The organism is Pantoea sp. C8B4, assembly GCF_051336905.1.
Classification (GTDB): Bacteria; Pseudomonadota; Gammaproteobacteria; order Enterobacterales; family Enterobacteriaceae; genus Pantoea; species Pantoea rwandensis_B.
Genome location: NZ_JBGMNK010000016.1, coordinates 57,672 through 102,319, shown reverse-complemented (window position 1 = coordinate 102,319; position 44,648 = coordinate 57,672). Strand labels below are relative to the sequence as shown.

Here is a 44,648-nt window from a genome sequence, read left to right as displayed (position 1 = left end):
GGTCGTTAGCTCAGTTGGTAGAGCAGTTGACTTTTAATCAATTGGTCGCAGGTTCGAATCCTGCACGACCCACCATCTTAACCTGCTGTATGTTAGATGTTTTCTTCAGAAGCTTCACAATCTTGATGGGTCGTTAGCTCAGTTGGTAGAGCAGTTGACTTTTAATCAATTGGTCGCAGGTTCGAATCCTGCACGACCCACCATCAAGTTTAAAGTTGTAAGCCGCTCCTCGAGCGGGTCGTTAGCTCAGTTGGTAGAGCAGTTGACTTTTAATCAATTGGTCGCAGGTTCGAATCCTGCACGACCCACCACTATGTAGAAAGGCGCCCTAAAGGCGCCTTTTTGCTTTTCTGCATTTCTCAAATCTGCGCTGTTCAAAAAATTTAGCTGAATTTGCTGTGAGTCAGAAGCGTCAGTCTTTCCGGGGGGGAGGATGGCGAAGGGACCTCATACAGAATCCATGTTTGGTGGGATTGCTGTGGGTCTGTGCGTCAGCCCGTCAAGGCGGGACGGATCGCGAAGGAATCTCACATCCCTGTGGATCGGCCTCGCCATCCATGGCTCGGACGCTTCGCTCTTCCGCTCCCGCCTTGACTGGCTTATGAGGCTTAATCGTTGCTTCCTAAAAAGCGCACAGATCCGGCATGAAGGCGGCAATAAGGGGCGGTGGAGTAAAGCTTGTGGCGCAGGGATGCGCCGCCAGAGCCTACAGGGATGTATTTACGGCGTCTTTACGCAACCGCCCCTTATTGCCGACTGGAACGCACTGTCGTTGTTTACTAGCAGCTAGAATGCACGACAGATGACCCCATTCCCAAAACGTACGCACAGTCATGCCTTTTTCTTTTTGTCAGCCGATTTATCAGGCGTCAAACTCTTCCAGATATGCAATACCGCATAGCTGCGCCACGGGCGCCAAACCTGCGATAACTGCTCTGCCACTTTGGCACTCACCCCACCCAGATTATTACGAATCGCAATATCCTCTTTAGGGAACGCATCCGGCCAGCGCAGGGCGCGCATGGCAATATAACTCGCCGTCCACGGCCCTACGCCCTTTAATGCCAGCAACTGCTGCTGAACCACATCAGGATTCACTGCGCCGTTAAAACGCAACGCACCGGAGGCGCATGCCTGTGCCAGCGCCTGAATCGCCTGCGAGCGAGCGCTCACAATGCCGAGACTGGCGATATCATCAATAGTTGCGCTAGCGAGCGATTCCGCCGTCGGGGGCAGCCGGGAGAGTTCAGGCCAGGGCGTTGCTAAAGGCTCGCCGAAACGCTGCGCCACGCGACTGCTCAGCGTGGTGGCCGCTTTCACCGTCACCTGCTGGCCAAGAATTGCGCGCACCCCCAACTCAAAGCCGTCAAACGCCCCAGGAACGCGTAATCCAGGATAACGCGCCAGACTCTCAGCTAACAACGGATCCTGGCTTAGCTGCTCGCTGATGCGCTGTGGCTGGGCATCCAAATCAAATAGGTCACGCAGGCGACGCAGCAGAGCAGGCAAAACCGGCGTTAAGGTGGTGGTGAACTGCACCTTGAGCGCCTGTTTTTCCGGTAAATGGCTGACACGCACCCATCCCCGACAGTTTCCCAGCGCCACGGTACGGTGATAAGCCCCTTCACTAACCCACTCGGCCTCTTTCATCACGCGCTGCTGAAGAAAATCCAGGATGGCATCCCAGTCATAAGGGGGACGATAACTCAGACGCAGTTCCGCGCTCTCCTGCACGGTGGTCACGCTCTCCGGCTGACTCTGCTTGCGCAGACGCGAAGGCGTCATACGGTAGCGTGCCTGAAACACATCATTAAAGCGGCGCAAACTGCGAAAGCCGCTGGCGTAGGCGATTTCGGTGACGGGCAACGAAGTCTCCGTCAGGAGTTGCTTCGCCAGCAGCATGCGCCGCGTTTGGCGCAGCTCCAGCGGTGAAACGCCCAGCTCCTGCTGGATCACTCGGCGTAGCTGGCGTTCACTCAGGTCAAACTCGCTGGCAATATCGGCCAGCGTCTCTTGTTCCTCCAGCAAGCCCTCTTCAATACGACGAATCAAGCGATCGGCGATGCGGTGATGGCTATCGACCGGGGCGAAGCCCGGAGCCAGTTCAGGACGACAGCGCAGGCACGGTCTGAAATGCGCTTTCTCGGCGGCTTCGGCGCTGTTAAAAAACAGACAGTTCTTCTGCATCGGCGCTTTCACCGGACAAATGGGCCGACAGTAAATGCCGGTTGAGGTCACGCCAACAAAGAACACGCCGTCGAAACGACTGTCGCGCGAGGTCAGCGCCTGGTATGCAATCTCGGGATCAAACATCATCGTCTCCAGCTAATAAACCGGCTATACCTTTCTTGCTTTAAAGCGCAGAAGCGCTGGCTGCTCTCGTTCATCCGAATCACGTACTTGATAAAGTGCATCGGGATGATGAACTTCCTAAGGAAGGTTCCCCTGCGGGCCAGTGCTATTCGAATCGGCTGTTCGAAGAGTCTCTCGTTTGCCGCCTTTCTGCGCCTTGCATTATTTTGGGTATCGTCGCGCAAGTGGCAAAGCAAAACTCGCTGCTTTCGGACAGCTAACCAGTTTATGCTCATGACCGAAAACAGCCAGTTTATCGCGGCAGAAGTGCGATAATGACACACTGATTTATGCCGGAGGTGCCTTATGTATCATGCCAAAATCATTCCAACGCCAGTGGGTGAGCTGACGTTGATTGCGACCGATAATGGGTTATCAGCGATTCTTTGGGAAAACGAAGGCTCGCAACGTGTGCCGCTGAAACCCATCAGCCGTAACGATCAGCATCCGATTCTGTGTGAGGCCGAGCGCCAGCTGCGCGAATATTTCGCCGGAGAGCGCCAGCAGTTCGACATGCCTTACGACACGGTCGGCACTGAATTCCAGAAAAAAGTCTGGCAAGCGCTGCTCACTATTCCGTTTGGTGAAACCCGTAGCTATCAGCAAATCGCGGAACAGATCGGCAACCCGAAAGCCATGCGCGCGGTAGGGGCGGCCAACGGTAAAAATCCTCTGTCGATCATGGCGCCCTGCCATCGGGTGATTGGCAGCAACGGTAAGCTCACCGGCTTCGCGGGCGGTCTGGCGGTGAAAGCTTTCTTGCTGGAACTGGAAAACCCGCAGAAATCGTTAGGTGGCTTGTAAACCGGGTAAAAAAGAGACGACACTCTCGCGCATTTCCGCTATCGTGTTTAGCATATAAAACGCAATGGCGGTTTTGATGCCGCATCATCGCTGTAACAGGCGATTTTGTTAAATTGAGAAAACGAGAGCCGTGTCATGAGTCTGATGTTCGATCCTGAAAGCGCGATTTATCCCTTTCCGCCGAAACCGGCGCGTCTCAGCCAGGATGAAAAATCCCATTACATCTCTGAAATCAAACGCTTATTAAAAGAGCGCGATGCGGTGCTGGTCGCGCACTATTATACCGATCCTGAAATTCAGGCGCTGGCGGAAGAGACCGGCGGCTGTGTCTCGGACTCACTGGAAATGGCGCGTTTCGGCAGCACCCATCCGGCGAAAACGCTACTGGTGGCGGGCGTGCGTTTTATGGGGGAAACCGCAAAAATCCTCAGCCCGGAAAAAACGGTGTTGATGCCGACACTGCATGCAGAGTGTTCGCTGGATCTCGGCTGTCCGATCGACGAGTTCAATCGCTTCTGTGATGAACATCCGGATCGCACCGTGGTGGTGTACGCCAACACCTCAGCCGCCGTCAAAGCGCGCGCAGACTGGGTCGTCACCTCCAGCATTGCGGTTGAACTGATCGAGCATCTCGACAGCCTGGGCGAAAAAATCATCTGGGCGCCGGATCGTCATCTGGGCCGTTACGTCACCCAACAGACCAAAGCGGACGTACTGTGCTGGCAGGGCGCGTGCATCGTGCATGATGAGTTCAAAACCCAGGCCTTACAGCGCATGAAGACGCTCTATCCAGAAGCGGCGATCCTCGTGCATCCGGAATCCCCGCAGGCGATCGTCGATCTGGCAGATGCAGTGGGCTCCACCAGCCAGTTGATTCAGGCGGCGAAAAACCTGCCACATCCGCAAATGATCGTTGCCACCGATCGCGGCATCTTCTACAAAATGCAGCAGGCGGTGCCGGATAAAGAGTTGCTGGAAGCACCAACCGCAGGCGAGGGCGCGACCTGCCGCAGCTGTGCGCACTGTCCGTGGATGGCGATGAATGGCCTGAAAGCGATTGCGGAAGGGCTGGAGCACGGCGGTAGCGAGCATGAAATTCATGTCGATGACGCGCTGCGTGAAGCCGCATTGATACCGCTAAATCGCATGCTAGACTTTGCAGCACAACTCAAACTCAAGGTGAAAGGGAACGCCTGAGGCGGCTTTCATACAGGTGCAGATCATGGACTTCTTCAGCACACAAAATATTTTGGTTCACATTCCTATCGGCGTTGGGGGCTATGACCTCTCATGGATCGAAGCGGTGGGCACGCTTGCGGGCTTGCTGTGCATCTGGCTTGCCAGCCTGGAGAAGATCATCAACTACTTCTTCGGGCTGATTAACGTCACCTTGTTTGCGGTGATCTTCTTCCAGATTCAGCTGTATGCCAGCTTAATGCTGCAGCTGTTCTTCTTTGTCGCCAATGTTTACGGCTGGTACGCGTGGAGTCGACAAAACACCGCCAACGAAGCCGCACTGAAGATTCGCTGGCTGCCGTTGCCGAAAGCCCTCGGCTGGGGCGCGGCGTGCGTCATCGCCATTGCGCTGATGACGCTGTATATCGATCCGGTCTTCGCGTTTCTGACCAAAACCGCCGTCGGTATCATGCAAAGTTTCGGCCTGAACGTGACGATGCCACAACTGCAGCCGGATGCGTTCCCGTTCTGGGATTCCTGCATGATGGTGTTGTCGATTGTGGCGATGATTCTGATGACGCGAAAATACGTCGAGAACTGGCTACTGTGGGTGGTGATCAACGTGATTAGCGTGTTGATCTTTGCCCGCCAGGGTGTTTACGCGATGTCGCTGGAGTACGTGATTCTGACGTTGATTGCACTTAACGGTTCACGCTTGTGGATGCAAAGCGCGCGCGAACATGGGTCGCGCGCGCTGTCGAATCAATGAAGGTGATGGGCGTGGCCATCCAGCGTGAGGTGTTCATGTGAGTGATGATGCGAGCTCTGTTCTGCGCAGAGTTCGCAATCATGGCCAGTACAAGGCTGATATTCCATTTGCACGGTGGCGTGCGCAATCTGATAGTGCTCATGCAAATACTGATGAATACGCACCAGCAACCCATCATGATCATAAGGTGGGATCACCTGCACATGTAATGTCAGCACCGGCTTCTCTCCCACTTGCCATACATGCACATGATGCACGTTACGCACTTCCGCGATGTTGCGTGTCAGTTCGCGCGCCAGTTTATCCACGTTAATGCCGCTTGGCGCGCCCTCCAGCAGCTCATGCAGACTTTCCCGCAGCAACGACCACGCGCTGCGAACCACCAACAGTGAAACCAGCAGCGAGAGAATCGGGTCAATCGGCGTCCAGCCGGTGAGCATGATGATAATGGCGGCGGCAATCGCGCCGACGGAGCCGAGCAGATCACCCAACACATGCAGTGCTGCCGCGCGCACGTTGAGATTTTTCTCTTCACTGCCACGATGTAACAGCCAGAAAGAGAGCAGATTGGCCAGCAGGCCGGCAATGGCGATGCCGAGCATCAACCCACCCTGGATAGGTTGTGGCTGATAGAAGCGGCGCAGTGCTTCCCAGACAATCAATACGGTAATCACCAACAGCGCGATAGCATTCGCAAAGGCGGCAAGTGTGGTGAGGCGCAGCAAGCCAAAGGTGTGACGGGCGCTGGGTTTGCGCTGGGCAAACTGCACCGCCAGCAAAGCCATCAACAGCGCGGCGGCGTCAGTGAGCATATGTCCGGCATCTGCCAGCAGCGCCAGCGAACCCGACACCACGCCGCCAATCACTTCGGCAACCATAAACAGCGCGGTGACGCCGAACGCCGCCGCCAGACGCGTACGATTGCCGTTATGCGCGCCGTGAGAATGAGTGTGTGCCATAACTTTCCAGTTGTTCGAGTAACCTGTTCGTTAATGATATCAGTAAATTGAACGCATCATCGTCCAGACGCTGCTGTTTTGCCTGATCAGTCAGTTGCTGGCAATATTCGGCAATCTCATCCATGCCCAGCAACAGCCAGCTGCCTTTCATGCGATGGGCGGCACGCTCGACAGCGGACCAGTCAGGCTGGAGGCTCGCGGCCAGCAGCGCATCGCGATCCTGCTGCAGCGTGCGTTGCAGTGTCTGGCAAATCCGCGGGATAAAGGCCTCATTGTGCTGTGCCAGAATCAATAAACTGTCAGGTAATTGACGGAGAGGATCGCGCACCGTCCGTGCCAGCAATGCAGCCAAATGATCGAGCTCAATCGGTTTCAACAACAGCGCTTCGTCCTCTTGCAACGCGATCTTCAGCAGTTGCACATCGGCAGAACAGAGCACGCGCAGTGCCGGCTTGCTGCGGCGCTGCTGACGGCGACGTAAAATGCGCAGCAGTGTTAATCCATCCGGGCGCGGCATCATCTGGTCAATCAACAGCACATCAAACGGCTGAAGCGCATCGGCGCGCAACAGGCTGCGCCCCTCTTCGAACACCTGCGCCGTGATAGCGAATTGAGCCAGCTGCTGCTGCAATACCAACAGATTGGTGGGATGGTCATCGACAATCGCCACGCGCAGGTGCGGATAGCGCGGCCAGGCAGCATGGCGTTCGGTGGGCGCATCCTCACAAATGTCGAGCGGTAATATCACCTCCACCGTGGTGCCTTGCTCCGGTGCAGAAGTCAACGTTAACTGGCCGCCCATACGTTGCACTATCTCGCGGCAGATAAACAAACCCAGCCCGCTGCCCTGCACCGCATGGCTTTTGCCGGACGGAGCCTGATACCAGGGTTCAAACAGCTGAGCCTGTTCACTGAGTGGAATGCCGCTGCCGCTGTCGGCGACCGTGAACTGAATCTGATCCGTCACGGCGAGCGACAGCCGGACCTCGCCCTGACGCGTGAACTTCAGCGCGTTGGCCACCAGATTGTTCACCACCTGCTGCAAGCGATCGCCATCCAGCATCACGCGCGTCGGCAAGGGCGTGAGCGCCTCAACCAACAATATCGGACCGGATTCACGCATCAAAGGGTGATAGAACTGCTGCTGTTGCTGCAGCCAATCTGCCAGATTGAGAGGATGCGGTGCGAGGCGAAAACTCTGATTCTCAATACGCGCATGGTCTTGCAGGTCGTTCAGCAGCGCCATCAGCGAGCGCGCACTGCTGTGCATCAGTGTCAAACGTTCGCTGGGATGCTGCTGCTGTTCGAGTTCCAGCAGGCCCAGAATCGCCTGCATTGGCGTGCGCAATTCGTGGCTGGCGGTGGCGAGGAACTGACTTTTGGCGGCGTTAGCGCGCTCTGCCTGTTCACGCTGCAGGCGATCGCGCCGCTGTTGCAGGTAGCGGCGCAGCAGCAGCACTAACAGCAGCACAATGATCATCCCGGCAGCCATCAAAATCATTAGCGGCACATTGCGCATCGCCATACTGGTGCCGGGCTGGGGGGGCTGTGACCAGTTAATGCGCATCTGATTGAGCGTATCCGGTGGGATTTGCTGCAGTGCATGGTCCAGCAGCGCCTGGAGTTGCGGCTGATCCTGGCTCACCTGGGGCGCCAGTGGCCAGGCAACATCGCTGGCGGCAAAGGCTAAATGGACACGATTATCCGCGTGGCTGGCCATGCGCCAGCGTGCAGACAGCACATTATCCACCAGCGCATCAATCTGACCATTGTTCAGAGCTTGCCAAAGTTGCGCACGGTCATCGAACAGTTGGGGCGTGATGTCTTCAGGCAGCAAGCGTTGCGCCAGATCGGCTCGCAGTACGCCCACACGCTGCTTTTGCAGAGAGGGCCAACTCATCGGCTGCTGCGTGTTAAGCGTGTAGATCCCCCAAATTGCACGCCATACCGGCAGTGTGTTGCTGCTGGCATCGTCGCCATTCAAAGGCTGTAACAGATTGAGCATCACCTGATGTTGTTGCATCAGCGTCTGCGCCTGTTGTGGATTGTTTACCCAGTGCGGCGTAAAGCGCAATCCGGTGCTTTGGCTTAACGCATTAAGCAGATCAATGCCAAAACCGCGCGCATTGCCGTTGCCATCGCGATAGCTCCAGGGGGCGTTATCCACTTCTGCGGCATAAGGAATCTCACTGTGTGCGGCCAGCCACTGCTTCTCGGCAGCCGACAGCATCAACGTTTGCGTATCCTGATAGCGCAGCAATGGCGGACTCCAGCGCTGTTGCACGCGATTACTGAACTCTGCGGGCAGCAGACGTAACTGAGTATTGAGCCAGTGAATCAGCGTGGGATCGCGCGCCAGCGCCCGTAGCGACAGTTCACCGGCGCCGGGATCGGCGGTGATCTGGTAAATCTGTCCCTGCTGCAGCTGGTTAAGCAGAAATCCGGCGCTGGTTTCATCCGCGACCAGATAGTCACTTTGCTGATTGAGCAGCGCATACAGCGCCTGCAAATCGCCGGGCAGGCTGTGCCAGCGATGGTTTTGCACAAAGGCATCAGGCAGTTGCGCCAGTGTCGCTTGCGCGATGGTGAGCTGGGCGTTTTCACTGTTGAACATCACCGCGCGTTGATTATCACGATTGCGGTAGATGCGGATCGGGCTGTTAACCCAACTGTCGCTAACCAGGATGTTTTCCGGCAACTGCGCATGTTCGTTGCTCAGCACCAAATCGACGTCACCGCGCTCAAGTGCTGCCAACTGCTGGGCGCGATCGGCGTAACTTTGCAGGCTAAAGTGCGTGCCGGTCAATTGGCTCAGCGCGCTGAGGTAATCGGCATCAATGCCCCAGATACGATTGCCAATTTGCATCGCCCAGGGCGCGCTGTTTTGCGCCGGCACGGCAACGCGTAAGGTGGGTTGCGGCCATGGCTCAACATGCGGTGCAGGCATCATGGCGGGGAGCATCACGCTGCTGGCAGGCTGTAGGTCGGCTCGCACTGTAAAGCTAATCAGCAGCAGACACAGCCAGAGAATGGCTTTCACTGTTGGGCTTTCCACAGTTCAGCCAGTTCCACCACTGACTGCACGCCGGTTTTCTCCAGAATATTTTTCTTGTGGGTGCTGACGGTTTTATTGCTGATATGCAGCTGTTCACCAATCTGCAAATTCGAGAGGCCGCGCACCAGTAGTGCGACTATTTGCTGCTCTTTCTCGGTGAGCGGCAGTTCGATACGTTCAGGCAGCGGTGGAAACGCCTGCTGTCCGCCAAGCACGGCCAGAATCGCACTGAGCAACTGCGCCATGCTTTGACTCTTCACCACATAGCCCGCCGCACCGAGCGAAACGGCGCTGAGTAACGTGTGGCGACTCTGCTGCGCGGAGTAAATCAATACCGGGCAGTGCGGATCGCGGGCGCGCAGACGGCGCAACAGTTCGAGGCCGTCACTGTCTGGCAGGCCGATATCGAGCACAATAAGATCAAATTGATGCTGCTGTAAAAGCTGACGCGCCTCAGCTTCGGTCGCGGCGGCGTGCAGTTTTACCGGGATAGGGGAGTGAATACAGGCCGCTTCCAGCGCGACTTCGACTAAAGGATGATCATCAATAAGCAGCAGTGAAGCCATGAAACAGTTCCTCTGAATTTCATGGCTTCAGCATAGCGGAAAAGCCTGCTCGGAAATAGAAAGGGAGAGCCAATGCTCTCCCTTATGTGATCGGATAACCCGTTATTGGGTCGTGCCGTCCGTTTTGTGTTTCACATGGCCGCCACCTTTTTTAGTATCGACCTTTTTATTCATATCCGGACATTTACCGTCTTTACACATAGAATTTTTGTGCATCTGTTCAGCTGACATGTTGCCAGTGCTGGTGCCAGACGTCGCAGTGCCGTTGGTGTTCATGCTGCCATTGTTAATTTTGCTATTGTCCACATTATTGGGTGGCAGATTCTGTTTCGCGCCGCCTGCCGCCGCGCCAGCTTCTGCTGAGGCATTCGCGTCACCGTTATTACTGTCCGCAGCCATTGCCGCGCCGCTGCCCAGGGTCATCGCTGCCGTCAGAAAGATAATTGCAAACTTATTCATCATTATGCTCCTTTAATCGATGGAGAGTTGCCGTCAAACACCACGGGTGTTGAGTGCCGAAAATAACGTACCGTGACGGAATAAAATTCCATCTTTAACGCTTCGCTTAAAAATTAAATATCGCAAGAACATCATTCCTCAGTGCTTACGTTTAAAAAGCTTAGTCCATGGGTGTATAAATGCAAATTTCACAGAAGCATTTACGCGAGCGTGGAATTTACACCCGCAGCCTGAAGGGATACATTTAACGGGTTGCGCCCGGCGTACGCGGGGCCAGAAATTTGAATGGAATTATGTATGGATTATCAGAACGACGATTTACGCATCAGAGAAATCAAAGAATTATTACCGCCTGTTGCTTTGCTCGAAAAATTCCCCGCTACCGATAAAGCCGCTGAAACTGTTGCGCAGGCACGTCAGGCGATTCACCGTATTCTGCACGGCCAGGACGATCGTCTGCTGGTGGTGATCGGTCCCTGCTCGATCCACGATACCGAAGCCGCTAAAGAATACGCGAGCCGTCTGCTGACGCTGCGTGACGAGTTGAAAGGCGAGCTCGAAGTGGTGATGCGTGTCTATTTCGAAAAACCGCGCACGACCGTGGGTTGGAAAGGGCTGATCAACGATCCGTTTATGGATGGCAGTTTCCAGATCAACGATGGCCTGCGTCTGGCGCGTAAGCTGCTGGTGGACATCAACGACATCGGTTTACCTGCGGCAGGCGAGTTCCTGGATATGATCACGCCACAATATATGGCGGATCTGATGAGCTGGGGCGCAATTGGTGCGCGTACCACCGAATCCCAGGTGCACCGTGAACTCTCTTCCGGTTTATCTTGCCCGGTCGGCTTCAAAAATGGCACGGATGGCACCATCAAAGTGGCCATCGACGCTATCGGTGCTGCCAGCGCACCACACTGCTTCCTCTCCGTCACCAAATTCGGTCATTCGGCGATTGTCGAAACCAGCGGTAACGAAGATTGCCATATCATTCTGCGCGGCGGCAAAGAGCCGAACTACAGTGCAGAACACGTGGCAGCGGTGAAAACCGGTCTGGAGAAAGCGGGCTTGCGTCCGCAGGTGATGATCGACTTTAGCCATGCCAACAGCAGCAAGCAGTTCCAGCGTCAGATGGTCGTCGCTGATGATGTGGCGCAGCAGATCGCGGGCGGTGAGCAGGCGATTACCGGCGTGATGATTGAGAGTCATCTGGTGGAAGGGAATCAGAGCCTCGACAGCGGTAAACCGCTGGTGTACGGCCAGAGCGTGACCGATGCTTGTATTGGTTGGGACGATACCGAGAAAGCGTTGCGCCAACTGGCGCAGGCAATCAAACAGCGCCGCGGCTAATCGCTTAACGCACAATAAAAAAGGCCAGACTCGCGTCTGGCCTTTTTGTTTTTCAGCCGGGAATTACTTGGCTTTACCCTGGTTAGCAACGGCTGCAGCTTTCGCGGCAATCTCGTCTGCATCACCCAGGTAGTAACGCTTCAGCGGTTTGAAGTTCTCGTCGAACTCATACACCAACGGCACGCCAGTTGGGATGTTCAGCTCGAGGATTTCATCTTCGCTCAGGTTATCAAGATATTTTACCAGTGCACGCAGTGAGTTACCGTGTGCAGCAATAATCACTTTCTCACCGCTTTTGATGCGCGGCAGAATGCTTTCATTCCAGTAAGGAATAACACGTTCGATGGTCAGCGCCAGGCTTTCGGTGGTTGGCAGCTGTGCATCGGTCAGTGATGCGTAACGTGGGTCGTGGCCCGGGAAACGCTCATCCGCACGATCCAGTTCTGGTGGGGTGATGGCAAAGCCACGACGCCACTGTTTAACTTGCTCGTCACCATATTTGGCAGCGGTTTCAGCTTTATCCAGACCCTGCAGCGCACCGTAGTGACGCTCGTTCAGACGCCAGGTTTTCTCAACCGGCAGCCACGCCTGATCCAGCTCATCCAGCACGTTCCACAGGGTGTGGATGGCACGTTTCAGCACGGAGGTATAGGCGAAATCAAACACGAAACCTTCTTTCTTCAGCAGCTGACCGGCTGCTTTGGCTTCGGTGCGACCTTTGTCTGACAGATCCACGTCATACCATCCGGTGAAGCGGTTTTCCTGGTTCCACTGGCTTTCGCCGTGTCGCACCAGAACCAGCTTAGTTACGGCCATAGCTTAACTCCTTAATGCTTGATGTTTCGATGATTATAGAAACCGGCTGCGGCCACCTGAAAAGCGGCACACTGATAGCGCCATACCATAGCGGAAAACAACGCACGGCGTAAGCCTGTCGCTAACGCAGTGCGCGTTTTTCATCCGCTGGCTTACTGCGGTGTGAAGCGATAACGCGTCACAGACTGCCAGCGGTCGCCGGGTTGCAGCCAGCAATCAGGCTGCGGCCATTCGGTATGGTTGGGCGAATCCGGTAAAAATTCACTCTCCAACGCGATGCCCTGGAAAGCAGTATAGCTGCCCTGTTCACGGGCGCGTGTTCCATCCAAATAGTTGCCGGAGTAGAACTGCAACGCCGGTGCGGCGGTAAACACGGTCAGCGCCAGTTTGCCATCGGCCGACCACAGTTCGGCGGCGGGTTGGCTGCTGTCGCCCGCGGTGTGAAGCAGAAATGCATGGTCATAGCCTTTCACCGCTTTTTGATCGTCATCGGCGAGGAAGTCATCCATCACGCGCTTCGGCTGCGTAAAATCGAAGCTGGTGCCAGACACGGCTTTCAATGGCGCGTTAGGAATGCCTTCGCTGTTGACCGGTAAGTAACGATCCGCATGCAGTTGTAAGCGATGCTGGCGCGCATCGCCATGATGCGCATCAAGATTAAAGTAAGCATGGTTGGTCAGGTTCACCGGGCAAGGCTTATCGGTCTTCGCCTCATAGCGGATCGACAGGCAGTTATCATCGTCAAGATGGTAAACCACGTCGGCAATCAGATTGCCGGGGAAGCCCTGATCGCCATCAGGTGAATCGAGGCGATAGTGCACTTCGGTCTCGCTCTGGCTGACAATCTGCCAGCGACGTTTATCAAAACCTTCCGGTCCGCCGTGCAGTTGATGCGCACCCTGATTAGCGGCCAGCAGCAGGTTTAACGGTTTTAACTCTGCCGAGGCGATGCGGTTGGCGTAGCGGCCTACCGTCGCGCCAAGGTAAGCATCCTGATGCAAATAGTCCGATGGTGTGGCACAACCCAGTAGCGCTTCACGTACGCTGCCATCCTGCATGGGTACGCGCGCGGAGAGCCAGGTCGCGCCCCAATCCATAAACGTCACGACCATGCCGTTATGATTGCGTAATACGGTGATGCGCCACGGTTGCCCGTCTGGCGCATGTGAATTGACATCACTTACCATTGGCCCGCTCCTGCAGAAGCTTTGCATACGTAGAAAGTCTCTTTGATGCCGGTCTGCGCCTCATATTTTTCGGCAACGACGGCTTTCACCTGATCCACCAGATCGCCAGGCATCAACGCCACAATGCAGCCGCCGAAGCCGCCGCCCGTCATGCGAACGCCGCCACGTGGGCCGAGTTCTGCCTTAACGATTTCCACCAGCTGATCGATAGGGGGAACGGTGATTTCAAAATCATCACGCATTGAGGCGTGGGATTCGGCCATCAACTCACCCATGCGCTTCAGATCGCCACTGCTCAGCGCATCGGCGGCTTCCAGCGTACGGGCATTTTCGGTGATGACATGGCGCACGCGTTTTGCCACCAGCGGATCCAACTGCGATTCAGAAGCCTCAAATTCGGCCAGCGTGACGTCGCGCAGTGCGGGCTTGTTGAAGAAGCGCGCACCGGTTTCGCACTGCTCGCGGCGGGTGTTGTATTCGCTACCGACCAGGCTGCGACGGAAGTTGGAGTTGATGATCACCACCGCGACATCTTCCGGCATCGAGACGGCGCGTGTCCCGAGCGTGCGGCAGTCCAGCAGCATGGCGTGATCGGGTTGGCCGAGTGCCGAGATGAGCTGATCCATGATGCCGCAGTTGCAACCAACGAACTGGTTTTCCGCTTCCTGGCCGTTCACGGCAATGGCCGCGCCATCCAGCTTCAGCTGATAGAGCTGCTGGAATACGGTGCCGACCGCCACTTCCAGTGACGCCGATGAACTCAAGCCCGCACCCTGTGGCACGTTGCCGCTGATCACCAGATCGGCACCGCCAAAGCTGGCATCACGCTTTTGCAGATGTTTTACCACGCCACGCACGTAGTTGGCCCACATCGGCTCTTTCAACGCTTCAATCGGTGCATCCAGCGAGAAGCTGTCTTGCTGGTTGTCGTAATCAACCGCAACCACGCGCACCTGGCGATCGTCACGCTTCGCGCAGGCAATCACGGTTTGATAGTCGATGGCGCAGGGCAGGACAAAACCGTCATTGTAGTCAGTGTGTTCGCCAATCAGATTCACACGGCCTGGTGCCTGAATGTTGTGCGTGGGTTGATAGCCAAAAGTGTCAGCGAAAACCTGTTGAGTGATGGATTTTAATGACATTTATTGCGCCTCGCGGAAATGGATATCGCTGACAGAACGCAGACGTTCTGCTGCCTGTTCCGCCGTTAAATCACGTTGGGTTTCGGCCAGCATTTCGTAGCCAACCATAAATTTGCGTACCGTGGCTGAACGCAGCAGCGGCGGATAGAAATGAGCGTGCAACTGCCAGTGATCGTTGGCTTCACCGTTGAAAGGCGCGCCGTGCCAGCCCATCGAATAGGGGAAGGAGCACTGGAACAGGTTGTCGTAACGGCTGGTCAGCTGCTTAAGTGCCAGCGCCAGATCGCTGCGCTGCGCCGGGGTAAGATCGGTAATGCGTTTGATATGGGCTTTCGGCAGCAGCAGGGTTTCAAATGGCCACGCCGCCCACCACGGCACCACGGCCAGCCAGTGTTCGGTCTCCACCACGGTGCGACTACCGTCTTTCAGCTCGCGTGCGGCGTAATCCACCAGCATCGGCGAACCTTTTTCGTCAAAGTAGCGGCGCTGATTATCATCTTCTTTTTGCGCTTCATTTGGCAGAAAACTGTTAGCCCAGATCTGGCCGTGCGGATGCGGATTTGAGCAGCCCATCGCTGCGCCTTTGTTCTCAAACACCTGCACCCACGGATAGTGCTGGCCGAGATCGGCGGTCTGCTCTTGCCAGGTGCGCACGATATCTTCCAGTCCACTGAGCGGCAATTCTGGCAGCGTTTTACTGTGGTCAGGTGAGAAGCAAATAACCCGACTGGTGCCGCGTGCGCTCTCACAGCGCATCAGCAGATCGTCGCTTTGCGGCGCATCGGGTGTATCGGTCATCAGTGCGGCAAAGTCGTTGGTAAAAACATAGGTGGTTTGGTAATCCGGGTTTTTATCCCCGGTGATGCGGGTATTACCCGCGCACAGGAAGCAGTCAGGATCGTGCGCAGGCAGTTGTTCCAGCGCAGGCGTTTCCTGCGCACCTTGCCACGGACGCTTGGCACGATGCGGAGAGACCAGCACCCACTGATCGATCAATGGGTTATAACGGCGATGCGGATGATCAACCGGATTGAATTTTTCCATAACGAGTCCTGGTAAACGGCAAACGGATCAAAATCACTGCGATCAAGGTAGCACAAAGGCGGGCCCCAAAGCGTGATCCAGTCTGGATAAATGGTATCGTTTACACAAGGTGACGATTCTCATTTTGTGGGGTTAAAGCGCGCGTTTGCTGAAATACCAGGCGGGTAAATGGTAGCGGTTACATCGACTATTCAATGAAGTGCATATCAATGCGCACACGACAATGCTGAAGGGTTTAGCTGACGACCGGATAGAAGCATGAATATGCCCCTACGATGCAGGGGCGGGGTTGATGACGACGAGATTAGCGTAAATCGTCCTGCTGGAACCCGTACCCTTCATCTTGTTTCACAAAACTCAGGCGGTGAGTAATGCACTGCGGCGCATCTTCGGCATGGTGTGAGACAAACAGTAACTGCGTTCGTCCTTCACCGATCAGCACATCAACAAAGCGGCGTACCAGCTGGCGATTGATCGGATCCAACCCCTGCAGCGGCTCATCGAGAATCAACAAGGTAGGGTGTTTGACCAGTGCACGCGCAATCAGCACCAGGCGCTGCTGGCCCCATGACAAACCGTGGAACGGTGCATCGGCCAGATGATTGTCCATGCCCAGTAAGGCCAGCCACTGGCGCGCCAACGCTTTCTGCCGATCCGAAACGGGCTGATACAAACCTATCGAATCGAAAAAGCCGGAAAGCACCACGGTGCGCACGTTACAGCTGACACGGTAATCGAGGTGCAAACTGCTGCTGACGTAGCCGATGTGCTGCTTGATGTCCCAGATGGTTTCACCGCTGCCTCGACGAATGCCAAACAGGGTTAAATCGTTGCTGTAGCCTTGTGGATGATCGCCGGTCACCAGGCTCAACAGGGTCGATTTTCCCGCGCCGTTGGGCCCCACAATTTGCCAGTGCTCGCCGGGATTCACCTGCCAGCTTAGCCCCTCGATCACCGCTTTATCGTTATACGACACCACACCATTACGCAGAACAACACGCGGCGCATCTTCTGCCAGTTGGGGTAACTGATCCGGTGCATCCGCTTCTGGCAACGCCATGCCATCGAGTTTCTCACTGTGCGCCAGTTGCGCCACCAGCGCTTCTGCCAGTATCGCCTGGCGCTCGCCCACGTGGGTCAGGGTGCACTCGGCAAGCACACCGACTTGTTGCACAAAGTCAGGAATATCGTCAAAGCGATTGAGGACCAACACCACAGTAAAACCCTGCTGGTGCAGATCGCTGAGCGTCTCCGCCAGGCTGGCGCGCGAGGCCACATCGAGTCCATCGAAAGGCTCATCAAGAATCAACAAATCCGGCTGCGCCATCAGCGCCTGGCACAACAGCGTTTTGCGCGTCTCGCCGGTGGAGAGGTATTTGAAGCGACGATCAAGCAGATAGGTGATGCCAAACTGCTGAGCCAGTGCCTGACAACGTGCCGCATCTTTGACTTCATCCTGAATGATCTGTGCGGCGGTACGACCGGTATCGTCTTCGCCCTCACTCAGCAGATCGGTGTTATTGCGTTCCCACTCCTGCGCCACCAGCTTCTGTAACTGCTCCAGTGAGAGGCGTGTGCGACGCTGAAAATCCTGCGTGACCGTGCCTTTACCTGGTGAGAGTTCACCGGAAAGCGCTCGCGCTAACGAGGATTTGCCGCTGCCGTTGGCGCCGACAAAGGCCCAACTTTCGCCGCTGTTGAGGATAAGATCGTTAAGGGACAGTGCTCGGGTGTCGCTAAGGTGAAATATGCCTTGCGAAATTTGCAATGAAGCCATGATTCATTCCGTTTTATGCATCGTGTTACTCAGTTGTAGCGAGCGACGCAGACGAAGTCAAATCATGGCCTGGATTTTAGAGCAGTGTGGCGATGATGGCGTGTTCAGCATTAAAACTGGCGGTCACACTATCGCCTGGCTGCAGATTCTGCTGTTGCATCTGCACGTTGTTCACTGTTGCACACAGGGTTTCACCACTCGGCAATGTCATCAACACTTCGCTCACCTGTTCACCCGGCTCGATCGCGCTTATCGTCACGGGCAATTGATTATCACTGTTTAGGGCATCACGGCTCACCTGAATCCATGGCGCTTTAATCAGTACTAATACCTCTTTGCCGCTGTCGAGCTGCAGTCGCTCAGCGCTGCGTTCGGTGATCGCCACCTGCAACCGCGTGACGCCGTCGGCCAGCAGCACATCAAGGTGTTGCTGCACCTGCTGATGATCGCGCGCCATGACCGTACCAAACAACTGATTTCGCGCGCTGGTTTGCAGCGAGAACCGCGCAATCGCTGCCAGCAGGCTGTCCAGCGGCAGGCTGTCGTTTTGCAGCGCATCAAAGGCTTTCTGCTGAATCTGTTCCATTAGCTGAAACAGCTGAATCAGACGTTCACCATAACGGGTCAACTGCGCACCGCCGCCGCCTTTGCCACCGGTGGCGCGGTCAACTAAGGTTTGATCAGCCATCTGATTCATATCGTTGATGGCGTCCCAGGCGCTTTTGTAGCTGATGCCCGCTAATTTAGCGCCCTGGCTGATGGAGCCGGTTTCCTGAACGCGCTTAAGCAGTTCAATGCGGCGTGGGTCGGCAAACAGCTTTTGCTGAAGACGAATGTGTAGAGAAAGTTCTGCCTGCATGTCAGCTCCTTAAGTTAGTGCGACAAGTGTAAGGCCAAAAGTAAAAGCACGAAAAGGGCAGTGCGTTTTTTTCCCTAACCGTTACAATCACTTTTTTATTTTCTGCGTGAGGTTTCCATGCTGGAACTGCTTAAAAGCCTGGCTGTGGCTGTCATCATGGTGCCAATTGTGATGGCCATTATGCTCGGTCTGATTTACGGCCTGGGTGAAGTGTTCAACGTCATCTCCAAATTTGGCCGCCGCGACGATCGTCCTGCCAACAGCTCGCAACACTGATTTTATAAGCGCCCGCACTCAGCGGGCGTTTTTTCTTTAACTTCCCCTCAATCCTGCCGATATTAAGTTCATGACAGCATTTGTTCCCACGTTGTATTATCGAATATATAACGTAACAAGGAGTAAAAAATGCTGAAAATCAATTACCGCTGGGCCGCTGTTACCGTATTGACTGTTTCCATGGCCGGTCACGCCGTGGCGGCAGAGAAGATCACTGTGTTTGCTGCGGCATCGTTAACCAATGCGATGCAGGATATTGCCACGCAATATCAGAAAAAGAGCGGCGTTGAAGTGGTATCGTCCTTCGCTTCCTCCTCCACGCTGGCGCGTCAAATTGAGCAGGGCGCACCGGCCGATCTGTTTATCTCTGCTGACCAGCAGTGGATGGACTATGCGGTGGATAAAAAGAGTGTGGTGGAGAACACGCGCTACACGCTGCTGGGCAACGATTTAGTGTTGGTGGCACCGAAAAGCGACAGCGCAAAAGCGGTGACCATTAATGCCCAAACCGACTGGAAAAGTTTGTTGAAAGGCGAACGTCTGGCGGTGGGCGACCCGGACCATGTACCGGCGGGGATTTATGCCAAAGAGGCGCTGCAAAAACTGGGTGCATGGGATACCGTCTCGCCGATGTTAGCACCGGCTAATAACGTCCGAGCGGCACTGGCGCTGGTGGAACGTAACGAGTCGCCTTATGGCATTGTTTACGGTTCTGATGCGGTCGCCAGTGACAAAGTGCAGGTGGTAGGACGTTTCCCGGATGATAGCCACAAGCCAGTGGAATATCCGATGGCGGTGGTAAAAGATCATCAGAACGCAACGGTTGAAGCCTTCTACAGATATTTGCAGGGGCCGGATGCCGCTGCTGTGTTTAAACAGTATGGATTTGCGCCGAAGAAATGATACTCAGTGATCCCGAATGGCAGGCCGTTTTTCTCAGCTTAAAAGTTTCCAGCGTAGCGGTGCTGTTGAGTTTGCCGTTTGGCATCATGATGGCCTGGATTCTGGCACGTTGCCGGTTTCCAGGTAAAACCTTACTCGACAGTCTTATCCATTTGCCGCTGGTGTTGCCACCGGTCGTGGTGGGGTATCTGTTGCTGATTGCACTGGGCCGACGTGGGTTTATCGGCGAGTGGCTATACGACTGGTTCGGCTTCACCCTGGCTTTCAGCTGGCGCGGGGCGGTACTGGCTTCGGCAGTGATGGCTTTTCCGCTGATGGTGCGCGCCATTCGTCTGGCGCTGGAAGCGGTTGATACCAAACTGGAACAGGCAGCGCGCACGCTGGGTGCTGGTCGCTGGCGCGTGTTTTTTACGATCACCTTGCCGCTGACGCTGCCGGGCATCATTGTCGGCACCGTTCTCGCTTTCGCTCGCTCATTGGGTGAATTTGGCGCCACCATCACCTTCGTTTCGAATATCCCCGGCGAAACGCGCACCATTCCCTCGGCGATGTTTACCCTGATTGAAACCCCCGGCGCAGAAGGTACCGCCGCCCGCTTGTGTGCGGTGGCGATTGCCCTGGCGCTGTTATCACTGGTGGCCTCTGAACTGCTGGCACGTTGGGGCCGTAAGCGGTTAGGTGCCGCCTGATGCTTAATCTCAATATTTCCCAGCTGCTGGGCGATCACCAACTGGACGTCAACGTGCAGGTGCCCGGCAGCGGCATTACGGCTGTTTTTGGTGTATCCGGTGCGGGCAAAACGTCGCTGATCAACGCGATTGGCGGTTTGACACAGCCGCAAAGCGGCCAGATTCAGCTCAACGATCGTCTGCTGTTTGATTCGGCGACGCAGGTCAATCTGCCACCGGAAAAACGCCGCGTTGGCTACGTGTTCCAGGATGCACGTCTCTTCCCGCACTATCGGGTACGCGGCAACCTGCAATACGGGATGGCTGCGGCGATGAAGCCACAGTTTAACGCACTGGTGACTTTGCTTGGCCTGGAGCCTTTACTGAGCCGCTTTCCTGCGTCGCTGTCAGGTGGTGAGAAGCAACGTGTGGCGATTGGCCGTGCGCTGCTCACCGCGCCAGATATTTTGTTGATGGATGAGCCGCTGGCGTCGCTGGATTTACCACGCAAGCGCGAATTGATGCCGTATCTGCAAAAGCTGGCGAAACAGGTCGATATTCCGATTCTCTATGTCTCACATAGCCTGGATGAAATTCTGCAACTGGCGGACAACGTGCTGGTGCTCGACAACGGCAAAGTCAAAGCCTTTGGTTCGCTGGAGAAAGTGTGGAGCAGCGCAGCCATGCGCCCGTGGCTACCGATTGCCGATCGCAGCAGCGTGCTCAGAGTGCAGGTGCTGGAGCAGCATCCCGATTATCCGATGACGGCACTCTCACTGGGCGATCAGCATATCTGGGTAAGCCGTGTTAACCAGCCGCTGAAAACGGCACTGCGCATTCGTATCGCGTCTGGAGATGTTTCACTCGCTTTGCAGCCGCCACAAAACACCTCGGTGCGCAATATCCTGCCAGCTCAGGTGGTCGAGTTATTAGAGATTGACGATCAGGTTGAAGTGAAGCTGCGCATTGGCATTAGCGAGCTGTGGGCGCGAATTTCCCCCTGGGCGCGCGACGAGTTGGGGATCCGGCCCGATCAATGGCTGTATGCGCAAATTAAGAGCGTGGCGATCACGGCGTGACCTTAGGGTCATCAAGGGCAGTGATGTCCGGATGAAGGCCACCCGGTGTGGCCATCATCTCGCCACCATTGTTAAAGGTGAGGCGCAGCAGCAGCCGCACCTTAAGCATTCGCAAGGTGCGCCTTGATGCGCACCGCGAACATCCTGTGTTTACAGGACTTCCTGATAAATCACTTCGGCAATACCCGGCTCCAGGTTGGTGCCAATCACCTTTTTGGCGCGCGCTTTAATCGCCTCATCAGCATTGCCCATCGCCACGCCTAAACCGACCTGTTCCAGCATGCTGAGATCGTTGTAGTTATCGCCGAACGCCAGCACATCCTGCATGCTGAAGCCCTGACTCTCAACCCACTGTGCCAGACGCTTACCTTTGCTGTTGCCTGCCTGAGCGATATCAACCTGATCGTGCCACGACCATTCGCACGCCAGGCCGAGTTCCGCTTCGGTGCGTTCCGCAAACTGCTGCAATGCACGCGTGTCAGGATGGGAAAGCGCGAATTTCCAGATGGATTGAGCATCCAGCGCCGCCTGCGCCAGGCTTGGCACTTGCAGGAACAGGGGACGCTGCGCTTCCGGTAGGGATTGTGCCCAGTTCAGGGTGCGGGTCACATGGCCAGTCGGCTCTTGATACAGCATGGCATCATCGACATACAGCAGACCGTGAATGTTCTCCTGATCGAGCATCTCAATGACGCGGGTCGCCTGGCTTTTCTCCAGCGGATCGGCAGCGAGTACCTTCTTCGCTGCATAATCGTACAAGTAGGTGCCATTACAGCAGATTGCGGGTGTATCCAACTGCAGCGCCTGATAAAAAGGATGAATCGCGCAGTGGTGGCGACCGGTAACGATGAGCACTTTGACACCCGCCTGTTGTGCGCGGGCTAAAGCTTCGATCGATTCAGGCAAAATGGTTTTTGTGGGGGTCAGCAGGGTGCCGTCAAGGTCAAGGGCGATTACGCGGTAGCTCATTACACTTTCCGTCCGGGAGTTAGCAAAGCGTTAAGTCTACACCCGGCAGCGGCCCTGAGACAAAAAACAGGGCACAAATGAATCCAGCGCGGCAAAATGAAACGCGCTACAGTTATCCCTTTCATCAGGCAGCGAATAAGGAAAAACGCATGAAACAAGTCGTGTATACCGCCAGTCCAGAGAGCCAGCAGATCCACGCATGGCAGTTGCAGGAAGATGGCGCACTGACGTTATTGCAGGTCACGGACGTGGCCGGTCAGGTGCAGCCGATGGTGGTGAGCCCGAAGAAAGATTTCCTCTATGTCGGCGTTCGTCCGAATTTTCGCGTGTTAGCGTACCGCATTGCGGCCGATGGTTCCCTGAGTCTGGCGGGTGAAGCGCCGTTGCCGGGTAGCCCAACGCATATTTCGACCGATCGCCAGGGTAACTATCTGTTCTGCGGCTCCTACAACGACGCGTGCGTCAGCATCAGCCCGATCGACAGCGACGGTTTACCGCAAGCCCCAAGTCAGGTGATTGGCGGCATGGATGGCTGCCACTCAGCCAATATCGATCTCAGCAACCAAACGCTGTTTGTGCCGGCACTGAAGCAGGATCGTATCTGCCTGTTCCAGCTCAATGCGGATGGCACTCTGACACCGCGCGAGCAAGCGCAGGTCACCACGGTTGAAGGTGCAGGCCCGCGTCATATGGCTTTCCATCCGAATGGCGATTATGGCTATGTGGTCAATGAACTCGACAGCACCGTAGATGTGTGGGCATTGAACAACGTGCACGGTCAGGTTGAGCGCGTGCAGAGTCTGGATATGATGCCGAAAGATTTCAGCGATACGCGCTGGGCGGCGGATATCCATATCACGCCAGACGGCCGTTTCCTCTATGCCTGCGATCGCACCAGCAGCACCATTACCGCATTTAGCATCAGCGAAGAGGGTTCAGTGCTGGCGATTGAAGGTTATCAGCCGACCGAAACTCAGCCGCGCGGCTTCAATATCGATAACAGCGGTCAGTATCTGGTGGCGGCAGGGCAGAAGTCGCACCATATCGAAGTCTACAAGATTGCCGATCGCGGTCTGTTGCAGCCGCTGGCGCGTTATGCGGTGGGTCAAGGCCCGATGTGGGTGGTGATTCACACCCTGGATTGATTTGAATCCAGATTGAGAAACGGCGCCTTTTGGCGCCGTTTGCGTATTAAGAATACATCACCGTGATTGATGCACTCGCCAGTGCATGGAAGTGCACATTAAAGCCGACCATGGCGCCGCTCGCGCCGGCGTCGACATCAATCTTATCGGTGTCCATCGCGTGCACCGTAAAGATATAGCGATGCGGGTCACCCTGTGGTGGTGCTGCGCCACCGTAACCGGTTTGACCGAAATCGGTACGGGTTTGAAGTGCACCTTGAGGCAGTTCGACCACGCCTGAACCAGAGCCTTGCGGCAACTCGGTGACGTCAGCCGGAATATTTGCCACGACCCAGTGCCACCAGCCAGAACCGGTGGGGGCATCCGGATCGAAGCAGGTCACCACAAAACTCTTTGTCCCAGCAGGCACTTCATCCCACGCCAGATGGGGTGACAGATTGTCACCCTGACGTCCCATCCCATTGAAAACGTGACGTTCGGGCATTTTATCGCCGTCTTTAAAATCCTGGCTAACTACGCGCATGACTTCTCCTTTTTCCGTTGTGCAGTGTGTTCTCCATCATGGTGGAAAACGCGCGGCACTTCCAGTTAGCTTAAGGCAGGAAATGCGCCTCAACGTCCAATGCCGCGCGCACCGCCTGGGTTAACTGCGCCAGCTCTGTGGCAGAAATCAGATAAGGTGGCATCAGATAGATCAACTTGCCGAACGGCCTAATCCATACGCCACGCTCGACAAAGAATAGCTGCAGTGCCGCCATATTGACCGGTGAACGCGTTTCAATCACGCCAATGGCTCCCAGCACGCGTGCATCCACCACCGCATGATGCTCACGCAACGGCAACAGCTCACGACGCAATTGCTGTTCAATCGCCGCCACCTGCGCGGGCCAGTGCCCCTCGTTGATCATCGTCAGGCTTTCAACGGCCACCGCACAGGCCAGCGGATTACCCATAAAGGTCGGGCCATGCATAAAGCAGCCTGCCGCACTGCGGCTGATGGTGTCGGCGACTTCGCGCGTGGTCAGCGTGGCGGACAGCGTCATGGTACCGCCGGTCAGTGCTTTACCGAGGCAGAGAATGTCTGGCGTCATTCCGGCGTGTTCGCAGGCAAACAGTTTGCCGCTGCGGCCAAAGCCGGTGGCGATCTCATCGGCAATCAGCAGGATGCCGTAGCGGTCGCACAGCTCACGCACCTGTTGCAGGTAGCGCGGGTGATAGAAACGCATGCCGCCCGCTCCCTGCACAATGGGTTCAAGGATCACGGCGGCAATTTCGCGATGGTGCGTCTCGGCTAACCGGGCGAAATCGGCGAAGTCCGCTTCATTCCATGCATCATCAAAACCGCACTGCGGTGCGGCAGCAAACAGATGTTCTGGAAGATAGCCGCGCCACAGGCTGTGCATCGAATTTTCCGGATCGCACACCGACATCGCGGCAAAGGTATCGCCGTGATAGCCACGTTTTAACGTCAGGAATTTTTGTCGCGTTTCACCGCGCCCCAGCCAGTACTGCAACGCCATTTTCATCGACACTTCGACGGCAATCGACCCCGAATCGGCGAGGAACACACACTCCAGCGCTTCCGGTGTCATGGCAACCAGCTGGCGGCTCAGTTCGACGGCTGCCGGATGGGTAATGCCACCAAACATCACGTGTGACATCTTCGCCATTTGCTGCGTCAGCGCCTTGTTGAGACGAGGATGGTTATAGCCGTGAATCGCTGCCCACCACGACGACATGCCGTCGACCAGTTCGCGTCCATCGGCCAACTGGAGCTGGCAACCGTGCGCCGCGACCACCGGATAACAGGGCAGGGGATCGCGCATTGACGTGTAAGGATGCCAGATATGCTGGCGATCAAAGTGGAGGTCGTCTTGGGTGAACATCGATCTTGTAAACCATTTTGAAAAGATTTAGTTTACGAGTATAACCACGTTAATCGTCGGGATGAACCCCTTTTTTTGGAGTAAGCAATGGCAAACCGCTGGACACTGACACAAGCCCAGGCACTGTTCGATAAACCTTTCCTTGAGCTGATGTTCGAAGCGCAGCAAGTTCACCGTCAACATTTTGACCCGCGCCAGGTGCAGGTCAGTACGTTGCTGTCGATCAAAACCGGTGCCTGCCCGGAAGATTGTAAATACTGCCCGCAGAGTGCGCGCTACAAAACCGGGCTGGAGTCCGAGCGGCTGATGGAAGTGGAAGCGGTGCTGGAATCGGCGCGTAAAGCGAAAGCGGCGGGATCCAGCCGTTTCTGCATGGGCGCTGCGTGGAAAAACCCGCACGAACGCGACATGCCGTATCTGGAGCAGATGGTGCAGGGCGTTAAAGCGATGGGCATGGAAACCTGCATGACGCTGGGCACGCTGGATAACAGCCAGGCGGAGCGTTTGGCCGGCGCCGGGCTGGATTTCTACAACCACAACCTTGATACCTCGCCAGAATTCTACGGCAGCATCATCACGACGCGCAGCTATCAGGAACGCCTGGATACGCTGGATAAAGTGCGCGGCGCAGGCATCAAAGTCTGTTCTGGCGGCATCGTCGGCCTGGGTGAAACCGTGAAAGACCGCGCTGGCTTGCTGGTGCAGTTGGCGAACCTGCCAACACCGCCAGAAAGTGTGCCTATCAACATGCTGGTGAAGGTGAAAGGCACGCCGCTGGCCGATAACGATGACGTTGAGCCGTTCGACTTTATCCGCACCATCGCCGTGGCGCGCATCATGATGCCATCGTCGCATGTCCGCCTGTCCGCAGGACGTGAACAGATGAGCGAGCAGACTCAGGCGATGTGCTTTATGGCGGGTGCCAACTCGATTTTCTATGGCTGCAAACTGCTGACCACGCCAAACCCGGAAGAGGACAAAGATCTGATCCTGTTCCGCAAGCTGGGTCTTAATCCAGAACATACCGCCACGACTGCCGGAGATAACGAACAGCAGTATCAGCTCAGCGAGCAGCTGGTGCACGCCGATACCGAGCAGTTCTACAACGCGGCGGTGTAATGGTCTGGTCATCACGTATCGAACAGGCGCTGGCGGCGCGACGTGAAGCCGATGGCTGGCGTCTGCGGCGCCGGGTTGAACACAACAGCGTGCGTGAGATAACGCTGGAGGGGCGTACCTACCGCCATTTTTCCAGCAATGATTATCTCGGGCTGAGCCAGCATCCAGCGGTGATTGCGGCCTGGCAACAGGGCGCAGCAGAAGCGGGTGCGGGGGCTGGCGCATCGGGACATGTCACCGGCTATAGCCGTCATCATGCACAACTGGAAGAGCAGCTGGCTGACTGGCTGGGCTACAAGCGTGCGCTGCTGTTTATCTCTGGCTTTGCCGCCAACCAGGCGGTGATCCACCTGCTGGCGGAAAAGCAGGATCGTATCCTTGCCGATAAGCTGGCGCATGCTTCGTTACTGGATGCGGCCAGCCACAGCCCGGCGACGTTACGCCGCTTTGCGCATAATCAGCCAGAGAGCCTGGCGAAGCTGCTGGCTACCCCGTCAGAAGGCGGCACGCTGGTGGTGACGGAAGGCGTATTCAGCATGGATGGTGACAGCGCACCGCTCGCCGCCCTTGCAGAACAGACGCGGCGCGCCAACGGCTGGCTGCTGGTGGATGATGCGCATGGCATTGGCGTATGTGGTGAGCAGGGGCGCGGCAGTTGCTGGCAGCAAGGCGTGAAGCCGGAACTGCTGATTGTCACCTTTGGCAAAGGCTTCGGCGTCAGCGGTGCCGCGCTGCTGTGTGATGATGCCACGGCGGATTATGTCGAGCAGTTTTCACGCCATCTCATCTATTCCACCGCGATGCCACCGGCACAGTGTTGTGCGCTGCTGGCGGCATTGCAGCAAATTCAGCAGGGCGATGCGTTGCGTGAGCGGCTCAACAGCCACATTGCGCGGTTCCGCGCCGGTGCCGCTGATTTGCCCTGGCAGCTGATGCCATCGAACAGTGCGATTCAGCCGTTGATCGTCGGTGAAAATAGTGCGGCGCTGGCGTTATCACAACGGCTGGCACAAGCCGGATACTGGGTCAGTGCTATTCGCCCACCGACCGTACCACCGGGCACGGCACGGCTGCGTATTACGCTCACGGCTGCTCATCATCATGACGATATTGATCGTCTGCTGGAGGCGCTGTATGACGCTGCAGGTTAACAAGCAAGCCGTTGCCAAAGCATTTGGCCGTGCGGCACAGCATTATGAGCAGCATGCCGAACTGCAACGCCTGAGCGGCGATGCGCTCCTGGCACTGGCGCCTGCCGGCTTCGGGCCGCATCTGCTGGATGCGGGTTGTGGTACCGGCTGGTACAGCCGCTACTGGCGCGATCGTGGGCGCGAACTGACGGCGCTGGATCTCTCCAGCGCGATGCTGGATGCCGCACGAGAGCAGCGCTCGGCTCAGCACTATCTGCAAGGCGATATCGATAACCTGCCGCTGCCGGATGCGTGCGTTGATGGTGTATGGAGCAATCTGGCGGTGCAGTGGAGCAGCGATCTGCGTCTGGCGCTGCAGCAGTTCCTGCGCGTCACGCGGCCGGGGGGGAGCGTGCTGTTCTCGACCTTGCTTGATGGCTCTCTGCATGAAGTGCATGAGGCCTGGGCTCGGTTAGATGGCCGTCAGCACGCCAACCGTTTTCTCAGTACAGAGCAGTTCTCTGCCGCTCTCACTGGCTTACCGGTACAGTGCCTGCCGCAGATTATCACGCTGCATTTCCCCAGCGCGCTGAGTGCCATGCGTTCTTTGAAGGGCATTGGTGCCACGCATCTGCACGACGGACGTGGCGCGCAGCCGCTCACGCGCTCGCAGCTCGCGCAACTGGAGCAGCACTGGCCGCAGGATGCGCAGGGTTATCGCCTTAGTTATCACCTGATGTATGGAGTTTTGCATAAATGACACGCTGGTTTATTACCGGAACGGATACCGAAGTGGGGAAAACGGTCGCCAGTGGCGCACTGTTGCAGGCGGCAAGCGCAGCGGGATTACGTACCGCAGGATACAAGCCTGTGGCATCGGGCTGTGAGATCACCCCTGAAGGCGTGCGCAACAGCGATGCGCTGGCGTTGCAACGCTACAGCAGCCTGACGCTCAGCTATGAGCAGGTTAATCCATTGGCATTTGTCGAGCCGACGTCGCCGCATATTGTCAGCGCGGAAGAGGGCAGGCCGATCGCCTTTTCTGCCTTATCCGCCGGATTGCGTGCGCTCGAGCAGCAGGCCGAATGGGTATTGGTAGAGGGCGCGGGTGGCTGGTTTACGCCGTTATCCGAGACGCAGACCTATGCCGACTGGGTCGAAACAGAACAGCTGCCGGTGATTCTGGTGGTGGGCGTAAAGCTGGGTTGTATTAACCATGCGATGCTGACAGCGGAAGCGGTGAAGGCGCGTGGGTTGCGGTTAGCCGGGTGGATTGCCAATGATATTCAGCCGCCGGGTAAGCGACATGCTGAGTATATGGCCACCCTGCGTCAACGTATTGATGCACCGTTCCTTGGTGAAATTCCCTACCTGGACAGTGAAGCACAACAGGCCGAGTGCGGTCAGTATTTGACGTTGCCGCAATAATGAACCTGTTTTAGATGCGCTTCCATGCGCACTCTGGTTTATATCGCCCGTAGGATCGTTGTGGATGGCGAATCTATCTCAGGAGCGCAACAATGCGCCCCTGACGTCATTTCGTCCGTAGGGCCGCCATAAACCCGCACCTTCAATGTCAGATTATGAACCAACATTTGGGGTGCAGTTGATTGATGGCGACCAGGTCATCAGGTCGCTGTCAGCCACTTATTCACCGTCACATCATCCAGCAAAGCGACCTTACCCTGCGCCACATTGCGACCACGGTGAAGCAGCAGGAAATAGTCTGCCACGCGGCGGATAAAGGAGACATGCTGCTCCAGCAGCAAAATGGTCAGGCCGTAATCGCGATTAAGACGGCGAATCAGGTTGCCCATCTCCTCTTCCAGCCACGGAGACATCCCTTCGGTCGGCTCGTCCAGAATCAGTAGTTTAGGTTGCAGCACTAATGCTCGCGCCAGTGCCAGCTGCTGCTGTTGATCCATCGGCAATTCGCCACTGCGCTGATGACGCAAGGAATAGAGTGCCGGGAACAGATCAAACACCATTTCAGGAATGGCACGGCTGCGATCGTCCTGGGCGGCCATCAGCGCGATCATTAAATTATCCTCCACGCTCATCTGCGAAAAGATATGGCGACCTTGCGGCACATAACCGATCCCCATGCGTGCCCGCTGTTCAGCGGGCTGCAGCAACAAATTCTCGGGTGGCGAGCCATCTTCCTGCCAGATCATCGAGCCACTGTTAATGGGCAAGCGACCCATAATGCAGTTCACCAGCGTGGTTTTGCCCATGCCAGGACTGCCCAGCACACCCGTACAGGTACCGGGCGGCAGATCGAGATCCACATCCCACAGGATATGGTTGTGACCGTAGAACTGATTCACCGAACGTAAACTCAGCATCTGACATACTCCTTCCAGATTATTTGCCTGAATGCTCCCGCTCTGTGTCGTCTGGCATACAGTCGTGCACGATTAGGGTGGACACTGCTGTTGTTAGCTCGCAAGGCAAGCCGTATGGACTCGTCACTCCATCGTTAAACTGTTGCAATTACCAGGCCAGGTTAGTGGGACGAGGCATTCTGCGTCAGAATCAGGTGAAAGCGGGCTTAAAAGGTGAGTAATGCTTAATAATTCCACTGAGTAATAACCTGACTGCACTTTGACGGTGCTGAATGCTTAACGTTTCTGGTGCATCTGTTCACTGATAAGGCAATCACTGAAGAAATAAGTGGTCTTAAGGTACGGTTTTCACGACAACAATGGTGCTTGACTTGTGAAAAGGATAGTTAAAGCGGTTTAAGGCAGGCGGAAAAAAAACGCAAAAAAAAATATTTCGCACGCCAGGATAAGAGCGGAGAAAATTATACACAGCTGATGGGCTCGGGGCTGGATTCAGTTATCCACTATTCCTGTGGATAACCTTGTGCATTAGCGACTGAAAACCGTGTGGAAGCGAGGAAATACGCGGCCTGCATACATTATGCTGCGAAACTGGACTTTAAGGTCATTATCAATAAAATCAGCAGGTTAATTAAAAGCAAGCCTGAGATTTTTCTGCCTTGTCATCGGACTGCAATTTAATGACGCTCTCTTGACAAATGTTAAAAGCGTCACGGCTCTGGGGATAACCTTGCGCAACAAGCTTTTGTCTTTTGCCGCTTAAATTGCACTGAAGCGAAACAGGTGCTTTCCCCGTTATCGTGCAAGATATCTGTAAATATATCCAGTATTTTTTTCTGGCAAATTCGTCATAGCAGAGTAGAATTATCAGCCTGCTCGCTGACATCTTCTGCAGGAACCGCAAAACCATGAGTAAAGCCTTCAAACTCAACTCTGAATTCAAACCTTCAGGCGATCAGCCTGAGGCCATTCGTCGTCTTGAAGAGGGGCTGGAGGATGGTCTCGCACATCAAACCCTGTTGGGGGTAACCGGATCGGGTAAAACCTTTACCATCGCCAACGTGATTGCCGATCTCAATCGCCCGACGATGGTGATGGCACCGAACAAAACGCTGGCGGCGCAGTTGTACGGTGAGATGAAAGAGTTCTTCCCGGATAACGCCGTGGAGTTTTTCGTCTCGTACTACGATTACTACCAGCCTGAAGCCTATGTGCCGAGTTCCGACACCTTTATTGAGAAGGATGCGGCGGTGAACGAACACATTGAGCAGATGCGTCTCTCGGCCACCAAAGCGATGCTGGAGCGCCGCGATGTCATTGTGGTGGCCTCGGTCTCGGCGATTTACGGCCTCGGCGATCCCGATCTCTATCTAAAAATGATGCTGCACCTTACGCGCGGCATGATTATCGACCAGCGCAGCATTCTGCGCCGTCTGGCGGAGCTGCAATATACCCGCAACGATCAGGTGTTCCAGCGTGGCACCTTCCGCGTGCGTGGCGAAGTGATCGACATCTTCCCGGCAGAATCCGACGACATCGGCTTGCGTGTCGAGCTGTTTGACGAAGAAGTTGAGCGCTTGTCGCTGTTCGATCCGCTGACCGGCCAGATTGAGTCCGTGATTCCGCGTTTCACTATCTATCCGAAAACGCACTACGTGACGCCGCGCGAACGTATCCTGCAGGCGATGGAAGAGATCAAAGTCGAGCTGGTGGATCGCCGTAAGGTGCTGCTGGAAAACAACAAACTGCTGGAAGAGCAACGCATCAGCCAGCGTACCCAGTTCGATCTCGAAATGATGAACGAACTCGGCTACTGCTCCGGCATTGAAAACTACTCGCGCTATCTCTCGGGTCGCGGTCCGGGCGAGCCACCGCCGACCTTATTTGACTATCTGCCCGCCGATGGTTTGCTGGTGGTGGACGAATCGCACGTTACCATTCCCCAGATTGGCGGCATGTATCGCGGCGACCGCGCACGTAAAGAGACGCTGGTGGAGTATGGGTTCCGCTTACCTTCGGCGCTGGATAACCGTCCGATGCGCTTTGAAGAGTTTGAAGCGCTGGCACCGCAAACCATCTATGTTTCGGCCACGCCGGGTAACTATGAGCTGGAAAAATCCGGTGACGAAGTGATTGATCAGGTGGTACGTCCCACCGGGCTACTGGATCCGATTCTGGAAGTGCGGCCGGTCGCCACTCAGGTTGATGACTTACTGTCAGAAATTCGCAAACGCGTGGCAATCAATGAACGTGTGCTGGTCACCACGCTGACCAAACGCATGGCGGAAGATCTTACCGAATATCTGGTGGAGCACGGCGAGAAGGTGCGCTATCTGCACTCCGATATCGATACGGTTGAACGTATGGAGATCATTCGTGATTTGCGTCTCGGTGAATTCGATGTGCTGGTGGGCATCAACTTACTGCGCGAAGGTCTCGACATGCCGGAAGTGTCGCTGGTGGCGATCCTCGATGCGGATAAAGAGGGCTTCCTGCGTTCCGAACGTTCACTGATCCAGACTATTGGCCGTGCGGCGCGTAACATCAACGGTAAGGCGATTCTGTACGCTGATAAGATCACCCCTTCGATGGAACGCGCGATGGGCGAAACCGAACGTCGTCGAGAGAAGCAGCAGCGTTACAACGAAGAGAATGGCATTGTGCCGCAGGGCCTCAACAAGAAAATCACCGATATTCTTGAGCTGGGCAAAAACGTGGTGAAAACGCGCGGCAAGGGCAAAACTGCCTCACGTGTGGCGGCAGAAGAAGAGGCCAACTATCTGGCGCTGACGCCACAAGCCATGCAGAAGAAAATTCACGAGCTGGAAGTGCAGATGCAGCAGCACGCGCAGAATCTGGAGTTCGAAGAGGCCGCCAGCGTGCGCGACCAGTTGCACCAGCTGCGCGAGTTGTTTATCGCCGCCTCTTAATAGAAGCGTGAGGGTTTGGGTCGTCATCAAATGACGGCCCAACGAAAGCTTTCGTTATGTCCTGTGAATAGCGCCCCTACGCTGGCAGCGTGCTATATCTGTCTTCGTAGCGAGCGCCATCACGCGCACGGCTTTCGCAGGGTCACACCGCCTGAATCGCATGTTCTAATGCAATCCGCAGCAGCTGGCGGTCATGGCGATACTTGATATCGGCGGCCTCCAGCGGTTCGCGTACAATCAGGCGATCTTCCACACCGCTGACGTCCGCTGACGGGCTAACCACCACGGCATCAATCACTCGCCTGCCGATGGCTTTTTCCATCATCGCCAGTTTATCCGCCACCGTCAGGCTGGCGGCCGGGCTTAACTCGCGTCCAAGATTGCCAATAAACACCATGGTGGCTGGGGTGCGGCGCAGCGCGCGTGCCATCTCCTCCATCAGCAGAATGGGCATCAGGCTGGTGTAAAAACTGCCTGGGCCAATCAGGATCAAATCCGCTTCCGCAATCGCATCCAGTGCTTCTTTAGTGGGAGTGACATTGGGATGCAGCATCAACTCTTGCGGCGGTTGCTTCATCTCATCAATCGCCGTTTCGCCATACACCATATTGCCTTCGCAATCCTGCGCCACCAGGTCTACCGGTTGCTCCGACATCGGAATCAAGAAGGCATCGACTTTGAGCAGATTGCGGATGATGTTGATGGCTTCAAGCGGCCGCACGCTAAGGTGATCGAGCGCCTTCAGCATCAGGTTACCGAGATTATGGCCGGCCAGTTCACCGTTACCGGCAAAGCGGTATTCAAACATTGCCGACGCCACGCTCGGTTCCATGATCAACTGGTTCAGGCAATTACGCATATCTCCCCAGGCAATACCGCCTTCCGAACGACGAATGCGTCCGGTGGATCCGCCGTTATCGGTGGTGGTCACGATGCCGGTCAGGCGTGAGCCCAGCGGTGCCAGCGCCGACATCACACGACCCAGGCCGTGCCCGCCGCCCAGTGCTACCACGCGATCCAAATCTGCCAGGGTACGATTCATGCTGTTCCTTTTAACTGACAACTGCAGGTTGTCGTGCAGTTGAAGTGATGTGTATCAATATCTGTCGCGCATTTTACCGTATCCTGCGGCGAAAATGCGGTGAAAAAACGTTATGTATCAATATATATAGCGAAATTCACTGATGGATGCGAGGGAGAAATCGCGCTACCATTCGAATTAACCGTGTTGTCCACAATGACAACAGACTCCCAAGCCTGGCATGCCTAAGTCATAACGATATGGATGCCTGGCCGCAGCATCGCTGCCAGGGTGCAGAAAGAAATGACTGCATCTCCCGTATTTGGAAAGGTGTTCAGGTGCCACAATTTACAGATGCCTATGCGCGCAGCTTCTACTATCTGCGCCTGTCGGTCACGGATGTGTGTAACTTCCGTTGTACCTACTGTTTACCCGATGGTTATAAACCGAACGGTAATCACAACAAAAGTTTCCTCTCGCTGGACGAGATTCGCCGCGTGACGCGTGCCTTTGCGGCCGCGGGCACGGAAAAAGTGCGTCTCACCGGCGGCGAACCCTCTATGCGTCGCGACTTCACCGATATCATCGCTGCGGTGCGCGAAAACGATGCCATTCGCCAGATCGCCGTGACCACCAACGGCTACCGAATGGCGCGAGACGTGCGCGCGTGGCGTGATGCCGGGCTCACCCACATTAACGTCAGTGTCGATAGCCTTGATGCGCGCCAGTTTCACGCCATCACCGGCCAGGACAAATTCGCGGAAGTGATGGCCGGAATTGATGCCGCGTTTGACGCCGGGTTCGAGAAGGTCAAAGTCAACAGCGTGCTGATGCGCGATCTCAACAGCCACAGCCTGGCGACCTTCCTCGACTGGATCCGCACCCGTCCGATTCAGCTGCGCTTTATCGAACTGATGGAAACCGGCGAGGGCGGTGATCTGTTCCGGCGTCATCACATCTCGGGTGAAGTGATTCGCGATCAGCTGATCATGCAGGGTTGGCAGCGCCAGTCGCGCGGTCGCAGTGACGGACCCGCGCAGGTGTTCCGCCATCCTGACTATCAGGGTGAAGTCGGTTTGATCATGCCTTACGAAAAAGATTTCTGCGCCAGTTGCAACCGTCTGCGCGTGTCTGCCATGGGCAATCTTCATCTGTGCCTGTTTGGCGACGGCGGTGTTCCGCTGCGCGATTTACTGGCATCCGATGCCCAGCAGAGTGAGTTACAGGCGCGTATTGCCCACAGTCTCGGACAGAAAAAGCAGACGCACTTCCTGCATCAGGGCAACACCGGCATCACACAAAACCTCTCCTTCATTGGCGGCTAAACACAGGAGTTACAGCCATGGGTAAACCTACCGGCGAGTTTGTCGCCTTGAATGTGGCGGTGATGACCGTCTCGGACAGCCGTGATGCCAGCAATGATAGCTCGGGCGACTACTTGCGCGAGGTACTGACAGAAGCCGGGCATCAGGTGGTGGATCGCGCGATCGTGCCCGATAACCGTTACCGCATTCGCGCCACGGTGTCGCGTTGGATTGCCAGCGATGATGTGCAGGTGGTGATCGTCAACGGCGGCACCGGCTTTAATAGCAAAAACAGTACGCCGGAAGCGCTGCTGCCGCTGTTTGATCGGGAAATTGACGGCTTTGGCGAACTGTTCCGCATGATCTCATACGAAGAGATTGGCAGTTCCACGCTGCAATCACGCGCGGTGGCCGGGCTGGCGAATCAGACGCTGGTTTTTGCCGTGCCGGGATCGACCAACGCCTGCCGCAGCGGCTGGGAACGCATCATTGAAGAACAGCTGGATGCACGCACGCGCCCTTGTAATTTTGTCTCTCATTTGAAGAAGTTGTAAGCATGTCATCATTAACTCATATCAATGCCGCTGGCGAAGCCCACATGGTTGATGTCTCCGGTAAAAACGAAACAGTGCGTGAAGCCCTGGCCGAAGCGCTGGTGCTGATGAGCGCGGAAACGCTGCAGATGATCATCGACGGCAGCCATCATAAAGGCGATGTGTTCGCCACGGCACGCATCGCCGGGATCCAGGCCGCGAAACGCACCTGGGAGTTGATCCCGCTGTGCCATCCGCTGATGTTGAGCAAGGTGGAAGTGACGCTGGTAGCCGAGCCTGAGCACAACCGCGTGCGCGTAACCTCGCGTTGTCGTCTGACCGGAAAAACCGGCGTGGAAATGGAAGCGCTGACCGCCGCATCGGTGGCTGCGCTGACCATTTACGACATGTGCAAAGCGGTGCAGAAAGATATCGTGATCGATCAGTTGCGTTTGCTCAGCAAAAGCGGCGGAAAATCCGGCGATTTTCAGGCGGTGGCACATGATTAAGGTGCTTTTTTTCGCCCAGGTCCGTGAATTGACCGGCACCAGCACGCTGGAGCTGGCACCGGAGTATCAGGATGTCGCCACGCTGCGAGCCGCGCTGGCCAGCAAGAACGATCGCTGGGCGCTGGCGCTCGAATCCGGCAAGTTGCTGGCAGCGGTCAATCAGACGCTGGTGCCGATGACTCATCCACTGCGTGCGGGTGATGAAGTGGCATTCTTCCCGCCGGTCACCGGAGGATGAGCATGGCCACACGTATTCGCGTTGGCATTGAGCCTTTTGATGTCGGTGAGGAGTATCGCCAACTCGCCGCGCATGACAGTGATGGCGCGGTGGTCACCTTTACCGGCAAAGTGCGCAATCACAATCTCGGTGACAGCGTGGCCGCTTTAACCCTGGAACACTATCCGGGTATGACGGAAAAAGCGCTGGCAGAAATTGTCGAAGAGGCGCGTCAGCGCTGGGCATTGCAGCAGGTGACGGTGATTCATCGCGTGGGCGAACTGTTCCCCGGCGATGAAATTGTGTTTGTGGGAGTGAGCAGCGCCCACCGCAGCAGCGCGTTTGCCGCCACCGAATTCATCATGGACTACCTGAAAACCCGCGCGCCGTTCTGGAAGCGTGAAGCCACTGAACAGGGCGAACGCTGGGTTGATGCGCGCGACAGTGACCATCAGGCCGCCGATCGCTGGAAGTAGCGCGTAAAACCGACCTGCTCTGATAGCCGTAGCGAGTTGAAAACGTTAAGGTACGGGTTTTGCTGGCCTGTCAGGGAACAAGATGAATACCACTAAATTGCTCAAAGGCGCGGCGCTGCTCACCGCGCTGGTACTGGCCGGATGTAGTACCAAAAAAGAACCGCAGGCCCCCGCGCGTCAACCCGCCGACGTCAAATCCCAAATTCAGAAGTTACTGCCAGGCGATGTCAGCCAAAAAAGCGCCTGGGCGGATGACATCTACACCGCGTTTCGCGTCCAGCAGATCAATCCCAGCGCCAGTAATGTGTGTGCAGTGATCGCCGTCACCGATCAGGAGTCCAATTTCAGTGCCGATGCGCCGGTGCCAGGTTTACCCAAAATCGCCTGGGGTGAAATTGACCGCCGCGCCGCCAAAGTTCATGTCCCCGCGTTCTTAGTGCGCACCGCCTTACTGATTAAATCGCCCACCGGGGAAAGCTACGCCGCGCGACTGGATAAGGTGCGCAGTGAGAAAGAGCTGAGCGCAATTTTCGATGATTTTATCGACATGGTGCCAATGGGGCAGAAGCTGTTTGGCAATCTCAATCCGATTCACACCGGCGGGCCGATGCAGGTCAGCATTGAATTTGCTGAAGCGCATGCCAAAGGCTATCCGTATGCGATTGATGGCTCGATTCGTCGCGAGGTGTTCACCCGCCGAGGCGGCATCTACTTTGGCACGCTGCATCTGCTCGGCTATCCGGCGGATTACAGCCAGATGCTGTACCGTTTTGCCGATTTCAATGCGGGTTGGTACGCCAGCCGCAACGCAGCTTTCCAGGCAGCCGTGGCGCGCGCCAGCGGCATCAAACTGGCGCTGGATGGTGATCTGATTATGTACGGTAGCGAGCAAGCGGGTTCCACCGAATTAGCGGTACGCACGCTGAGCAAGCAACTGGATATGAGCAATCGGGAAATCCGTCGCGACCTGGAGAAGGGCGATACGGAAAGCTTCAGCAACAGCACACTCTGGAAGCAGACGTTTATTCTGGCTGATAAAATGGCCGGTAAACGTCTGCCGCGTGAAATGCTGCCGGGCATTAAACTGGAGAGCCCCAAGATTACCCGCAACCTGACTACCGCCTGGTTTGCCCAGCGCGTAAATGGCCGATATCAGCAGTGCTTGACGCGCCGTTGACGCAATGCGGTGTAGACTCCACACTTAGAGCGTTTGTCTAACTTAAAGAGGTGCATCATGGACCGATATCCACGTAATAATTCTATCGTGCAGCAGGCGTCCACCGGGCTGCAGGCGTATATGGCGCAGGTTTATGGCTGGATGACTTGCGGCTTGCTGCTAACCGCCTTTGTCTCCTGGTTTGCAGCGCGCACGCCGGCGGTGATGGAGCTGGTGTTTGCCAATCGTATCACCTTCTTCGGGCTGATCATTGTGCAGCTGGCGGTGGTCTTTGTGCTGTCGGGCATGGTGCATCGCCTGAGCAGTACCTTAGCCACCGGTTTGTTTATGCTCTATTCGGCGCTGACGGGCCTGACGCTGGCCAGCATTTTCCTCGTCTACACCTACTCCTCGATTGCCAGCACCTTCTTCGTGACGGCAGGGATGTTCGGTGCCATGAGTTTCTACGGTTACACCACCAAGCGTGATCTTAGCCGCTTCGGCAGCCTGCTGTTTATGGCGCTGATTGGTATCGTGCTGGCGTCACTGGTGAACTTCTGGCTGAAAAGCCCGGCGCTGATGTGGGCGATCACCTATATCGGCGTAGTGGTGTTTGTCGGTCTGACCGCTTATGACACCCAGAAGCTGAAATCGATTGGCGAGACCATTGACGTCAATGACAAAGAGAACTTGCGTCGTTACTCAATCATGGGTGCATTGACGCTGTATCTCGACTTCATCAACCTGTTCCTGATGCTGCTGCGTATTTTCGGCAATCGCCGTTAACTCCCGCTCACCGCTTTTGGCTGGTGTGAATGCGCCTCCTACAACCTCCGAACAGGATGCGTGTAGGGGGCGCAATTGGTTTTGGCCCGCGCGCATCAATGTAGACCTTATCCATCTGCACCGCATTTTTTAGGGGGCGCCATTGATGGCGGCCTCTGCGTGTGAGGGCCTTCTCTTCGGTTATCCCGCGTCCGAATTCGCCATCTTCTGTTCATTCTTTTGCCGCAGTTGTTTTGCGCGACTCTCCAGCACCAGATACAACACCAGCGCCAGCAGCAGCGGCAAAATAAAGTAGAGCACGCGATAAGCCAGCAGGGCGGCGATGATAGTGCCGTGAGAAATCTGCTCGCCAGCCAGCAGCGCCAGAAATACCGCTTCCAGTACCCCGATGCCTGCCGGTATATGAATGATCACCCCGGCAATACTGCTAATCAGCAACACACCCAGCACTTGCGGGTAATCCACCTGTCGCGCCAGCAGCAGCCAGATAATGGTGCCCATCACCAGCCAGTTTGCACTGGAGACGGCAAACTGAATCAGAGCCATACGCAGCGACGGCAACTGTAAATGCTGCCCCTTGACAGTCCAGCGGCGTTTTTTCGCAAAGGCGCAGGCCCATAAATAAATCGCGACCAGCGCTAATAACACCGCACCAATAATGCGCAGAGTGCTTTCGCCGATAAACCAGCGCGGCGGAATCGGCACCATGCCCGCGACAAACACCACGCCCGCCAGCAGGATATAGCCGAGCCAGTTGGTGGCGATACTCATGGAAAAGATGCGCGTTATCGTGCCGCCGGGCAGGCCGAGACGGGAATAGAGACGATAACGCATTGCCACGCCGCCCACCCAGGTACTGAGCGTCAGGTTGAAGGCGTAACAAATAAACGACACCAGCATCACCTGACGCTTGGCCAGTTTGTGTCCGCAGTAGGCGCGGCCGATCAAGTCATACACGCCATAAGTGAGATAGCTGACCACCACCAGCGCCGCCGCACACAGCACCACATAGCGGTTGTAGCCGACGATCACCTGATAAACGTCCTGCCAGTTTACTTTGCGCGCATAGATCACCAGCAGCACGATCACCGCAAGAAAGAACAGCCAGGTGAGGATTTTCTTTGTCCATTGCCAGCGCGAATGTTTTTTGCTCATCAGGGTTTCGCTCCTTCGTTACCGGTTTCGACCCGATCCTGGGTTTCCATTTCTGGTTGAACCGGGGGATCAACCTGCGCCAGCGAAGGCGTGTGCGCGGGCAACCAACCGGCAATGGCCGGGAAGTGACGCAGGAAATGGAACACAATCACGCTTTTGGTGAGATGCCACCAGGTGCGCGGCGGCAGTTTGTCATCCTGCACACGCACACAATCGTGCTGAAGCAAGGCTTCCAGATTGTCACGCAGCGTCTGATTGAAAGTGCGATCGTGCACGATGAGATTGGCTTCCAGATTGAGCGATAAACTCAGGGGATCGAGATTGCTGGAGCCTACCGTGGCCCAGTGCTGATCCTGCACCGCAATTTTACCGTGCAGCGGGCGGCGGCAATATTCGTAGACTTCAACCCCGGCATCCACCAGATAGTTATAGAGCATTTCGGCGCCCACTTTGACAATCGCCATATCCGGTTCGCCCTGCACGATTAGCCGTACACGCACGCCCCGCTGTGCGGCACTGCGCATTTCACGTAACAGGCGATAGCCGGGGAAGAAATAGGCATTGGCGATGATCACGTCCTGCTTTGCTTTTCGCAGCATATCGAGATAGTGCTGCTCAATGTCGTCGCGATGGTCGTCATTATCGCGATAGACAAACAGCACCTGTGCATCGCCGGGCATGGCGTTGACCGCCAGCCGCGGTGAACGTCCTCCCCACCAGCGGCGTGTGGTCTGTTTGCTGCCAATGGCCTGCTGGACGTAGCGGGCGATATCCAGAACCACCGGTCCCGTCACCTCGACCGCATAATCCTGCTTCGCTTCCGGGCCGTAATCAGTATTGTGCTCGGCGGAGAAGTTGATGCCGCCGACGAAGGCGAGGGCATCATCCACCACCACGATTTTACGGTGCAGGCGACGGAAGACATTGGTGCGCATGCCCAGCACCAGCGGGCGAGGATCGTAATAGAGAAAACGCACGCCGGCTTCGGTCAGCGTGTTCACAAACGCGTCGGAGAGATCGTGTGAACCGTAGCCATCCACTATCACTTCGACCTTCACGCCACGCTGCGCCGCCGCCAGGAGATCGCTATGCAGCGCATTGCCGACGTCGTCTTCAAACAGAATAAACGTCTCCAGCAACAGCGAGCGCTCGGCACGTTGAATCGCGGCTGAAACGCAGGGGAAGAATTGATCGCCGTTCTCCAGCAACCGTAATTGATTGCCTTCACGCCAGCTGAAATTCATAAAAAAATCTCCACAGCCAGAGGGGCGTGATCGGAAAGGTGTGACCAGGGTTTCACTGGCAGCGCCCAGGGCTGGCTGACGGTGGCGTTGCGGATATAAATGCGATCAAGCCGCAGCAGCGGAAAACGTGCCGGGAAGGTGCGTGCCGGGCGGCCATTTTTCATGCTGAACACTTCCTGCAGTCCCGCGCTGCGCTTCAGGAAGCGGTTAGCACGAACCTGCCAGTCATTGAAATCTCCGGCCACCACCAGCGGTGCATCGTGCGGCAGGGCGTTGATACGATCGCTCATCATCTTCATCTGCGCCTGACGGTGCTGCGCTTTTAACCCTAAATGCACACAAATGACATGCAGCGGATCGGGGCGATCCGGCAGGCGAATCTGACAGTGCAACATGCCGCGCTTTTCACTTCCCGCCACAGAAATATCGAGATTTTCATATTCAACAATAGGGAAACGTGACAATATCGCGTTCCCGTGATGTCCCTCGGGATAAACTGCGTTACGGCCATAGGCAAAATCATGCCACATGGTATCGGCCAGATACTCGTAATGAGAGTTTTCCGGCCAGTTCTCAATGTGCAGCGAATGGATAGCGTGGGTGCCCATCACCTCTTGCAGGAAGACAATATCCGCCGAGGTGGCGCGGACAGCGTCGCGCAATTCCGGCAGGATAAAGCGGCGGTTAAAGCTGGTGAACCCCTTGTGGGTATTGATCGTCAGGACTTTAAATGAAAATCCTTGCGTGTTTTGTGGCATACTTCGACGCGCTCCTTTTCATCATCAACAGCACAAAGTGTAGTCTTTGTCACAAATGGATGGTGAAGGGCGCAGAAAATTAGGGCGTTATCCGAAATTTGCTTTACATTGAGGAAATCCGTCTGGCTGCAGCCAGATACACTTGGGCGACCTGTTGGGTCTGCCAGGAGAAGAGAATGAAATGGTCTAATCGTGTTCAGATCGTTACCGGTCAAACCTGTTTGCACATTGCCATGCACCTGCTGGTGATTGCCGCGCTGGTTTGGGGCTGGAAGCACAAGGCGCTGGTTGAAGTGAGCAGTACCCTGGTAGCAGCTTATGCAGTGGTGTTTATCGCCATGCTGGCTCTGCAGCGTAGTGCCCGTTTACGTCGCATGGGTGACGCGCTGGAAGAAGTCACGACAACGTACTACTTCGGCGCAGCGATGTTGACGCTGTTCCTGATCTCTCGCTTCATCCATAACAACCTGTTGATCGGTTGCCTGGGCGTGGTGATGTTGGTCGGGCCGGCACTGGTGTCACTGCTGGCGAAAGAACCCGCGCATCGCGTGGAGAAAAAACGCAGCTAAGCTCAAGCTCAGTGGCGAACAGAAAGGAGCCGAATGCGGCTCCTTTTTTGTTATGCGCCGCGCGATAACGGGCGTAGTGAGCAACGACACCACGCTTGCCACGTCAGGAAGATTACCCACATCATGTTACAGTGCCGTGACTATTGTCAGTCGCGGTGGCAGCGGAAACCTGCTAAACTCCCGCCCTTACGCATGGTAGTTTGTGCCCTTTTCACACGTGAGCCCACTAGGCTTGCGTCATATACCCCCTGAAAACTACATCGCTGACGGCGAACAGGGCGGTTCGGAGTAATACACCTGCATGTCATTTGACTCTCTCGGCTTAAGTGCCGATATTTTGCGTGCGGTAGCGGAACAAGGCTACCAGGAACCGACGCCGATTCAGCGTCAGGCCATTCCCGTAGTGCTGGCGGGCCGTGACCTGCTGGCGAGCGCCCAAACCGGTACCGGTAAAACCGCCGGTTTCACGCTGCCACTGTTGCAGCGTCTCACTGCGAATCCTTCTAACGCGCGCGGCCGTCGTCCGGTACGTGCGTTGATCCTCACCCCTACCCGTGAACTAGCGGCGCAGGTGGGCGAGAACGTCCGTGAGTACAGTCAGTATCTCAATATCCGTTCACTGGTGGTCTTCGGTGGCGTGAGCATCAACCCGCAGATGATGAAACTGCGCGGGGGGGTGGATGTGTTGGTGGCGACCCCTGGCCGTCTGCTGGATCTGGCGCATCAAAATGCGGTTGATCTGTCACAGGTCGAAATTCTGGTACTGGATGAAGCGGATCGCATGCTCGATATGGGCTTTATCCACGACATCCGCCGTGTACTGGCGCGCCTGCCGGCGAAACGTCAGAACCTGCTGTTCTCTGCCACCTTCTCGGATGAGATCAAAACCCTGGCGGAAAAACTGCTGACCAACCCGGAACAGGTTGAAGTGGCGCGTCGTAACACCGCCTCGGAACAGGTTTCGCAGCAAGTACACTTCGTTGATAAGAAGCGTAAGCGGGAACTGTTGTCGCTGATGATTGGTCGCGATAACTGGCAGCAAGTGCTGGTGTTCACCCGTACCAAACACGGCGCTAACCATCTGGCTGAGCAGCTGAACAAAGATGGCATCACCGCAGCGGCGATCCACGGTAACAAAAGCCAGGGCGCGCGTACCCGTGCGTTAGCTGACTTTAAATCCGGTGGCATTCGTGTGCTGGTGGCGACGGATATCGCTGCGCGTGGTCTGGATATCGAAGAACTGCCACACGTCGTGAACTACGAGCTGCCAAACGTGGCGGAAGACTATGTGCATCGTATTGGTCGTACCGGTCGTGCTGCGGCAACCGGCGCCGCGCTGTCACTGGTGTGTGTCGATGAACACAAACTGCTGCGTGATATCGAACGCCTGCTGAAGCGTGAGATCCCGCGCATTGAGCTGGAAGGTTTTGAAGTAGACCCGAGCATTAAAGCGGAACCGATCCAGAACGGTCGCCAGCAGCAGGGTCGCGGCCAGGGCCGTGGTCAGGGTGGTCAGGGTCGTGGACAAGGCGGTAATGTCTCTCGCCCGCACAGTGGCAACGGTCAGCGTCCACAGGGTGGCAATGGCGCACGTCCACAAGGCGAAGCGCGCCCGGCACGTCGCCAGGGCAGCAGTGCCGGTCAAAATGCGCCAGCCGCCAACAGCGGTCGTCGTCGTCCGGCAGCGAAAAAGAGCGGGAACATCTAACGCGATGAGGGTATTACTGGCACCGATGGAGGGCGTACTGGATTCGCTGGTACGCGAACTGCTCTCCGGGGTAAATGATTATGATCTGTGCGTCACTGAGTTTTTGCGCGTGGTCGATCAACTGCTGCCAGTAAAATCCTTCTACCGTTTGTGTCCCGAGCTGCACAACAGCAGCCGAACGGCTTCCGGTACGCGCGTGCGTATGCAGCTCCTCGGGCAATACCCTGAGTGGCTGGCAGAAAACGCCGCGCGTGCGGTGGAGCTTGGCTCCTGGGGCGTCGATCTCAACTGCGGCTGTCCATCAAAGCTGGTGAACGGCAGTGGCGGCGGCGCCACCTTACTCAAAGATCCTGAGCTGATTTATCGCGGCGCGAAAGCGATGCGTGAAGCCGTACCCGATCACCTTCCCGTCACGGTGAAAGTGCGTCTGGGATGGGATTCGGGCGA

The 44,648-nt window shown here is 56.0% G+C and carries 43 protein-coding genes, 2 tRNA genes and 1 riboswitch (1 of these 46 only partly in view); of the genes, 26 read left to right on the top strand and 19 right to left on the bottom strand.

The genetic code is table 11. The features are described 5' to 3' along the window. The first annotated feature begins 127 nt into the window (after positions 1–127). Positions 128–203: transfer RNA gene (locus tag ACCW76_RS17645), tRNA-Lys, on the top strand. A 32-nt stretch (positions 204–235) separates the two neighbouring features. Continuing rightward, a tRNA-Lys gene (locus ACCW76_RS17640) sits at positions 236–311 on the top strand. A gap of 520 nt (positions 312–831) precedes the next feature. On the opposite strand, the gene ACCW76_RS17635 is transcribed toward ACCW76_RS17640, so the two are convergent. Continuing rightward, complete coding sequence (locus tag ACCW76_RS17635) at positions 832–2,313, bottom strand: AlkA N-terminal domain-containing protein (protein ID WP_045833527.1); 1,482 nt, start codon at positions 2,311–2,313, stop codon at positions 832–834. Positions 2,314–2,658: 345 nt separating this feature from the next. Here ACCW76_RS17635 and ACCW76_RS17630 point away from each other — a divergent pair, with 345 nt between their 5' ends. From ACCW76_RS17630 to pnuC, 3 genes are all read left to right on the top strand, one after another. After that, entirely contained in the window at positions 2,659–3,156 is a 498-nt protein-coding gene (locus tag ACCW76_RS17630) for a methylated-DNA--[protein]-cysteine S-methyltransferase (RefSeq protein WP_034829173.1), read from the top strand. A 135-nt stretch (positions 3,157–3,291) separates the two neighbouring features. Further along, positions 3,292–4,353 carry a quinolinate synthase NadA gene (gene nadA / locus ACCW76_RS17625; protein ID WP_038648170.1) on the top strand — a complete coding sequence of 354 codons (1,062 nt, stop codon included), beginning with the start codon at positions 3,292–3,294 and terminating at the stop codon, positions 4,351–4,353. A 25-nt stretch (positions 4,354–4,378) separates the two neighbouring features. Then, positions 4,379–5,101: a nicotinamide riboside transporter PnuC gene (pnuC, locus tag ACCW76_RS17620; RefSeq protein WP_436339493.1), complete on the top strand. Its 723-nt coding sequence runs from the start codon at positions 4,379–4,381 to the stop codon at positions 5,099–5,101. Here the strand turns inward: pnuC and zitB are convergent. The 4 genes from zitB to ACCW76_RS17600 all read right to left on the bottom strand — a co-directional run bounded on the left by zitB (position 5,095) and on the right by ACCW76_RS17600 (position 10,143). Beyond that, complete coding sequence (zitB, locus tag ACCW76_RS17615) at positions 5,095–6,060, bottom strand: CDF family zinc transporter ZitB (protein ID WP_436339491.1); 966 nt, start codon at positions 6,058–6,060, stop codon at positions 5,095–5,097. The two genes, pnuC and zitB, sit on opposite strands and share 7 nt — an antisense overlap. Then, complete coding sequence (locus ACCW76_RS17610) at positions 6,029–9,115, bottom strand: ATP-binding protein (protein WP_436339489.1); 3,087 nt, start codon at positions 9,113–9,115, stop codon at positions 6,029–6,031. Before ACCW76_RS17610 ends, zitB begins: the two co-directional genes overlap by 32 nt. Beyond that, positions 9,097–9,681: a response regulator transcription factor gene (locus tag ACCW76_RS17605; RefSeq protein WP_038648159.1), complete on the bottom strand. Its 585-nt coding sequence runs from the start codon at positions 9,679–9,681 to the stop codon at positions 9,097–9,099. Before ACCW76_RS17605 ends, ACCW76_RS17610 begins: the two co-directional genes overlap by 19 nt. A 102-nt stretch (positions 9,682–9,783) precedes the next feature. Beyond that, positions 9,784–10,143 carry a YbgS-like family protein gene (locus ACCW76_RS17600; RefSeq protein WP_436339487.1) on the bottom strand — a complete coding sequence of 120 codons (360 nt, stop codon included), beginning with the start codon at positions 10,141–10,143 and terminating at the stop codon, positions 9,784–9,786. A 294-nt stretch (positions 10,144–10,437) separates the two neighbouring features. On the opposite strand from ACCW76_RS17600, the gene aroG reads away from it, so the two are divergent. Next, positions 10,438–11,490, top strand: a complete 1,053-nt coding sequence (gene aroG / locus ACCW76_RS17595) for a 3-deoxy-7-phosphoheptulonate synthase AroG (RefSeq protein ID WP_436339486.1) — start codon at positions 10,438–10,440, stop codon at positions 11,488–11,490. A gap of 63 nt (positions 11,491–11,553) precedes the next feature. Here the strand turns inward: aroG and gpmA are convergent, their stop codons facing one another. From gpmA to modE, 6 genes are all read right to left on the bottom strand, one after another. Then, positions 11,554–12,306 (bottom strand): 2,3-diphosphoglycerate-dependent phosphoglycerate mutase, encoded by a 753-nt coding sequence (gene gpmA, locus ACCW76_RS17590; protein ID WP_256695951.1) that lies wholly within the window; start codon positions 12,304–12,306, stop codon positions 11,554–11,556. 152 nt (positions 12,307–12,458) lie between these two features. Next, entirely contained in the window at positions 12,459–13,493 is a 1,035-nt protein-coding gene (galM, locus tag ACCW76_RS17585) for a galactose-1-epimerase (protein ID WP_436339485.1), read from the bottom strand. Next, positions 13,487–14,635 carry a galactokinase gene (gene galK, locus ACCW76_RS17580; RefSeq protein WP_436339484.1) on the bottom strand — a complete coding sequence of 383 codons (1,149 nt, stop codon included), beginning with the start codon at positions 14,633–14,635 and terminating at the stop codon, positions 13,487–13,489. The genes galM and galK overlap by 7 nt, the downstream gene beginning before the upstream one ends. Beyond that, positions 14,636–15,679 (bottom strand): galactose-1-phosphate uridylyltransferase, encoded by a 1,044-nt coding sequence (gene galT, locus ACCW76_RS17575; protein ID WP_038648145.1) that lies wholly within the window; start codon positions 15,677–15,679, stop codon positions 14,636–14,638. A 304-nt stretch (positions 15,680–15,983) separates the two neighbouring features. Then, on the bottom strand, positions 15,984–17,456 hold the full coding sequence (gene modF, locus ACCW76_RS17570) for a molybdate ABC transporter ATP-binding protein ModF (protein ID WP_436339483.1): 1,473 nt from the start codon (positions 17,454–17,456) through the stop codon (positions 15,984–15,986). A 76-nt stretch (positions 17,457–17,532) separates the two neighbouring features. Next, positions 17,533–18,315 carry a molybdenum-dependent transcriptional regulator gene (modE, locus tag ACCW76_RS17565; protein ID WP_436339482.1) on the bottom strand — a complete coding sequence of 261 codons (783 nt, stop codon included), beginning with the start codon at positions 18,313–18,315 and terminating at the stop codon, positions 17,533–17,535. A gap of 117 nt (positions 18,316–18,432) precedes the next feature. Here modE and ACCW76_RS17560 point away from each other — a divergent pair, with 117 nt between their 5' ends. From ACCW76_RS17560 to modC, 4 genes are all read left to right on the top strand, one after another. Further along, positions 18,433–18,591: an AcrZ family multidrug efflux pump-associated protein gene (locus tag ACCW76_RS17560; RefSeq protein WP_013508338.1), complete on the top strand. Its 159-nt coding sequence runs from the start codon at positions 18,433–18,435 to the stop codon at positions 18,589–18,591. Between the two features lie 129 nt (positions 18,592–18,720). Further along, on the top strand, positions 18,721–19,494 hold the full coding sequence (modA, locus tag ACCW76_RS17555; RefSeq protein ID WP_436339481.1) for a molybdate ABC transporter substrate-binding protein: 774 nt from the start codon (positions 18,721–18,723) through the stop codon (positions 19,492–19,494). Beyond that, the gene (gene modB, locus ACCW76_RS17550) at positions 19,491–20,183 is read left to right on the top strand and encodes a molybdate ABC transporter permease subunit (protein WP_038648131.1); all 693 of its coding nucleotides are present in this window, start codon (positions 19,491–19,493) and stop codon (positions 20,181–20,183) included. Before modA ends, modB begins: the two co-directional genes overlap by 4 nt. Next, the gene (modC, locus tag ACCW76_RS17545; RefSeq protein ID WP_045816476.1) at positions 20,183–21,241 is read left to right on the top strand and encodes a molybdenum ABC transporter ATP-binding protein ModC; all 1,059 of its coding nucleotides are present in this window, start codon (positions 20,183–20,185) and stop codon (positions 21,239–21,241) included. The genes modB and modC overlap by 1 nt, the downstream gene beginning before the upstream one ends. Positions 21,242–21,391: 150 nt before the next feature. Here modC and ACCW76_RS17540 read toward each other — a convergent pair whose 3' ends face one another. Then, complete coding sequence (locus tag ACCW76_RS17540) at positions 21,392–22,210, bottom strand: pyridoxal phosphatase (protein ID WP_436339479.1); 819 nt, start codon at positions 22,208–22,210, stop codon at positions 21,392–21,394. A 149-nt stretch (positions 22,211–22,359) separates the two neighbouring features. Here ACCW76_RS17540 and pgl point away from each other — a divergent pair, with 149 nt between their 5' ends. Beyond that, positions 22,360–23,355, top strand: a complete 996-nt coding sequence (gene pgl, locus ACCW76_RS17535) for a 6-phosphogluconolactonase (protein ID WP_436339477.1) — start codon at positions 22,360–22,362, stop codon at positions 23,353–23,355. Positions 23,356–23,401: 46 nt separating this feature from the next. Here pgl and ACCW76_RS17530 read toward each other — a convergent pair whose 3' ends face one another. Next, positions 23,402–23,878, bottom strand: coding sequence for a kinase inhibitor (locus tag ACCW76_RS17530; RefSeq protein ID WP_436339476.1), 477 nt, complete (start codon positions 23,876–23,878; stop codon positions 23,402–23,404). 70 nt (positions 23,879–23,948) lie between these two features. Then, positions 23,949–25,241: an adenosylmethionine--8-amino-7-oxononanoate transaminase gene (gene bioA, locus ACCW76_RS17525; protein ID WP_436339475.1), complete on the bottom strand. Its 1,293-nt coding sequence runs from the start codon at positions 25,239–25,241 to the stop codon at positions 23,949–23,951. 87 nt (positions 25,242–25,328) lie between these two features. Here bioA and bioB point away from each other — a divergent pair, with 87 nt between their 5' ends. From bioB to bioD, 4 genes are read left to right on the top strand one after another with little or no spacing between them, the layout of a single operon-like run. Continuing rightward, positions 25,329–26,360 carry a biotin synthase BioB gene (gene bioB / locus ACCW76_RS17520; RefSeq protein ID WP_045816472.1) on the top strand — a complete coding sequence of 344 codons (1,032 nt, stop codon included), beginning with the start codon at positions 25,329–25,331 and terminating at the stop codon, positions 26,358–26,360. Beyond that, positions 26,360–27,511: an 8-amino-7-oxononanoate synthase gene (gene bioF, locus ACCW76_RS17515; protein ID WP_436339474.1), complete on the top strand. Its 1,152-nt coding sequence runs from the start codon at positions 26,360–26,362 to the stop codon at positions 27,509–27,511. The genes bioB and bioF overlap by 1 nt, the downstream gene beginning before the upstream one ends. Next, entirely contained in the window at positions 27,495–28,250 is a 756-nt protein-coding gene (gene bioC, locus ACCW76_RS17510) for a malonyl-ACP O-methyltransferase BioC (RefSeq protein ID WP_436339473.1), read from the top strand. The genes bioF and bioC overlap by 17 nt, the downstream gene beginning before the upstream one ends. Then, on the top strand, positions 28,247–28,918 hold the full coding sequence (bioD, locus tag ACCW76_RS17505; RefSeq protein ID WP_436339472.1) for a dethiobiotin synthase: 672 nt from the start codon (positions 28,247–28,249) through the stop codon (positions 28,916–28,918). The genes bioC and bioD overlap by 4 nt, the downstream gene beginning before the upstream one ends. 200 nt (positions 28,919–29,118) lie before the next feature. Here the strand turns inward: bioD and ACCW76_RS17500 are convergent, their stop codons facing one another. After that, the gene (locus ACCW76_RS17500; RefSeq protein ID WP_034821129.1) at positions 29,119–29,835 is read right to left on the bottom strand and encodes an ABC transporter ATP-binding protein; all 717 of its coding nucleotides are present in this window, start codon (positions 29,833–29,835) and stop codon (positions 29,119–29,121) included. 908 nt (positions 29,836–30,743) lie between these two features. Here ACCW76_RS17500 and uvrB point away from each other — a divergent pair. Then, positions 30,744–32,765 carry an excinuclease ABC subunit UvrB gene (gene uvrB / locus ACCW76_RS17495; protein WP_436339470.1) on the top strand — a complete coding sequence of 674 codons (2,022 nt, stop codon included), beginning with the start codon at positions 30,744–30,746 and terminating at the stop codon, positions 32,763–32,765. Positions 32,766–32,907: 142 nt separating this feature from the next. On the opposite strand, the gene ACCW76_RS17490 is transcribed toward uvrB, so the two are convergent. Beyond that, complete coding sequence (locus ACCW76_RS17490; RefSeq protein ID WP_200578348.1) at positions 32,908–33,807, bottom strand: gluconeogenesis factor YvcK family protein; 900 nt, start codon at positions 33,805–33,807, stop codon at positions 32,908–32,910. Between the two features lie 194 nt (positions 33,808–34,001). Further along, positions 34,002–34,136: riboswitch (molybdenum cofactor riboswitch) on the top strand. Between ACCW76_RS17490 and moaA the strand changes: the two genes are divergently transcribed. The 7 genes from moaA to ACCW76_RS17455 all read left to right on the top strand — a co-directional run bounded on the left by moaA (position 34,125) and on the right by ACCW76_RS17455 (position 38,767). Next, a complete protein-coding gene (gene moaA / locus ACCW76_RS17485; RefSeq protein WP_200538925.1) occupies positions 34,125–35,111 on the top strand; it encodes a GTP 3',8-cyclase MoaA in 987 nt (328 codons plus the stop codon). It overlaps the preceding riboswitch by 12 nt. Before the next feature lie 17 nt (positions 35,112–35,128). Beyond that, positions 35,129–35,644 carry a molybdenum cofactor biosynthesis protein B gene (gene moaB, locus ACCW76_RS17480; protein ID WP_436339468.1) on the top strand — a complete coding sequence of 172 codons (516 nt, stop codon included), beginning with the start codon at positions 35,129–35,131 and terminating at the stop codon, positions 35,642–35,644. Positions 35,645–35,646: 2 nt separating this feature from the next. Continuing rightward, a complete protein-coding gene (gene moaC / locus ACCW76_RS17475) occupies positions 35,647–36,132 on the top strand; it encodes a cyclic pyranopterin monophosphate synthase MoaC (RefSeq protein ID WP_436339467.1) in 486 nt (161 codons plus the stop codon). Further along, positions 36,125–36,370 (top strand): molybdopterin synthase sulfur carrier subunit, encoded by a 246-nt coding sequence (moaD, locus tag ACCW76_RS17470; RefSeq protein ID WP_038648100.1) that lies wholly within the window; start codon positions 36,125–36,127, stop codon positions 36,368–36,370. Before moaC ends, moaD begins: the two co-directional genes overlap by 8 nt. 2 nt (positions 36,371–36,372) lie before the next feature. After that, entirely contained in the window at positions 36,373–36,825 is a 453-nt protein-coding gene (gene moaE, locus ACCW76_RS17465; protein WP_436339466.1) for a molybdopterin synthase catalytic subunit MoaE, read from the top strand. A gap of 82 nt (positions 36,826–36,907) precedes the next feature. After that, entirely contained in the window at positions 36,908–38,002 is a 1,095-nt protein-coding gene (locus tag ACCW76_RS17460) for a DUF1615 domain-containing protein (RefSeq protein WP_436339465.1), read from the top strand. 57 nt (positions 38,003–38,059) lie between these two features. After that, the gene (locus ACCW76_RS17455) at positions 38,060–38,767 is read left to right on the top strand and encodes a Bax inhibitor-1/YccA family protein (RefSeq protein ID WP_038648093.1); all 708 of its coding nucleotides are present in this window, start codon (positions 38,060–38,062) and stop codon (positions 38,765–38,767) included. 180 nt (positions 38,768–38,947) lie between these two features. On the opposite strand, the gene ACCW76_RS17450 is transcribed toward ACCW76_RS17455, so the two are convergent. The 3 genes from ACCW76_RS17450 to ACCW76_RS17440 are packed head-to-tail and all read right to left on the bottom strand — an operon-like array spanning position 38,948 to position 41,924. Further along, a complete protein-coding gene (locus ACCW76_RS17450; RefSeq protein WP_436339463.1) occupies positions 38,948–39,922 on the bottom strand; it encodes a lysylphosphatidylglycerol synthase domain-containing protein in 975 nt (324 codons plus the stop codon). Further along, the gene (gene clsB / locus ACCW76_RS17445; protein ID WP_436339462.1) at positions 39,922–41,166 is read right to left on the bottom strand and encodes a cardiolipin synthase ClsB; all 1,245 of its coding nucleotides are present in this window, start codon (positions 41,164–41,166) and stop codon (positions 39,922–39,924) included. The genes ACCW76_RS17450 and clsB overlap by 1 nt, the downstream gene beginning before the upstream one ends. Then, entirely contained in the window at positions 41,163–41,924 is a 762-nt protein-coding gene (locus tag ACCW76_RS17440) for an endonuclease/exonuclease/phosphatase family protein (protein WP_038648085.1), read from the bottom strand. Before ACCW76_RS17440 ends, clsB begins: the two co-directional genes overlap by 4 nt. Before the next feature lie 176 nt (positions 41,925–42,100). Between ACCW76_RS17440 and ACCW76_RS17435 the strand changes: the two genes are divergently transcribed. The 3 genes from ACCW76_RS17435 to dusC form a co-directional block, all read left to right on the top strand. After that, positions 42,101–42,493 carry a YbhQ family protein gene (locus ACCW76_RS17435; protein ID WP_034821088.1) on the top strand — a complete coding sequence of 131 codons (393 nt, stop codon included), beginning with the start codon at positions 42,101–42,103 and terminating at the stop codon, positions 42,491–42,493. A gap of 301 nt (positions 42,494–42,794) precedes the next feature. Beyond that, positions 42,795–44,201 (top strand): ATP-dependent RNA helicase RhlE, encoded by a 1,407-nt coding sequence (gene rhlE, locus ACCW76_RS17430; RefSeq protein ID WP_045816461.1) that lies wholly within the window; start codon positions 42,795–42,797, stop codon positions 44,199–44,201. A 4-nt stretch (positions 44,202–44,205) separates the two neighbouring features. Further along, positions 44,206–44,648 carry the start of a tRNA dihydrouridine(16) synthase DusC gene (dusC, locus tag ACCW76_RS17425; protein ID WP_045816460.1) on the top strand. Its footprint extends 514 nt past the window's final position, so only the first 443 of its 957 coding nucleotides appear in the window; it begins with the start codon at positions 44,206–44,208; its stop codon lies off the right edge, out of view.

Bases quoted from the DNA above. Each gene is read 5' to 3' on its own strand.
- ACCW76_RS17560 (WP_013508338.1), top strand. From the start codon at position 18,433: ATGCTGGAACTGCTTAAAAGCCTGGCTGTGGCTGTCATCATGGTGCCA.
- moaC (WP_436339467.1), top strand. From the start codon at position 35,647: ATGTCATCATTAACTCATATCAATGCCGCTGGCGAAGCCCACATGGTT.
- ACCW76_RS17500 (WP_034821129.1), bottom strand. From the start codon at position 29,835: ATGCTGAGTTTACGTTCGGTGAATCAGTTCTACGGTCACAACCATATC.
- rhlE (WP_045816461.1), top strand. From the start codon at position 42,795: ATGTCATTTGACTCTCTCGGCTTAAGTGCCGATATTTTGCGTGCGGTA.
- galK (WP_436339484.1), bottom strand. From the start codon at position 14,635: ATGTCATTAAAATCCATCACTCAACAGGTTTTCGCTGACACTTTTGGC.
- galM (WP_436339485.1), bottom strand. From the start codon at position 13,493: ATGGTAAGTGATGTCAATTCACATGCGCCAGACGGGCAACCGTGGCGC.
- galT (WP_038648145.1), bottom strand. From the start codon at position 15,679: ATGGAAAAATTCAATCCGGTTGATCATCCGCATCGCCGTTATAACCCA.
- ACCW76_RS17530 (WP_436339476.1), bottom strand. From the start codon at position 23,878: ATGCGCGTAGTTAGCCAGGATTTTAAAGACGGCGATAAAATGCCCGAA.
- moaD (WP_038648100.1), top strand. From the start codon at position 36,125: ATGATTAAGGTGCTTTTTTTCGCCCAGGTCCGTGAATTGACCGGCACC.
- ACCW76_RS17635 (WP_045833527.1), bottom strand. From the start codon at position 2,313: ATGTTTGATCCCGAGATTGCATACCAGGCGCTGACCTCGCGCGACAGT.
- ACCW76_RS17600 (WP_436339487.1), bottom strand. From the start codon at position 10,143: ATGATGAATAAGTTTGCAATTATCTTTCTGACGGCAGCGATGACCCTG.
- aroG (WP_436339486.1), top strand. From the start codon at position 10,438: ATGGATTATCAGAACGACGATTTACGCATCAGAGAAATCAAAGAATTA.
- gpmA (WP_256695951.1), bottom strand. From the start codon at position 12,306: ATGGCCGTAACTAAGCTGGTTCTGGTGCGACACGGCGAAAGCCAGTGG.
- clsB (WP_436339462.1), bottom strand. From the start codon at position 41,166: ATGAATTTCAGCTGGCGTGAAGGCAATCAATTACGGTTGCTGGAGAAC.
- ACCW76_RS17455 (WP_038648093.1), top strand. From the start codon at position 38,060: ATGGACCGATATCCACGTAATAATTCTATCGTGCAGCAGGCGTCCACC.
- ACCW76_RS17605 (WP_038648159.1), bottom strand. From the start codon at position 9,681: ATGGCTTCACTGCTGCTTATTGATGATCATCCTTTAGTCGAAGTCGCG.
- uvrB (WP_436339470.1), top strand. From the start codon at position 30,744: ATGAGTAAAGCCTTCAAACTCAACTCTGAATTCAAACCTTCAGGCGAT.
- moaE (WP_436339466.1), top strand. From the start codon at position 36,373: ATGGCCACACGTATTCGCGTTGGCATTGAGCCTTTTGATGTCGGTGAG.
- bioF (WP_436339474.1), top strand. From the start codon at position 26,360: ATGGTCTGGTCATCACGTATCGAACAGGCGCTGGCGGCGCGACGTGAA.
- ACCW76_RS17540 (WP_436339479.1), bottom strand. From the start codon at position 22,210: ATGAGCTACCGCGTAATCGCCCTTGACCTTGACGGCACCCTGCTGACC.
- modB (WP_038648131.1), top strand. From the start codon at position 19,491: ATGATACTCAGTGATCCCGAATGGCAGGCCGTTTTTCTCAGCTTAAAA.
- nadA (WP_038648170.1), top strand. From the start codon at position 3,292: ATGAGTCTGATGTTCGATCCTGAAAGCGCGATTTATCCCTTTCCGCCG.
- ACCW76_RS17630 (WP_034829173.1), top strand. From the start codon at position 2,659: ATGTATCATGCCAAAATCATTCCAACGCCAGTGGGTGAGCTGACGTTG.
- bioC (WP_436339473.1), top strand. From the start codon at position 27,495: ATGACGCTGCAGGTTAACAAGCAAGCCGTTGCCAAAGCATTTGGCCGT.
- ACCW76_RS17460 (WP_436339465.1), top strand. From the start codon at position 36,908: ATGAATACCACTAAATTGCTCAAAGGCGCGGCGCTGCTCACCGCGCTG.
- ACCW76_RS17490 (WP_200578348.1), bottom strand. From the start codon at position 33,807: ATGAATCGTACCCTGGCAGATTTGGATCGCGTGGTAGCACTGGGCGGC.
- ACCW76_RS17450 (WP_436339463.1), bottom strand. From the start codon at position 39,922: ATGAGCAAAAAACATTCGCGCTGGCAATGGACAAAGAAAATCCTCACC.
- zitB (WP_436339491.1), bottom strand. From the start codon at position 6,060: ATGGCACACACTCATTCTCACGGCGCGCATAACGGCAATCGTACGCGT.
- ACCW76_RS17440 (WP_038648085.1), bottom strand. From the start codon at position 41,924: ATGCCACAAAACACGCAAGGATTTTCATTTAAAGTCCTGACGATCAAT.
- modA (WP_436339481.1), top strand. From the start codon at position 18,721: ATGCTGAAAATCAATTACCGCTGGGCCGCTGTTACCGTATTGACTGTT.
- pgl (WP_436339477.1), top strand. From the start codon at position 22,360: ATGAAACAAGTCGTGTATACCGCCAGTCCAGAGAGCCAGCAGATCCAC.
- moaB (WP_436339468.1), top strand. From the start codon at position 35,129: ATGGGTAAACCTACCGGCGAGTTTGTCGCCTTGAATGTGGCGGTGATG.
- bioD (WP_436339472.1), top strand. From the start codon at position 28,247: ATGACACGCTGGTTTATTACCGGAACGGATACCGAAGTGGGGAAAACG.
- ACCW76_RS17435 (WP_034821088.1), top strand. From the start codon at position 42,101: ATGAAATGGTCTAATCGTGTTCAGATCGTTACCGGTCAAACCTGTTTG.
- bioA (WP_436339475.1), bottom strand. From the start codon at position 25,241: ATGTTCACCCAAGACGACCTCCACTTTGATCGCCAGCATATCTGGCAT.
- modF (WP_436339483.1), bottom strand. From the start codon at position 17,456: ATGGCTTCATTGCAAATTTCGCAAGGCATATTTCACCTTAGCGACACC.
- modC (WP_045816476.1), top strand. From the start codon at position 20,183: ATGCTTAATCTCAATATTTCCCAGCTGCTGGGCGATCACCAACTGGAC.
- modE (WP_436339482.1), bottom strand. From the start codon at position 18,315: ATGCAGGCAGAACTTTCTCTACACATTCGTCTTCAGCAAAAGCTGTTT.
- pnuC (WP_436339493.1), top strand. From the start codon at position 4,379: ATGGACTTCTTCAGCACACAAAATATTTTGGTTCACATTCCTATCGGC.
- bioB (WP_045816472.1), top strand. From the start codon at position 25,329: ATGGCAAACCGCTGGACACTGACACAAGCCCAGGCACTGTTCGATAAA.